The sequence below is a fragment of the Pseudomonas sp. PS01298 genome, from assembly GCF_029959745.1.
Classification (GTDB): domain Bacteria; phylum Pseudomonadota; class Gammaproteobacteria; order Pseudomonadales; family Pseudomonadaceae; genus Aquipseudomonas; species Aquipseudomonas aylmerensis.
This window is the reverse complement of the sequence record NZ_JASCPP010000042.1, coordinates 1-50,942: the sequence shown is the minus strand read 5'-3', so window position 1 is coordinate 50,942 and position 50,942 is coordinate 1. Positions and strand designations below refer to the sequence as shown.

Genomic DNA, 50,942 nt, shown 5'->3' with positions numbered 1-50,942 from the left:
GCGTGGTCGTTTGCACTTGGGCAGTGGTGGTATTGATAGGGTCAGGACCAGTCAGGTACATGCAGAACGAGAATCGGAGCGCGGTCAGGGTGGGAGCTGGCTTGCCTGCATCGCAGGCAAGCCAGCTCTCACATAAAGCAGTTACGGCGGTGTGCCGGCTTTATTTGGGATAACCCGCCCGCTTCATTTCACGCTCGGTGGTGGTCTGCGCGGCGGTCAATGCAGCATCCACCGTCTGCTGACCGGTCAGCGCACCCGAGAAGAACTTGCCGACCTGGGTACCAATCGCCTGGAATTCAGGAATGGTCACCAACTGGATCCCGATATACGGCACGGGCTTGAGGGTCGGTTTGGTCGGGTCGGCGACTTTCAGCGATTCGAGGGTCACCTTGGCGAACGGCGCGGCCTTCATGTACTCGTCGCTGTAGGTCGATTTGCGCGTACCTGGCGGTACGTTGGCGATGCCGTCGGTCTTGGCCACCAACTGGCTGTATTCCTTGGACGTCGCCCAACTGGTGAACACCTTGGCGGCGTCCTTGGCCTTGGAACTGGTCGGGATCGCCAGTGACCAGGAGTACAGCCACGAGGTGCCCTTGTCGGTCTTCTCGTGCGGGGCAAAGGTGAAGCCGACATGGTCAGCCACTTTGCTTTGGGTCTTGTCGGTGACAAACGAGCCGGCCACGCTGGCGTCGACCCAGATTGCGCACTTGCCGCTGTTGAACAGCGCAAGGTTTTCGTTGAAACCATTGCTGGAGGCACCCGGCGGGCCGGATTTCTTCATGTTGTCGACGTAGAAGTTCAGCGCGTCTTTCCATTCGGGGCCGGTGAATTCCGGCTGCCACTTCTCATCGAACCAGCGCGCCCCGTAGCCGTTGGCCAGGGTGGTGATCAGCGCCATGTTTTCGCCCCAACCGGCTTTGCCGCGCAGGCACAGGCCGTATTGCTCTTTGCTCTTGTCGGTGAGTTTGGCCGCGAATTCGCCGATCTGGGTCCAGGTCGGGTGCTCGGGCATGCTCAGCCCGGCGTCCTTGAACAGATCGGTGCGGTAATAGGTGATCGAGCTTTCGGCGTAGAACGGCAGGGCATACAGCGAACCCTTGACGGACAAACCGTCACGCACCGAAGGGAATACATCATCGAGGTCGTAGGAAGCCGGCAGATCCTTCATCGGTTCCAGCCAGCCCTTGGCGCCCCAGAGTGCGGCTTCGTACATGCCGATGGTCAACACGTCGAACTGCCCGCCTTGGGTGGCGATGTCAGTGGTCAGGCGTTGGCGCAGCACGTTTTCTTCAAGCACCACCCAGTTCAGCTTGATATCCGGATGCTCGGTCTCGAAGGTTTTCGAGAGCTTTTGCATGCGGATCATGTCGCTGTTGTTGACGGTGGCAATGGTCAGGGTTTGCGCGCCAAAGCTGACGGCGCTGAGGGTCATGCATACAGTCATGCAAGAACAGGCAAGCAGAGTTTTTGCTGTGAACTTCATCGCGCACTCCATTTCTGCGCCCAGGGGCTGCAGAAGGACAGTTATTGTTGTTGTGTCTTCCCACGAACAGCCAGGAAGAGTGTGCGTTGATTACAGCCTTCAAATGGGGTTATGACAAATCCTTGGGCGCACTTGCACTGATACTTTTTTGCACTCGCGTTGAAAGCAGCTGAAACGATTCGCCGAGTGTGTCCCCCGGCAGGCTGGCGATGCTCGTAGACGAATACGCGCAAACCTGGATCAACGCGGCGTTTGTGGGACGTTCGCGGGCAAGCCGGCTGCTACGGGACCGCGCAGCGCTCGGTTCAGGCCAGGTTCTGCTCGGTGAGCCGCTGCACCGCCAGGCGCCGATAGTGGGAAGGGGTCATGCCTTTCAATTGCTGGAAACGCCGATTGAAGTTGGAGATGTTGTTGAATCCCGACTCAAAGCACACGTCCGTCACCGCCTTGTCGCCATCGGCCAGCAGTTCGCAGGACTTGCTGATGCGCAACCGGTTCACAAACTCGATAAACGTGCGGCCGGTGGCCTGCTTGAACACCCGGGAAAAATACGTCGGCTTCATCCCCAGGTATTCCGCGACTTCCTCCAGCGGCAACTCGCGTGCGTAGTGGGCGAAGATGTAGTCCACCGCGCGGTTGGTGCGGTCCACGCTGTGTTCGTCAGCCAGGTGGGCGGTGTTTACCCCCGACAGCAACTGGTAGTCCTCACACGCGCTGAGCACCTCCAACAGAATGAAAAAGTGCCCCAGGCGCGCCATGCCCTGGGCATCCTCGATGCGCTGCATCAGGGTCATGGCCTGGGCGATGGTCTTTTTGCAGCGAAATTCGATGCCGTATTGCGCCCGTTCCAGCAGCGGCGTGAGCGTCTTGAGTTCGGCGAAGATATGGCTGCCGTGCTCGAACAGCTCATCGGTGAAGTTCACCAGCATGTCGCGCTTGGGCACCACTTCGTCTTCCTCGACCTGGCTGATCCAGTTGTGCGGCAGGTTGGGGCCGGTGAGAAACAGGCTTTCGGGGTAGAAATTGCCGATGTAGTCGCCGATAAACACTTTGCCCGAACTGGCGACGATCAGGTGCAGCTCGTATTCCTTGTGGAAATGCCAGCGCACCAGCGGGCAGGGGAAGCCGTGTTGGCGATAGATGATGGACAGACCGTTGTGATCGTCCATCAGCTCGTAGGAAGGGTCGGTGATTCGCGCTGCTCGGGTCATGCTGCCGTCGCTTTATTGTGGTTGCTGCCTGGGATAATGCCCCCTCGCGCGCGACCTCGCCAGCACCGGTGTTCAGGCGAGGCGGTTTTTGGCCTCGATCCACTGGGACATGTACTGCGTACTTTTATGCGCGTGATGGCGCAGCATGCTGCCGGTGAAGTTATCCCGGCGATGGGCGGCAAGGTGGCTGCGGCAGTGTTCCAGGCAGGCCACCAGTGCCGGGCCGTGCAGGTCCTGGTCATAGCGGCTGGCCAGTAACTGGCGGCCGTGCTCCTGCGCCTGGGTCCAGCGTTCGCGGTCCTGGTACAGGCTGACCGCCGCAGCGGCGAATGCCTGCGCGTCCTCGGCGATTACGCCGGGCCAGGCCTGCTCGTCGCCCATGGCTTCGGCGCCGATCGGCGTGGTGATATTCGGCGTGCCACACAGCATCGCATCGGCCAGCTTGCCCTTGATACCGGCACCAAAGCGCAGCGGCGCGAGGCAGATGCGTGCAGCGGTCATCACTTGCAGCGCGTCTTCTGCCCAGTTCATCACGTGGAAGCCTTGCGCCGGGTTGTGCAGGGCCGTGGCCTTGGGCGGAGTGTAGGCGCCGTAGATATGCAATTGGGCGCCGGGCAATTGCTGACGGATCAGCGGCCACAGGCTGTTCTTCATCCACAGCACCGCATCCCAGTTGGGCGCGTGGCGGAAGTTGCCGATGCTGAGGAAGTGCGCGCGGTCTTCAAACGGCACAAACGCCGCGGTCGGCGGCTGCAGCATCAGCGGGCACCAGTGGAGCAGGGCGGCGGGCACCTTGAACTGCTCGGTGAGCAGGCGGATTTCGACGTCGGAGATCATCAGGCTGATGTCACAACGATAAATCGCGGCGATTTCGCGCTTGGCCAGGTCGGTGTCGGCCATCAACTCGAATTCCTCCCGCAGCGCGGGGGTGAACAGGGCGCTGAAGTCGTCAGTGTCGGGATGGGCCTTGAGGTGCGCCTTGAAGCGCTGCTGGCGCGCGTCACGCAGACTTTGCAGGTCGGAGGTCTCGAGCACGCGCAGGGCGTCGGGGCAGCATTTTTCCACGCGCCAGCCGAACTGCTCTTCCATCATGAAACGGTCGAACAGCACGATGTCCGGGGCCAGTTTGCGGATAAAATCGTCGAAACTGCTGTTATTCAGTTCAATCGCGCATTCGCGGATGCCGAGGGCGGGCAGGTCCGCCTTGTGTTCGCCGATGGTCGCCGGACTGCTGAAGGTAATGTCCCAACCTTGTGTAAGAAAACTCTCAAGGATCTGCATCATGTGCCCGCCCGCCGCCGAAGAACGCGGCTCCGGCCAGACATAACCAATGACCAGGACTTTGGTGGCAGGCTGATTCATCAACAACGGCTTCCTTTAAGGGCAGGGCAAAAGCGCGCAATTAAACCACAACCCGGTGGCATGACAATTTGCGTCTGGTGGTAGGTAGCCACGGTACTTTGTGGTTAACTTCGGCCTCTCGAATTCGTTTAACCAAAACCCAGCATAAGGATTCTGTTCATGGCTCAAGTCACCCACCGTGGCAACCCAATCAAGGTTGAAGGCGAGCTGCCGCAAGTCGGTTCCCAGGCTCCGGATTTCATCCTCACCGCCGGCGACCTGTCGGACGCAACCCTGGCGACCTTCGCCGGCAAGCGCAAAGTGCTGAATATCTTCCCAAGCGTCGACACCCCGACCTGCGCGACCTCGGTTCGCAAGTTCAACGCCCAGGCCAATGACCTGAACAACGCCGTGGTCCTGTGCATCTCCAGCGACCTGCCGTTTGCCCAGGCGCGCTTCTGCGGCGCTGAAGGCCTGGAAAACGTGAAAAACCTGTCGGACTTCCGCGACCCGGGCTTCGCCGTTGATTTCGGCGTCTCCATCGCCGAAGGCGCACTGCGTGGCCTGACCGCCCGTGCCGTGGTGGTGCTGGATGAACACGACAAGGTGCTGCACAGCGAACTGGTCAGCGAAATTGGCCAGGAACCCAACTACGAAGCCGCCCTGGCTGTTTTGAAGTAACTGTTTCGGCGCATTACTGTCGTTTTGCAGTAACACGCGTGCTACATGATTGCGGCCTGGCCTAGTCCAGGCCGTTTTTATTTGTCGTTCAGGCGCTTAGCGAAATAGGCAATGGACTAAGGTCAGAAGTTAAAAGTTGTAAGCCCAAGGTAAATAGCCGGTAAAGGCGCTTTTCTTAAAGCGCTCCAGTGCTTATCTTTCAGCCTCCCAAAGAAGAAGCTCTCGCGCCCAATGGTTGATCACTCCATGCAATCCTCCCCCCGCAACTCCCGCCGCTGGCTGTTCGGCCTGCTCGTGCTGCTGGTCATCGCCGGCCTGTGCTGGAAATTCTGGCCCGGCAGCCACACGGAAGCCGACGCGAAAAAACCGGCTGGGCATGCCGGCAAGTCGGGGATGATGCGCCCGGGCTTCGGCGGGTCTACCGGCCCGATCCCGGTGCGTGTGGCGCCTGCGGTGCTGGGGGAGTTCCCGGTGTACTACAAGGCCTTGGGCACGGTGACGGCGCTCAATACCATCAATGTGCGCAGCCGGGTGGGCGGCGAGCTGGTGAAGATCGCCTTTGAAGAAGGGCAGATGGTCAAGGCGGGCGACCTGCTGGCCGAGATCGACCCGCGCAGCTACCAGAACGCCTTGCTCCAGGCCCAGGGCACGCTGATGCAGAACCAGGCCCAGCTGAAAAACGCCCAGGTCGACGTCGAGCGTTATCGCGGCCTGTACGCCCAGGACAGTATCGCCAAGCAAACCCTGGACACCGCCGAAGCGCTGGTCCTGCAATACCAGGGCACGGTCAAGACCAACCAGGGCGCGGTGGACGACGCCAAGCTCAACCTCGAATTCACCAAGATCCGCGCGCCAATCAGTGGCCGCGTCGGCTTGCGCCAGGTCGACGTCGGTAACCTGGTCGCGGCCAACGACACCACGTTTCTGGCGGTCATCACCCAGACCCAGCCGATCAGCGTGGCGTTCACCCTGCCGGAAAACACCCTGGAAACCGTGCTCGCCCGCTACCACGCCGGCAACAAGCTGCCCGTCGAAGCCTGGGACCGTGGCGACGTGAAGCAGCAGGCCACCGGCGTGCTGCAAAGCCTGGACAACCAGATCGATGTCACCACCGGTACCCTGAAATTCAAGGCGCGGTTCGATAACAAGGACCAGGCACTGTTCCCGAATCAGTTCGTCAATGTGCACCTGCTGGCCGACACCCTGCACAACGTGGTGCTGGCGCCGTCGGCGGCGATCCAGTTCGGCAACACCGGCACCTTTGTCTACGTGCTCGACGGTGACAAGAAGGTCAAGGTCCAGCCCCTGGTGGTCGGCGATACCGACGGCGACAACACGGTGATCAAGGAAGGCCTGAAGGCCGGCGACCGTGTGGTGCTCGAAGGCACCGACCGCCTCAAGGACGGCAGCGAAATCGAAGTGGTCAACGACAGCAGCGAAGTACCGACCACCCCCACCGAACACCTGCAGGGCCAGCCGGCAGCTAAAGGGGAGACCGGCGCCTCCGCCGGCAAGGCGCAAAAGGTCGGTTCATGAACCTGTCGCGGCTGTTTATCCTCCGCCCGGTCGCCACCACGCTGAGCATGCTGGCGATTGTGTTGGCCGGCATCATCGCGTATCGCCTGTTGCCGGTATCGGCGTTGCCCCAGGTGGATTACCCGACCATCCGGGTGATGACCCTGTACCCCGGCGCTAGCCCCGATGTGATGACCAGTGCGGTGACCGCGCCGCTGGAGCGCCAGTTCGGGCAAATGCCCGGTCTCACCCAGATGGCGTCCACCAGCTCCGGCGGCGCGTCGGTGCTGACCCTGCGCTTCAACCTCGACATCAATATGGATGTCGCCGAGCAACAGGTGCAGGCCGCGATCAACGCCGCCACCAACCTGCTGCCCAAGGATTTGCCGGCGCCGCCGGTGTACAACAAGGTCAACCCGGCGGATACCCCGGTGCTGACGCTTGCGATCACCTCCAAGACCATGCTGCTGCCCAAGCTCAACGACCTGGTCGACACGCGCATGGCGCAGAAAATCGCGCAGATCAGCGGCGTCGGCATGGTCAGCATCGCCGGCGGCCAGCGCCAGGCCGTGCGCATCAAGGTCAACCCCGAGGCCCTGGCGGCCAACGGCTTGAACCTGTCGGACGTGCGCACCCTGATCGCCGCCTCCAACGTCAACCAGCCCAAGGGCAACTTCGACGGCCCCACGCGAGTGTCGATGCTGGATGCCAACGACCAGTTGGTCTCGCCGCAGCAATATGCCGAACTGATCCTGGCCTACAACAATGGCGCGCCGCTGCGCCTTAAAGACGTGGCTGAAATTGTCGACGGTGCGGAAAACGAGCGCCTCGCCGCCTGGGCCAATGAAAACCAGGCCGTGCTGCTGAATATCCAGCGCCAGCCGGGTGCCAACGTGATCGAGGTGGTCGACCGCATCAAGGCGCTGCTGCCGAGCATCACCGACAACCTGCCGGCCGGCCTCGATGTGACGGTGCTGACCGACCGCACCCAGACCATCCGCGCCTCGGTCACCGATGTGCAACACGAATTGCTCATCGCCATTGCCCTGGTGGTGATGGTGACGTTCCTGTTCCTGCGCCGGGTCAGCGCCACGATCATCCCGTCCATTGCCGTGCCGCTGTCGCTGGTGGGTACCTTCGGCGTGATGTACCTGGCCGGTTTTTCGATTAACAACCTGACGCTGATGGCCCTGACCATCGCCACCGGCTTCGTGGTGGACGATGCGATCGTGATGCTGGAGAACATCTCGCGCTATATCGAGGAGGGCGAGACACCCTTGAATGCTGCGCTCAAGGGCGCCAAGCAGATCGGCTTCACCCTGATTTCCCTGACCCTGTCGCTGATCGCGGTGCTGATCCCGCTGCTGTTCATGGCCGATGTGGTGGGGCGGCTGTTCCGCGAATTTGCCATCACCCTGGCCGTAGCGATCCTGATTTCCCTGGTGGTGTCGCTGACCCTCACGCCAATGATGTGCGCGCGCCTGCTCAAGCGTGAACCCAAGGAAGAGGAGCAGGGCCGTTTCTACAAGGCCAGCGGCGCCTGGATCGACTGGCTGATCGAAGCCTACGGGCGCAAGTTGCAGTGGGTGCTCAAGCACCAGCCGCTGACCCTGCTGGTGGCTATCGCCACGCTGGGCCTCACCGTAGTTCTCTATCTGGTGGTGCCCAAGGGCTTCTTCCCGGTGCAGGACACTGGCGTGATCCAGGGGATTTCCGAAGCCCCGCAGTCGATTTCGTTTGCGGCCATGAGCCAGCGCCAGCAGGAGCTGGCGAAGATCATCCTCGCCGACCCGGCGGTGGAAAGCCTGTCGTCGTATATCGGCGTGGATGGCGATAACGCCACGCTGAACAGCGGTCGCTTGCTGATCAACCTCAAGCCCCATGGCCAGCGCGACTTGAGCGCGGCCCAGGTGATCACCCGCCTGCAACCGGAAATCGACAAGATGGTCGGCATCCGCCTGTTCATGCAGCCGGTGCAGGACCTGACCATTGAAGACCGCGTCAGCCGCACGCAGTACCAGTTCAGCATGTCCTCGCCGGACGCCGACCTGCTGGCGCTGTGGAGCGACAAGCTGGTGCACGCCCTGAGCCAGATGCCGGAACTCACCGACGTGGCCAGCGACCTGCAGGACAAAGGCCTGCAGGTGTACCTGGTAATCGACCGTGATGCGGCCTCGCGCCTGGGTGTCAGTGTGTCGACCATTACCGACGCGCTGTATGACGCCTTCGGCCAGCGGCAGATTTCGACCATCTATACCCAGGCCAGCCAGTACCGCGTGGTGCTGCAGGCGCAGTCCGGGGAAACCCTCGGCCCTGCGGCGCTGAACCAGATCCACGTGAAAACCACCGATGGCGGCCAGGTGCGCCTGTCCAGCCTGGCCCATGTGGAGCAGCGCCAGGCGCAACTGGCGATTGCGCATATCGGCCAGTTCCCGGCGGTGATGATGTCGTTCAACCTGGCCCCCGGCGTCGCGCTGGGCAAAGGCGTGGAGCTGATCAACCAGGCGCAGAAGGACATCGGCATGCCGGTGGGCGTGCAGACCCAGTTCCAGGGCGCGGCGCAGGCGTTCGAGGCGTCGTTGTCGAGTACCTTGCTGCTGATCCTGGCGGCGGTGGTCACCATGTACATCGTGCTCGGCGTGCTCTACGAGAGTTACATTCACCCGATCACCATCCTGTCCACGTTGCCGTCGGCGGCGGTGGGAGCCTTGCTGGCGTTGCTGCTCAGCGGCAATGACCTGGGCATGATCGCGATCATCGGCATCATTTTGCTGATCGGTATCGTGAAGAAGAACGCGATCATGATGATCGACTTCGCCCTCGACGCCGAACGCAACCAGGGCCTCGACCCGCAGACCGCGATCTACCAGGCGGCGCTGTTGCGTTTCCGGCCGATCCTGATGACCACCCTGGCCGCGCTGTTTGGTGCGGTGCCGCTGATGCTGGCCACCGGTTCCGGTGCCGAACTGCGTCAGCCCCTGGGCCTGGTGATGGTCGGCGGTTTGCTGGTGAGCCAGGTATTGACGCTGTTCACCACGCCGGTGATCTACCTGTACTTCGATCGCCTGGGCCGTCGCTGGCGCAAAGAGCCGCAAAGCCTGGAGCCGGTTGAGTCATGAATTTGTCCGGACCGTTCATTCGCCGGCCGGTAGCCACCATGCTGCTGAGCCTGGCGATCATGTTGCTGGGGGGCGTGAGCTTCAACCTGCTGCCGGTGTCGCCGTTGCCGCAGATCGACTTCCCGGTGATCGTGGTGTCGGCCAGCCTGCCGGGGGCCAGCCCCGAGGTGATGGCGTCCACCGTGGCCACGCCGCTGGAGCGCTCCTTCGGCGCGATTGCCGGCATCACCACCATGAGCAGCTCGTCGAGCCAGGGCTCCACCCGGGTGATCCTGGCATTTGACTCCGACCGCGACATCAACGGCGCGGCGCGAGAAGTGCAGGCGGCAATCAATGCTTCGCGCAACCTGCTGCCCAGCGGCATGCGCAGCATGCCCACCTACAAGAAGATCAACCCGTCCCAGGCACCGATCATGGTGCTGTCGCTGACCTCGGACGTGTTGCAGAAGGGCCAGTTGTACGACCTGGCGTCCACCATCCTTTCGCAAAGCCTGTCCCAGGTGCCGGGCGTGGGCGAAGTGCAGATCGGCGGCAGTTCCCTGCCGGCGGTGCGCATCGAGCTGGAACCCAAGGCTCTGGACCAGTACGGCGTGGCCCTGGACGACGTGCGCAACACCATCGCCAACGCCAACCAGCGGCGGCCCAAGGGCTCCCTGGAAGACAGCGAGCGCAACTGGCAGATCCAGGCCAACGACCAGCTGGAAAAAGCCAAGGACTATGAGCCGCTGCTGATTCGCTACCAGAACGGCGCAGCCCTGCGCCTGGGCGACGTGGCGAAGATCAGCGACGGCGTCGAAGACCGCTACAACAGTGGTTTCTTCAACAATGACTCGGCGGTGCTGCTGGTGATCAACCGCCAGTCCGGCGCCAACATCATCGAGACCGTCAGGCAGATCAAGGCGCAACTGCCGGCGTTGCAGGCGGTGCTGCCATCCAGCGTCAAGCTCAGCCTGGCCATGGACCGCTCGCCGGTGATCACCGCCACGTTGCATGAAGCCGAGATGACCTTGCTGATTGCGGTGGGGCTGGTGATCCTGGTGGTCTACCTGTTTCTCGGCAATTTCCGTGCGTCGCTGATCCCGACCCTGGCGGTGCCGGTGTCGCTGGTGGGCACGTTCGCGATCATGTACCTGTACGGATTCTCGTTGAACAACTTCTCGCTGATGGCGCTGATCCTCGCCACCGGCCTGGTGGTCGACGATGCCATCGTGGTGCTGGAGAACATTTCCCGGCATATCGACGACGGCGTGCCGCCGATGAAGGCGGCGTACCTGGGCGCCCAGGAAGTGGGCTTCACCTTGCTGTCGATGAACGTGTCGCTGGTGGCGGTGTTCCTGTCCATCCTGTTCATGGGCGGCATTGTCACCAACCTGTTTCGCGAGTTTTCCATCACCTTGTCGGCGGCGATCATTGTGTCGCTGATTGTTTCGCTGACCCTGACGCCGATGCTCTGCGCGCGCTGGCTCAAGCCGCACGTGAAAGGGCAAATGACCGGCCTGCAGCGCTGGAGCCAGAAGATCAACGACCGCATGGTCGCCGGCTACGCCACCAGCCTCGACTGGGTGCTGCGTCACCGCCGCCTGACCCTGCTCAGCCTGTTGCTGACCATCGGCGTGAACGTGGCGCTGTACGTGGTGGTGCCGAAAACCTTTATGCCGCAGCAGGACACCGGTCAGTTGATCGGTTTTGTGCGCGGTGATGACGGGTTGTCGTTCAGCGTGATGCAGCCGAAGATGGAAACCTTCCGCAAGGCCGTACTCAAGGACCCGGCAGTGCTCAGCGTGGCCGGCTTTATCGGCGGCAACAACGGCACCAACAACGCGGTGATGCTGGTGCGGCTCAAACCGATCAGCGAGCGCAAGATTTCCGCCCAGGCGGTGATCGAGCGCCTGCGCAAGGATGTACCGCTGGTGCCGGGCGGGCGCCTGTTCCTGATGGCCGACCAGGACCTGCAATTTGGCGGCAGCCGCGACCAGACCAGCGCGCAGTATTCCTACATCCTGCAAAGTGGTGACCTGGCCGCGTTGCGCCTGTGGTACCCGAAAGTGGTCGCCGCCTTGCGCGAGCTGCCGGAGCTGACCGCCATCGACGCCCGCGAAGGGCGCGGCGCGGCCCAGGTCACGCTGATTGTCGACCGCGACCAGGCCAAGCGCCTGGGCATCGATATGAACATGGTCACGGCGGTGCTCAACAACGCCTACAGCCAGCGGCAGATCTCGACCATCTATGACAGCCTCAACCAGTACCAGGTGGTGATGGAGGTCAACCCCAAATACGCCCAGGACCCGATCACCCTCAACCAGATGCAGGTGATTACCTCCACGGGCGCACGGGTGCCGTTGTCGACCATTGCCCATTATGAAAACAGCCTGGCGGATGATCGCGTCAGCCACGAAGGCCAGTTCGCCTCGGAAAACATCGCCTTCGACATGTCGCCCGGCGTCACGGTGGAGCAGGGCACGGCCGCCATCGAGCGGGCGATTGCCAAGGTCGGCCTGCCGGAAGACGTGATCGCCAAGATGGCCGGTACTGCCGATGCCTTCGCCGCCACGCAGAAAGGCCAGCCGTTCATGATCCTCGGCGCGCTGGTGGCGGTGTACCTGGTGTTGGGCATCCTGTATGAAAGCTACATCCACCCGCTGACGATCCTCTCGACCCTGCCGTCGGCCGGGGTTGGCGCCATGCTCGCCATCTACCTGACCGGGGGCGAGTTCAGCCTGATCTCCTTGCTGGGGCTGTTCCTGCTGATCGGTGTGGTGAAGAAGAACGCGATCCTGATGATCGACCTCGCCCTGCAACTGGAACGCAACGACGGCATGGGGCCGCTGGAGTCGATTCGCAGTGCCTGCCTGCTGCGTTTGCGCCCGATCCTGATGACCACGTTGGCGGCCATCCTCGGGGCCTTGCCGTTGCTGCTTGGCACCGGCGATGGCGCGGAAATGCGCCACCCGCTGGGCCTGACCATTATTGGCGGCCTGGTGTTCAGCCAGGTCCTGACCCTCTACACCACCCCGGTGGTCTACCTCTATCTCGACCGCGCGCGCCACCGTTTCAACGCCTGGCGCGGCGTGCGCACCGATGCTGCCCTGGACACTGCGCTATGACTGACTCAATCAACGCCAACGCACCGCATCCGGTCGCCGTGGCGGACCTCGACAACGCGCCTTGCTCCGCAGGCGCCGGCTTGCCGGCGAAAAAAACCCGGACACCGCGTGTGCCCCGGCTGGGCGCGTTTTCGTTGACGACCTTCGCGAGCAAACTCGCGCCTACGATGGGGCTTGCGCTGCTGCTCAGCGCCTGCGCCGTCGGCCCGGATTACAAGCGCCCGGAAGTGGTCGAGCCTGCACAGTTCAAGGAAGCCCAGGGTTGGCGCCAGGCCACGCCGAGCGATTCCCTGGCCCGTGGCGCCTGGTGGGAGTTGTACGGCGATCGCCAACTCAATGACCTGGTGTTGCGCCTGAACAACTCGAACCAGACCGTGGCCCAGGCCGAGGCGCGCTTTCGCCAGGCCCGGGCCCTGGTGCGCAGTTCGCGCGGGGCGTTTTACCCCACCGTCGACCTGAGCGCCGGCAAAACCCGCGCGAGCCAGGGCACCGGCAGCAGTAACGCCAGCCTCAGCAGTTCCAGCAGTGGCATCCGCGACACCCTCAACGCGCAGTTGGGCGTGAGTTGGGAGGCGGATATCTGGGGCAAGTTGCGCCGTGGCCTGGAAGCCAACGAAGCCAGTGCCGAGGCCAGTTCGGCCGACCTCGCGGCGATGCGCCTGAGCCAACAGTCGGAACTGGTGCAAAGCTATCTGCAATTGCGCGTGACGGATGAGCAGACGCGCCTGTTGCAAGCGACCCTGGAGACTTATCAGCGCTCCCTGCAAATGACCGAAAACCAATACCGTGCCGGCGTCTCAGGCAAGGATGCGGTGGCCCAGGCGCAGACCCAGCTCAAGACCACCCAGGCCAGCCTGATCGACCTGATCTGGCAGCGTGCCCAGTTGGAAAACGCAATTGCCGTATTGATCGGCGAGGCTCCGGCCAACTTCAACCTGGCGGTGAGCAAGGACATCCCGGCGCTGCCGCAGATTCCGGTGAGCCTGCCGTCGCAACTGCTGGAACGCCGACCGGATATCGCCTCGGCCGAACGCTCGGTGATCGCCGCCAACGCGAATATCGGCGTGGCCAAGGCAGCCTACTACCCGGACCTGAGCCTGAGCCTGGCCGGCGGTTATTCCAGCAGCACCTACGCCGACTGGATCAGCCTGCCGAACCGCTTCTGGTCGGTGGGCCCCAAGCTGGCCATGACCCTGTTCGACGGCGGCCAGCGCTCGGCGGAAGTCGACCGCAGCGTGGCCTCCTATGACGAAACCGTGGCCAAGTACCGCCAGACCGTGCTCGACGGCTTCCGTGAAGTGGAAAACTACATGGTGCAGCTCAAGGTGCTGGAAGACGAAGCAGTGGTGAGCAATGAAGCACTCGACGCCGCGCGCGAGTCACTGCGCCTGACCCAGAACCAGTACAAGGCCGGGCTGATCGCCTACCTGGACGTGGTGACGGTACAGGCCACCGCGCTGAGCAACGAGCGCACCGTGCTGACCTTGCTGCAGACGCGCCTGGTGGCCAGCGTGCAATTGATCGCCGCGTTGGGCGGTGGCTGGGATGGGCAAACGCCCATCGCCGAAAAGGACTGACCCACCCCAATCCACTGTCGGCGCCGGCTTGCAAAGGCGGCGTCTGCAGTGCCTTGCGCAGCGCCCGCGAGCCAGATCATTGGCGTCAAATTGCCACTAATGGCGCTCTGATAATTAATCAAGTGCTCAAGAATTAATCTCGCTACAATCGCCCGCTTTGCCATTTCGCACGGGTCTCTCGGGCCCGTTGTGTACGAGAAGTCCCATGCTCATCGGTAGTTATTCCCCCTCGCTCGTCGTGATTTCGCTGTTTGTCGCGATTCTCGCTTCCTACACCGCCCTGGACCTGACCGGTCGTCTCGCGACGGCCAAGGGACGCGCCGTTTACCTGTGGATGGCCGGCGGGGCGTTGGCGATGGGAGTGGGCGTGTGGTCCATGCACTTTATCGGCATGCTGGCGCTGCGCCTGCCGTTTGCCCTGGGGTTTGACCTGGGCATTACCGCGCTGTCGTTATTGATCGCAGTGTTGTCCAGTGGTTTTGCCTTGTGGTTGGTCAGCCAGCCACGATTGCCCGCGTGGCAGCTGGCCTTGGGTGCGCTGATCATGGGGGCCGGCATCGCCAGCATGCATTACACCGGCATGGCCGCGATGCGCATGACCCCCGGCATCGACTACGACCCCACCTTATTCGGCGCCTCGTTGCTGATCGCGGTGGTGGCCTCCGGTGCTGCGCTGTGGATTGCGTTCAATCTGCGCCGCAACACCCCCTACGTGCGCCTGGCCCGGGGCGGCGCGGCAGTGGTGATGGGGATCGCCATCGTCGGCATGCACTACACCGGCATGGCGGCGGCGCAATTTGCCGATGAGAGCTACTGCGGCGCCGCGTTGAGCGGCTTGAGCGGCAAGGGCCTGGATAACCTGGTGCTGGTGACCTCGTTGGCGGTGTTGATCATCGCGTTGCTGACCTCGCTGCTCGACGCGCGCCTGGAAGCCCGCACGGCCGTACTCGCCGACTCGCTGACCCTGGCCAATCAGGAGCTCACCCATCTGGCGTTGCACGACATGCTCACCGGCTTGCCCAATCGCACGTTGCTGGCGGATCGCATTCAACAGGCCATGCAAGCGGTCAAAGAGCAGGGCGGTTGCTTCGCGCTGATGTTTATCGACCTCGACGGCTTCAAGCCGGTCAACGATGCCTTTGGTCACCATATGGGCGACCAACTGTTGCGCGAAGTCGGCCTGCGCCTGCGCGAGGACCTGCGCAGCCAGGACACCCTGGCGCGCATCGGCGGGGATGAGTTTGTGTTGCTCGTACAATTGACCCAGCCGGATGACGCCCTCGGCCTTGCTGAGCGCCAGGTGGTACTGATCAATCGCGCGTTCCAGGTGGCCGAGCATGAACTGAAAATCTCCGCCAGCGTCGGCATCGCCATGTTCCCGGGCAATGGCAGCAGCCCCCAGGAACTGCTGATGAACGCCGACGCCGCGATGTACCACGCCAAGGGCATGGGCAAGAACGGCTACAGCTTTTTCGATGTGTCGATGAATACCAATGCGCGCAAGCAGCTGCAGTTGCTGCAGGACCTGCGCAATGCCGTCGAGCAGCAGCAATTTCGCCTGTACTACCAGCCCAAGTTCGATGCGGTCAGTGGCATCCCGGTCGGTGCCGAGGCGTTGTTGCGCTGGGAACATCCGCAACAGGGCCTGTTGCTGCCGGCGACCTTTATCGAGCTGGCGGAGAAGACTGGCCTGATCATTCCGATTGGTGAGTGGGTGCTCGACGAGGCCTGCCGCCAGATGAGTCTGTGGTATGCGCAGGGCTATGAAGACTGGCGCATCGCCGTGAACCTCTCGGCGCTGCAGTTCTGCCATGCCGGGCTGGTCAAAAGTGTCGCCACGGCACTCGCGCGGCACCAGTTGCCGGCCAACAGCCTGACCCTGGAAATCACCGAGACCACCGCCATGAGCGATGCCGATGCGAGCATGACGGTGTTGCAGCAGTTGTCGGAAATGGGCGTGGATTTGTCCATTGACGATTTCGGCACCGGCTATTCCAGCCTCATGTACCTCAAGCGCTTGCCCGCCAACGAGTTGAAGATCGACCGCGGCTTCGTGCGTGACCTGGAGCACGACAGCGACGATGCCGCCATCGTTTCGGCGATCGTTGCCCTGGGCCAGGCCCTGGGCTTGCGGATTGTCGCCGAGGGGGTGGAGACCGATGTGCAGCAGAATTTCCTCACCCGCCTGGGGTGTAATTCCTTGCAGGGCTACCTGCTCGGCCATCCGCTGCCGGCCGACAGTTTCATGCTCGACATCCAGCGTGCCGAAGAGGCAGTCGCGCCTGACAAAAGCCGTGCGTGACGGTTAGTATTGGATCCAACCATAACCATCAGGTTGGATCAGGAGACTGCACGCATGGACAAAGTTGTCATCATCACCGGGGGTAGCCGCGGGATTGGCGCCGAGACGGCACTGCTGGCAGCTCGCGAGGGCTATCGCATCTGCATCAACTACCAGTCCGATGAAACCGCCGCCCACAGCGTCCTCGAACAGGTGCGTGCCTTGGGCGCCCAGGCGATTGCCGTGCGTGCGGATGTCAGCATTGAAGATGAGGTGATCGCGCTGTTCAACCGAGTGGATGCCGAGTTGGGGCGTGTCACCGCATTGGTCAACAACGCCGGCACCGTGGCGCACAAGGCGCGGGTCGATGAAATGTCTGAATTCCGCATCCTGAAAATCATGAAGACCAACGTGCTCGGCCCGATCCTCTGCGCCAAGCACGCGGTGCTGCGCATGTCGCCCAGGCATGGCGGGCAGGGCGGCAGTATCGTCAACGTGTCATCGGTGGCGGCGCGCCTGGGTTCGCCGGGGGAGTACGTTGACTATGCGGCTTCCAAGGGCGCACTCGACACCTTTACCCTGGGCCTGTCCAAAGAGGTCGCGGGTGAGGGCATTCGCGTCAACGCGGTACGCCCGGGGTATATCTTCACCGACTTCCACGCCTTGAGCGGCGACCCGGACCGCGTCAGCAAACTCGAATCCGGTATCCCCATGGCCCGTGGCGGACGCCCGGATGAAGTCGCGGAAGCGATTATCTGGTTGCTGTCGGACAAGGCCTCGTATGCCACCGGTACGTTCCTGGACCTGGGCGGCGGCCGTTGATGTTGGGGTGAGGGAGCAAGCGCCCTCGCCACAAGGCATCGGGATCAGAAGGAGCGGACGATCCGCCCCAAGGTCTCCATGGCTTTTTCCGACGCTTCAGTCCACGGGCTGCCGTAGTTCAGGCGGATGCAGTTGCGAAAGCGCTGGGTAGCCGAGAAGATCGGGCCCGGCGCAATGCTGATGCCTTGCGCCAGCGCCATCTGGAACAACTTCAATGAGTCGGTTTGCTCCGGCAATTCCAGCCACAGGAAATAGCCACCGGCCGGTTGGCTGACGCGGGTCTGGGCCGGGAAGTAACGCGCAATGGCGGCGAGCATGGCGCTTTGCTGTTCTTCCAGGGCATAGCGCAATTTGCGCAGGTGCCGGTCGTAGCCGCCGTGCTGCAGATAATCGGCAATCGCCGCCTGGGCCGGCATCGATGGGCACAGCGAGGTCATCAGCTTCAGGCGTTCGACTTTCTGCGCATAGCGCCCGGCGGCCACCCAGCCCACGCGATAGCCGGGCGCGAGGCTCTTGGCGAAGGAGCCGCAGTGCATCACCAGGCCCTCGGTATCAAACGCCTTGGCCGGTTTCGGCGCGTGTTGGCCGTAATACAACTCGGCGTACACATCGTCTTCGATCAGTGGCACCTGATGGCTGCGCAGCAGTTCTACCAGCGCCTGCTTCTTGGCCTCTGGCAGCGTCGCGCCCATCGGGTTCTGGAAGCTGGTCATGGTCCAGCAGGCCTTGATCGGGTAGCGCTCCAGGGTTTGTGCCAGCGCGTTGAGGTCAATGCCGTCGCGCGGGTGCACGGGGATTTCGACTGCCTTGAGTTTCAGGCGTTCGAGCACTTGCAGGCAGGCGTAGAACGCCGGGCCCTCGATCGCGACCAGGTCGCCGGGTTCGGTCACGGCCTGCAGGCACAGGTTGAGTGCTTCGAGGGCGCCATTGGTGATCAGCAGTTCTTCCATGGGCAACATCAGCCCGCCGACCATGTAGCGCAGGGCAATCTGCCGACGCAGTTGCGGGTTGCCCGGCGACATGTCGGTGACCACCAGGCGCGGGTCCATCTCGCGGCTGGCGCTGGCCAGGGAGCGGGCCAGGCGCGGCAGCGGGAACAGCATCGGGCTGGGGAAGGCCGAGCCGAACGGCACGGTGTTGGGGTCCTTGATCGAGTCCAGCACCGAGAACACCAGTTCGCTCACGTCCACTTCAGTGGACTCGTGCACGTGCTCGCTCACCACCGGCTCGGAAAACGGGCTCGGTGCGTGGGTATTGACGAAGTAACCCGAGCGCGGCCGGGCGCGGATCAGCCCACGTCGCTCCAGCAGGTAATACGCCTGGAACACTGTCGATGGGCTGACGCCGTAAGTCTGGCTGGCGTAGCGCACCGAAGGCACACGCTGGCCGGGGCCGAGCACGCCGGAGCGGATCAGTTCTGCAATGTCGTCGGCAAATTTTTCGTAGCGTTTCATGGGGGCCTAATCAGCTTTTTGAAAGTGTACGCAAGTCCATGGCAGGCGCCGGCAAGTCAGCGCCCACAGTTGAATCGCCACTGGATCGGATAGACCTCAGCGGTTCAGCGGGGCGACAAAACGGCTGTCGGCCGCGCTGTAGATCCAGGGTTCATCCACATCCGTGACCTTGAAACGCAAGGTCTGCGAGCTGCTGGCCGGTTTGTCGGCCAGCAGGGCCACGGACACCGGCACATCGCTGATCTCCCCAGGCGCCAGGCTGATCTCGGTCTTGCCCTGCAACTGGAAGCCTTCACCGTCCACCAGTTCCAGGCGGTAATCCTGGCGTTGCTGGGTCTTGTTGATGACCTTGAGGCTGTAGATATTCTCGATCAGGCCCTGGGCATTTTCGCGGAACATGCCGCGGTCCTTGGTCACATCCAGCGACACCATCGGCCGCCCCACCAGGGCCACCACCAGCGCGGCAATCATCACCAGCAGCACGGCACTGTAGCCGATCAGGCGTGGCCTGAGCAGATGAGTCTTGCCACCTTGCAGTTGATGTTCGGAGGTGTAGCTCACCAGGCCGCGCGCGTAACCCATCTTGTCCATGATCGAGTCGCAGGCGTCGACACAGGCTGCGCAACCGATGCACTCCATTTGCAGGCCGTCGCGGATGTCGATACCGGTGGGGCACACCTGCACGCAGAGCTGGCAGTCGATGCAATCTCCCAGGCCGACGTCGGCTGGCCTGGCCTCACGTTTGCGCGGGCCACGGCTTTCGCCACGGGCGGCGTCATAGGAGATGGTCAGCGTGTCCTTGTCGAACATCACACTCTGGAAGCGCGCATACGGGCACATGTGCATGCACACTGCTTCGCGCAGCCATCCGGCGTTGAGGTAGGTGGCGGCGGTGAAGAACAGCACCCAGAACAGGCTGACGCCGCCCATTTGCCAGGTCAGCAGCTCGGCGGCCAGCGGGCGGATGGGCGTGAAGTAGCCGACAAAGGTCAGCCCGGTGAGCACGCTGATGCCCAGCCACAGGGTGTGCTTGGCCGCGCGCCGCGCCAGTTTCTCCAGGCTCCAAGGCGCCGCTTGCAACTTGATACGTTGATTGCGCTCGCCTTCGGTGACTTTCTCACACCACATGAACAGCCAGGTGAACGAGCTTTGCGGACAGGTATAGCCGCACCACACGCGGCCGGCGAACACGGTAATCGCAAACAGGCCGAAGGCGCAGATGATCAGCAGCGCTGACAATAAAATGAAATCCTGGGGCCAGAAGGTCGCGCCAAAGATATGGAATTTGCTCTGTGCCAGGTCCCAGAGTACCGCCTGGCGGTCGCCCCAGTTCAGCCACACGGTGCCGAAGAAGGCCAGGAACAGCAAGCCAGCACCGCCGATACGCAAGGTGCGGAACAGGCCGGTGAAGCTGCGGGTATGAATCAGGTTGTCACTGGATTTGGCCTTCACCTTCTTTGGGTGTATGGGCACAAAGGTTTCCACGGTGGGGATTCTTTCGCTCATGGTCGTTCGCTCATCAGCCTCCATCAGGCGGATGAACTATGCGCGTGGCGCTGTGTGCATAACAGACTCAGCTAGGGCGATAAAAAGCGGATCAGATAGGGGCTTCGAGCGCCGCTGCGACAATGTGCTGCACCCCGTTGCATCAGGGGTGCAGCGCTATCCTGGGCGTGCTGATACAGATCAATTAAATCAACGAACCAGGTTCTTCGGCCTTCACATGTTGGCGCCCGTCGTGGGCGCCGGCGACCGTGAGCGCATCGGCCTCGGCTTCAGTGATGTAGATCCGCTCGGCCGCCAATTCCACGTAGGACATGGATTTTTCGGTGTCGGTAACGATATTGACCCGTGTCGCCGGCACGCTCTGTTCCTGGCCATTGTCATCGAGCATGAAGTAGCACAGCTGGTTTTCGATACGAATGGGCATGCCGTTCTCCTTTCTCATGGGCTATGAACGTTAGGGCGCAGCGATGTGCGCGGGTTCAAGGCAACTGACTGGCGGTCGCCGCTGTCCATCGTTGACCCATAAAGACAAAAAGGACGGCATCCATGGACGCCTGGTGGCAAGAAGTGTGGCAAACCCTGCAAGCTGAATTTGCCGATATCGGCGATGCGAAACAACTCACCCAAATCACCGTGCGCCTGCTGATCGCAGCGGTCCTGGGTGGGATTCTCGGTTTCGAGCGCGAGAGCAAGGGCAAGGCCGCGGGCGTGCGCACCCACATGCTGGTGGCCCTGGGCGCGGCGCTGTTCGTGATGGTGCCGCAGATGTCCGGCAATCAGGCCGATGCCATGAGCCGCGTGGTCCAGGGTGTGATTGCCGGGATTGGCTTCCTCGGCGCCGGGACCATCATCAAGGGCAAGGATGAGGAAGAAGGGCACGTGAAGGGCCTGACCACCGCCGCCGGCCTGTGGATGACCGCTGCGATTGGGGTCTCGGCCGGGTTGGGCCGGGAATCGACAGCGGTGCTGAGTACCTTGCTGGCTCTGCTGGTGTTCAGCGTGATGCCGAAAATCGTCAAGCGCTTTGAGAAGGGCTGACAATCACGGGTGGCATGGTGGTCGGCGGCTCCTCCACGGGTGGCGGATCTTGGGGTGGGTCTTGTTCCGGAATCGGCTCCGGCTCGGTGGGTGGCAGCGTCGGGTTGTCGATATTCGGGTCCGGGGTTTCTGCCGGGATCGGGATATTCATCGGTGTGGCCTCCTTTGTGCTTTGCTCTATCGGTGGACAGCCGCCGGGGCGATTTGATTCCCGCTCAATGGCCGCACATCCACCTGAACTTTTCCCGGTGAGGCAGGCTCGGACCTTATACGGCCCTGCTCAGGGAGAGCGGCGTCGTCTCAGAATTCAGATCAAGCAAAGAGCGTCCACAGGGCGTAAGGGGAAGATGCTCGATGACTGCTGAAACACAGGTTCCAGAAGAATCCCTCTTGCCGCTGTCCCAGGCATTGTTGCTGCCCAGGATCGCGATCGAAAGCACCACCCCCGTGATCGATGGCGGCGAATTCGCCGTCAAGGCGGTGGTTGGCCAGCGCATTGACGTCACCAGCAAAGTCTTTGCCGACGGCCACGACAAGCTGGCGGTGCTGATCCGCTGGCGCCCGCTGCACCAGGAACACTGGCACAGCGTGGTGATGAACGACGTCGGCAACAATGGCTGGGAGGGCGGGTTCACCGTCAGTGACCAAGGCCCCCACGAATACTGCATTGAAGCCTGGATCGATACCTTCGCCAGCTTCTGCTACGAACTGCGCAAGAAACATGAGGCCGGGGTACCGGTCAGCCTGGAGTTGCAGGAAGGCCGCAGCCTGGTGCTGCAGGCCGCCGAACGCAGCGACAACGAGTTGCGCGACCGCCTGATGCTGCTGCACCACGAACTCTCCGGCCTGCTGGAAACCGAGCAGGTCGCGCAGTTCCTGCACGAAGACAGTGCACATTTGATGACCCAGGCCGACCACCGTGCCTATTTGAGCATCAGCCGTGTCTACCCGATTGATGTCGAGCGCGAGGCGGCGCAATTTGCCAGCTGGTACGAGCTGTTTCCGCGCTCGATCACTGACGATCCCGCCCGCCACGGCACCTTTAACGATGTGCACTCGCGCCTGTCGATGATCCACGACATGGGATTCGACGTGCTGTATTTCCCGCCGATCCACCCCATCGGCCGCAGCCACCGCAAGGGCAAGAACAATTCCCTGACCGCCGGTCCGGAGGATCCGGGTAGCCCGTATGCCATCGGCAGCGAGGAGGGCGGCCATGAGGCGATCCATCCACAACTGGGCAGCCGCGATGACTTCCGGCGCCTGGTCAAGGCTGCCGCCGATCACGGCCTGGAAATCGCCCTGGACTTCGCCATCCAATGCTCCCAGGACCATCCGTGGCTCAAGCAACACCCGGGCTGGTTCAACTGGCGCCCGGACGGCACGATCAAATACGCCGAGAACCCGCCGAAGAAATACCAGGACATCGTCAACGTCGACTTCTATGCCGCCGACGCAATCCCGGGCCTGTGGACCGAATTGCGCGACATCGTGGTGGGCTGGGTGGAAGAGGGCGTGAAGACTTTTCGCGTCGACAACCCTCACACCAAGCCGCTGCCGTTCTGGCAATGGCTGATCAGCGACGTGCGATCCAAGTACCCCGACGTGATTTTTCTCGCCGAGGCGTTCACCACGCCGGCGATGATGGCGCGCCTGGGCAAGGTCGGCTATTCCCAGAGCTACACCTATTTCACCTGGCGCAACACCAAGGCCGAACTCGGTGAGTACCTGACGCAGCTGAACCAGTCGCCGTGGCGTGAATGCTACCGGCCGAACTTCTTCGTCAACACGCCGGACATCAACCCCGGCTTCCTGCACGAATCCGGTCGGCCGGGGTTTCTCATCCGCGCCGCACTGGCGACCATGGGCTCGGGCCTGTGGGGCATGTATTCGGGTTTCGAGCTGTGCGAAGCGGCGCCGGTGCCGGGCAAAGAGGAATACCTGGACTCGGAGAAATACGAGATCCGTCCACGGGACTTCACCGCGCCCGGCAACATCATTGCCGAGATCGCCCAACTCAACCGCATTCGCCGACAGAACCCGGCCTTGCACACGCACTTGGGCCTCAAGCTCTACAACGCCTGGAATGACAACATCCTGTATTTCGGCAAACGCAGCGAGGATGGCAGCAACTTCATCCTGGTGGCCGTCAACCTCGACCCGTTCAACGCCCAGGAAGCGCATTTCGAGCTGCCGTTATGGGAGTTGGGCCTGCCCGACGATGCCCAGACCCAAGGCGAAGACTTGATGAACGGCCATCGCTGGACCTGGTACGGCAAAAACCAGTGGACCCGCCTGGAGCCGCATATGCCGTTCGGGATCTGGCGCCTCACTGTTGCCTGAGACCGTCTCCCCCTGCAGGCGCCGGCTTGCCGGCGATGGCAGCGGGCCTGACACCTTTTTTTCGCTGAAACACCGCGACCGCCGGCAAGCCGGCCGCGACAAGGGTTCGCGGTGTTTCAAGTGGATATTCACGCATTTCAGGAGTTTCCAATGGCGAAGAAACCCAAGGCTGCCACCTTTATCAAAGACCCGCTCTGGTACAAGGACGCGGTGATCTATCAGGTTCACGTCAAATCCTATTTCGACTCCAACAACGACGGCATCGGTGACTTTCCCGGGCTGATCGCCAAGCTCGACTACATCGCCGACCTGGGCGTGAACACCATCTGGCTGCTGCCGTTCTACCCCTCGCCGCGCCGCGACGATGGCTATGACATTGCCGAGTACCGGGGCGTGCACAGCGACTACGGGACCATGGCCGACGCCAAGCGCTTTATCGCCGAGGCCCACAAGCGCGGATTGCGGGTCATCACCGAGTTGGTGATCAACCACACCTCGGACCAGCACCCATGGTTCCAACGCGCGCGCAAGGCCAAGCCCGGTTCGGCGGCGCGGGACTTCTACGTGTGGTCGGATGATGACCAGAAGTACGACGGCACACGCATCATTTTCCTCGACACCGAAAAATCCAACTGGACCTGGGACCCGGTCGCCGGCCAGTACTTCTGGCACCGCTTCTATTCCCACCAGCCGGACCTCAATTTCGACAACCCGCAGGTGATGAAAGCCGTGCTGTCGGTGATGCGCTACTGGCTGGACATGGGCATCGACGGCCTGCGCCTGGACGCGATTCCCTACCTGATCGAACGCGATGGCACCAACAACGAAAACCTTCCTGAAACCCATGGCGTGCTCAAGCAGATCCGCGCCGAGATCGACGCGCATTACCCCGACCGCATGCTGCTCGCCGAGGCCAACCAGTGGCCTGAAGACACCCAGCTGTACTTCGGTGACCGCAAGGGCGATGACGGCGACGAGTGCCACATGGCCTTCCACTTCCCGCTGATGCCGCGCATGTACATGGCGCTGGCCCAGGAAGATCGCTTCCCGATCACCGACATCCTGCGCCAGACCCCGGAGATCCCCGCCAACTGTCAATGGGCGATTTTCCTGCGCAACCACGATGAACTGACCCTGGAAATGGTCACCGACAAAGAACGCGATTACCTGTGGAACTACTACGCCGCTGACCGCCGCGCGCGGATCAACCTGGGTATCCGCCGGCGCCTGGCGCCGTTGGTGGAGCGTGACCGTCGACGTGTCGAACTGCTCAACAGCCTGTTGCTGTCGATGCCAGGCACACCGACCCTGTATTACGGCGATGAAATCGGCATGGGCGACAACATCTACCTGGGCGACCGTGACGGGGTGCGCACGCCGATGCAGTGGTCCATCGACCGCAACGGCGGTTTTTCCCGCGCCAACCCGGCGAGCCTGGTGTTGCCGCCGATCATGGACCCGCAATACGGCTACCAGTCGGTCAACGTCGAAACCCAGGCCCAGGACCCACACTCGCTGCTCAACTGGACCCGCCGCATGCTTGCGGTACGCAAGCAGTCCAAGGCGTTCGGCCGTGGCAGCCTGAAAATGCTCTCGCCAAGCAACCGCCGCATCCTCGCCTACACCCGCGAATTCACCGGCGACGATGGGCGCACCGAAATCATCCTGTGCGTGGCCAACGTGTCGCGCAGTGCCCAGGCGGCCGAACTGGACCTGTCGGCCTTCGCCGGCATGGTCCCGGTGGAGATGCTGGGCGGTAATGCGTTCCCGCCGATTGGCCAGCTGAATTTCCTGCTGACCCTGGCGCCCTACGGCTTCTATTGGTTCGTGCTGGCGGCAGAAAACCAGATGCCGAGCTGGCATGTGGAACCGGCGCAAAGCATGCCGGACTTCACCACGCTGGTGCTGAAAAAACGCATGGAAGAGCTGCTCGAAGAGCCGTGCCGCGCGACCCTGGAGCAGACCTCGCTGCCGGCCTGGCTGCCCAAGCGGCGCTGGTTTGCCGGCAAGGACACGGCCATCGACAGTGTGCGCATCGTCTATGGCGCACGCTTTGGCGACCCGCAGCACCCGGTGTTGCTCAGCGAGCTTGAGGTGACCGCCGGTGGCCAGGTCAACCGTTATCAGCTGCCATTCGGCTTTCTCGGCGAAGACCAGTTCACCAGCGCCTTGCCGCAGCAACTGGCGCTGGCCCGCGTGCGCCGTGTGCGCCAGGTCGGGTTGGTGACGGATGCCTTCAGCCTTGAGCACTTCATTCGCGCGGTCATCCAGGGCCTGCAAGCCGGCACCGTGCTGAACACCAGCGATGGCGACCTGCGTTTTGAAGCCACGCCGCACCTGGCCAAGTTGCAGCTCAATGACGAGTCGGTGGTGCGCTACCTGTCGGCCGAGCAGTCCAACAGTTCAGTGGTGGTGGGCGAAAGCCTGGTGCTCAAACTGATCCGCAAAGTCAGCGCCGGGGTGCACCCGGAGCTGGAAATGAGCGCCTACCTGACCGCCGCCGACTACCCGAACATCTCGCCATTGCTGGGCTCGATGGTGCGCCGCGATGCGGCGGGCGACGACAACCTATTGATGATTGCCCAAGGCTACCTGAGCAACCAGGGCGATGCCTGGAGCTGGACCCAGAACAACCTCGAACGCGCGATCCGCGACGAACTTGCCGAAGCCATTTCTGAGCAGGAACAGCACTACAACGCCCTGGGCGAACTGGCCGACTTTGCCGGATTGCTCGGGCAGCGCCTGGGCGAAATGCATGGGGTACTGGGCGCGAAGACCACCAACAAAGACTTCAAGCCCGAGGTCACCACAGTCAAGGATACCCAGGCCTGGGCCAAGGATGTCGGTGCACAGATCGACCGTGCGCTGCAATTGCTCAAGCTGCACCAAAGCCAATTGAACCCTGGCGATCAGGCGCTGGTCAGTGAATTGCTGGTTCAGAAAAAAGCCATTGCCAGCCATGTGCAGGCCTTGGCGAAAGCCACGCTGGGCGGCCTGCGCATTCGTGTCCACGGTGATTTGCACCTGGGCCAGGTGCTGGTGGTGAAGGGCGATGCCTACCTGATCGACTTTGAAGGCGAGCCTGCGCGGCCGCTGCATGAGCGCCGGGGCAAGCACAGCCCGTACAAGGATGTGAGCGGGGTGTTGCGTTCCTTTGATTACGCGGCGGCGATGGCGCTGAATGTGCAGGGCGTGGATCACTCGACGGAGGCGGACGTTGCCCGCAAGCGCGTGACCGATCGTTACCTGAAAGAAGCGCGCCAGGCATTTATCCAGGCTTATCAGGCAGCTACGTCTACACTGGCGCATGACTGGCAGGATGCCAAGGGCCAGGACGCTGCGCTGACGTTGTTCAGCCTCGAGAAGGCCGCGTATGAAGTGGCTTACGAAGCGGAAAATCGCCCGACCTGGCTGCCAGTGCCCCTGCAAGGGTTGCACGGCTTGCTGAGTGGGCTTGTACCTATATCGAAAACTGTACGCGGTGGGGAGACGTCATGAGCTTTACACATAAAGAACCGCTGCAGCCGAAATTGACTGCATTGCCGGCGTCCAACGACGTCGAAGCGCTGGTGCGCGCCGAGCACCATGATCCGTTCTCGATCCTGGGGCCGCACGATGACGAGCAGGGCGGCCAGTTTATCCGCGCCTTCCTGCCGGAAGCCCTCAGTGTGCAGGTGCTGGCACGCGACAGCGGCGAGCAGATCGGCAGCCTCGATGCGACCCAGGTGCCGGGTTTGTTTGTCGGGCACTTCGCGACTCGCCAGGCCTACCTGCTGAAAATCCAGTGGGCGGGCGGTGAGCAGATCACCGAAGACCCGTACAGCTTCCAGCAACTGCTGCTGGGTGAAATGGACCTGTACCTGTTTGCCGAAGGCAATCACCGCGACCTCGGCAGCTGCCTGGGCGCCCAGGTGACCAGCGTCGACGGCGTGGAGGGCGTGCGATTTGCCGTGTGGGCGCCGAATGCCCGGCGTGTGTCGGTGGTCGGCGACTTCAACATCTGGGACGGGCGTCGGCACCCGATGCGCCTGCGTCATCCGTCCGGTGTATGGGAGATCTTTATCCCACGCCTGCAACCGGGCGCAGCCTACAAATACGAAATTCTCGCTGCCAACGGGATCCTGCCGCTCAAGGCCGACCCGATGGCGCTGGCGACCCAACTGCCGCCGGACACCGCCTCCAAGGTCGCGGCGCCATTGCAGGTGGACTGGCAGGACCATGCGTGGATGCAGTCGCGCGTCGAGCGCCAGAAGACCACCGCGCCGCTGTCGATCTACGAGCTGCACGTGGGTTCCTGGCAGTGCGAGCTGGACGAGGCGGGCGAGGTCTCGCGCCAATACAACTGGCGCGAGCTGGCCGAACGGCTGGTGCCCTATGTGCAGCAACTGGGCTTCACCCACGTTGAACTGATGCCGATCATGGAGCACCCGTTCGGCGGCTCCTGGGGGTATCAGGCGCTGTCGCAATTCGCCCCGACGGCACGCTTTGGCTCGCCGGAAGACTTTGCCTACTTCGTCAATGCACTGCATCAGGCGGATATTGGTGTGATTCTCGACTGGGTGCCGGCGCATTTTCCTACCGATACCCATGGCCTGGCGCAGTTCGATGGCACCGCGCTGTATGAATACGCCAATCCGCTCGAAGGCTTTCACCAGGATTGGGACACGCTGATCTACAACCTGGGCCGCACCGAAGTCCACGGCTTCATGCTGGCTTCGGCGCTGCACTGGCTCAAGCACTTCCACATCGATGGGCTGCGCGTGGATGCCGTGGCGTCGATGTTGTACCGCGATTATTCGCGCAAGGCCGGCGAATGGGTGCCCAATCGCCACGGCGGTCGCGAGAACCTCGAAGCCATCGACTTCCTGCGCCACCTCAACGACGTGGTCGCCCTGGAGGCGCCTGGCGCGCTGGTGATCGCCGAAGAATCCACCGCCTGGCCCGGCGTCAGCCAGCCCACCCAACAGGGCGGCCTGGGTTTCAACTACAAGTGGAACATGGGCTGGATGCACGATTCGCTGCACTACATCCAGCAGGACCCGGTGTACCGCGCCCATCACCACAATGAACTGAGTTTCGGCCTGGTGTATGCCTGGTCCGAGCGTTTCATCCTGCCGATTTCCCACGATGAAGTGGTGCACGGCAAGCACTCGTTGATCGACAAGATGCCCGGCGACCGCTGGCAGAAATTTGCCAACCTGCGCGCTTACCTGGCGTTCATGTGGATGCACCCTGGCAAGAAACTGCTGTTCATGGGCTGCGAATTCGGCCAGTGGCGCGAGTGGAACCACGACCAGCAGCTGGATTGGTACCTGCTGCAATACCCGGAACACCGCGGCGTGCAGAAACTGGTGGGCGACCTGAACCGCCTGTACCGCGAGGAACCGGCCCTGCACGAACAGGACGACGCGCCCCAAGGCTTCCAATGGCTGATCGGCGACGATGCGATCAACAGCGTGTATGCCTGGCTGCGCTGGAGCAAGGATGGCAAGCCGGTGCTGGTGGTTGCCAACTTCACCCCGGTGCCGCGTGAGGCGTACGCCGTCGGGGTGCCGTTTGCCGGGAGCTGGAGCGAAGTGCTCAACAGCGACGCCGACCTGTATGCGGGCTCCAATTACGGTAACGGTGGCACCGTTTCCACGCGTGATGAGCCGCGCCATGGGCAGGCGGTCTCGCTGTCCTTGAATCTGCCGCCGTTGGGTGTGTTGATTCTGCGGCCGCAAGCGCTTTAAAGCGCTCTAAACGGCTGGATTCTGTTGTCCGCGCTACTGGCAGGGTGCCACAATGGCACCCTTGTCGTGGCAGTTGAATCAGGCGAATTTCATGAACGGCCTTGGGCGTAGGCAGGACCAGGATTGCTTTATAGAGGAACAGGTGCGGACTGACCGTTTGCATCAGTTGTTTCGGCAGTCCTTTGCCGCGATTTTCGGCAGTTACCTCGCTGCGGTGATGCTCTGCTGGCTGTGTTGGGAGCGCTTTGACCACACGGTCATGCTGGTCTGGCTATTGGTGCTGGCGGCCACGTCATTGCTGCGGGTCAAGATGTTCATGGAGTGGTTCCGCTGTCCCAACGACGAGCGCACCCCGCAGCGCTGGGAGCGTCGCTACTGGATCACGCTGATGCTGTCTGCCGGCGTCTGGGGCGCCGGCGCACTGGCCGTGATGCCGACCGACGATCGAGTGTCGCAGGTGCTGGTCATGCTGTTTACCGTGGGCATGTCGGTGAGTGCCGTCTCGTGTTATTCCGCGTATCGCTACATGACCCTGGCGTCCCTGGCCCTGGTGCTGCTGCCGTGCACGCTGTGGCTGTTGTTCCAGCCGTCGTCGATGCAAGTCGGGGTGGCTGTCGCGGTGCTGGTGTTCTCCACCTTTGTGGTCAGCGCCACGCGCAAGCTGTCGGATGCGCTGGAAAAAGCCTTTCGCCTGACCCGGCAAATGGAACGGGCCCACAACATCTCTACACGCGCCGCACAGACCGACGAACTCACCGGGCTGATGAACCGTCGCGCGTTTTTCGAACATGCCCAGGTGTTGTACGCGCAATGCCGCCACAACCAGCAGCCGTTGTGCGCGCTGATGCTGGACATGGACCACTTCAAGCAGATCAACGATACCTACGGTCACCAGGCCGGTGACCAAGTGCTGCGCCAGATTGGCGGGGTGATCAGTGCCTCGTTCCGCCAGGCCGATGTGTACGGCCGCCTGGGGGGCGAGGAGTTCGCGGTGCTGCTGCCCAATACCTCGCTGGAGGCAGCGCGAGACATCGCCGAGCAGTTGGTCAAGGCGATTCCGGCCTGGTCTCCGAGCCGGTGCATGGCTTGACCGCCAGCCTCGGCGTGGCCTCCACCCATACCCTTGATCAGGATTTGCACGGCCTGATGAACACCGCCGACAAGGCGCTGTATCGCGCCAAGGCTTTGGGTCGCAATCAAGTGGCCGTGGCGGAATAGGCTCAGTCCTTGAGCATGGCCTTGGCCAGCACGCGTGCGACCTGGTCGGCGGAGTAGGGCTTGGCGAGGAACTCGAAGCCTTCATAGCCGCTGTCAGCCAGCTCCTCGCTGTAGCCCGATGTGAGGACTATCGGCAGGTCCGGCCGGCGCTCGCGCAGCACCCTGGCCATCATCACGCCAGTGATCCCCGGCATGACCACGTCTGAGAACACCCCGTCGAAGGCCATGGCGTCCGCGCCGGCCATCGCCAGTGCCTGTTCTGCATCGGTGGCCCAGGTGGTCTGGTAGCCGAGGTCCTGGAGGATCTGGTTGGCGAAGCGGCCCACGTCGAGGTTGTCTTCCACGATGAGGATATGGCGGTGCGACGGGTCATGGTCCGGGCACGCGGCTTGCTGCAGGTGCGCCAACTGGACTGCCTGGGACTCAACGGCCGGCAGGTACAGGGTAAATACCGTGCCCTGGCCCGGGGTGCTGGCCACGTCGACGTTGCCGCCGGACTGCTTGGCGAAACCGAACACCTGGGACAAACCCAGCCCGGTGCCTTTGCCGACGGCCTTGGTGGTAAAGAACGGCTCGAAGATGCGCTCCAGGTTGTCGCTGGCCATGCCGCTGCCGGTGTCGGCCAGGGACACCGTGACGAAGGGCTGGCGCGACTCGGCGTCGCCACGGATACGCGGCAGGGCCGCCACGGTGGCCACGCGCAAGGTCAGCGTGCCTTGGCCGTTCATGGCGTCACGGGCGTTGAGGGCCATATTGATCAGCGCGGTTTCGAACTGGCTGGAGTCGACGCGCACATGGCACGGGCTGTCGGGCAACTCGACGCGCACCTGGATCCGCGCCCCGGTGAGGCTTTCCAGCATCTCGCCGATATTCTTGACTCGCAGGCTCACATCGAACACTTCCGGGTTCAAGGGCTGGCGCCGGGCGAAGGCGAGCAGCTGGCTGGTGAGTTTGCTCGCCCGCTCGACGGTGTCCGACACCGCGCCCATGTAACGCTGGCGCCGCTCCTCGGAGAGACCGGGCTGGCGCAGGAAATCCACCGACGAGCGAATGATCGTCAGCAGGTTGTTGAAGTCATGGGCGACACCGCCGGTCAACTGGCCGATGGCTTCCAGCTTCTGGGACTGGCGCAGCGCGGCTTCGGCCTGGGAGAGGGCGGTGGTGCGTTCCGCCACCCGCTGTTCCAGGGTCGCATTCAGCTCGGTGAATGCCGCCAGGCCCTCACGCACGGCGACGTCGGCGCGCACGCGCTCGATATGTGCCCAGGAGCGTTCGGTGACTTCGCCCACCAGGGCCAGGTCATAGGGCGACCACACGCGCGCCGCTTTGTGATGCACGGCCATCAGCGCGGTGAGCCGGCCATGCTTGATCAGCGGGAAACACACGGTCGCCAACGCGCCCAGGGCCTGGTAGCTGGCGGCGATGTGCGGCTCGAATTCGATGCGATTGTCCTGCACCACCACCGGCTCGCCGGCGTGCAGGCGTTGTACGGCCAACTCACCGAACGAGGCCAGGCTGTAGCGTCCGACGATGCTCGGCGAGCCGGGCGCCGCCCAATTGCCGCGAATGGTGAAGCCGTCTTCATCGGCGTCCATGTCTGCATAGGCGCAGTTGGACACCTGCAGGTGCTCGGCCAGCAGGCGCGTGGTGGTGGACATGATGGTTTCGGCATCGGTGGCATTGGTCACGGCGTTGCCGATCGCATCCAGCACCGCCAGGCGCCGCGCAAGAAATACCGTGGCGGTGGTTTCGGTCACCGTGTCCAGCAAGCCGACGACCTTGCCCTGCGGATCGCGGATGGGGCTGTAGCAAAAGGTGAAGTAGGCCTGCTCGGGGCCCGCGCCGCGCTCGATCAGCAGCGGAAAGTTCTCGACGTAGGTGGCATGCCCTTCGAAAGCCGCGCCCGCGATGGGCCCGACCTGGTCCCACACTTCGTGCCAGGTTTCGCTGAATGGTCGCCCCAGCGAGTAGGGCTTATCGCCAAGGATGGGCACAAACGCATCGTTGTAGAGCGTGATCAGGTGCGGCCCCCAGACGATGGCCTGGGGAAAGCTCGAGGCAAAGCACAACGCTACCGTGGTCTTGAGCACATCCGGCCATTGTTCCAGCGGGCCCAGGGGCGTACTTGCCCAATCATGCTGGCGTACCCGCTCAGCCATGTCGCTGCTGCTTTGCAGCCAATTCATCATTGGGAGAACACCTTGTTTGCCACAATCGGTCGAGCGCCTGAAGAGGTCAGGCTAACAAGCAACAGACCGGAATGACCGTTGCCAGTTCAGCGGAATTATCCACGAGATGGCAATTTGATGCTGCATCCATTTGAATAGATAAATATTCCGCGATCCGGGCGCTGTTTTTTACTGCGATGTGCCGAACAAACCGGTCCAGTAGATCCCCGCATCACTTTTCGGGTCCATGGCATAGGCCGCGCCCAATTCGCGAAACTGCGGGTTCATCAGGTTGGCGCAATGCCCGGGGCTGGCGAGCCAGCCGTCGACGACCTTGCGCGGCGTGTCCAGGCCGGCGGCGATGTTTTCGCCGATGTTTTTCGCCGGGTAGCCGGCCAGTTCAGCGCGGTCACCGGGGGTGCGGCCGTCGTGGTCGAGGTGGTCGAAGAAATTGCCGTTGGCCATGTTGCGCGTGTGGCTGTTGGCGGCGCCGGCCAGGTCGTCATTCCAGGACAGCGGGGTGGTCGCGCTGAATGCCTGGGTGCCGCACTGGCGCGGTTGCGCGCGCGCGGTGTTGATCAGGGTGAGCAGTTGCTTGCCTTCGGTCTGCCAGTCGCCGAGGCCGCTGGACAGCAGTGGACGGGCGAGCACGATGCGCCAGTCCTGGCCGCTGTTGCTCACACCGATATCGACAAATTGCGGGTCCAGCACCACGCGGCAGAAACTCTCGCGGACCGCCTTCATGGCAGCCTGGGCATCCTTGGGGCCGGACAGGCTGATGGCCTGCACATTCACCATCGGGTATGCCGCCCGGGCCAGGGCCTGTTGCAAGTCGCCGACATTGGTGGCCGGCAGCACCAGGCGGGTGTCGCTGGCCAAAGGTGGCAGTTCCTGGGAACCCTGGTCACCGCAGCGCTGTACCTGGCTGCGGTAGTCGTTGATCTGTTGCACCAGCTGGATTTCTTCATTCGCCATCGCGCTGGCGCAGAACACCGTACTGGCGGCCAGCGTCGTAAGACCCATCATCAATGACAGAACGCGCATGGACGTTACCCTTGAGCTTGAAAGTGCCCATGATGCGCGATGTAGGTGCGTCCATGCACCCGTTGGTCCGAACTTTTTTCCTCAGTTCTTGAATGCCGAGTGCTTGCGGCCCTGGTCACACAACGCAAACACCACCACCAGCAGCGCCGAAATGGCGAGGATTATCACCACGCCATCAGTGGAGTGGGTGGCCGATGCTGCCACCATCGACAGCGCACCCAGTGGCGCCAGGCCGCCAGCGATGGCGGTGCCGATTTCACGCCCGGTACCGAAGCCGGAAGAGCGCGTCTGGGTCGGGAACTGCCGGCTCAGGAACGAGCCCTGCGGGGCGAACATCATCGGTGCGAGGAGGCCGGTGCCGACGCCGATCGCGATGTAGATCATCAGGCTTTCGCCGCTGTTGAGCAGGGCCAGGAACGGGTAGGCGAACAGCAGCGAGCACAGCCCGCCGAGGATCAGCACGTGCTTGCTGCTCCACTTGTCACACAGCCAGCCGAAGCAGGGCACGGCGACGATGGCGATCAGGCTGGCGATGGTTACCGACAGCGACGTGACGTGCACATTCACGCCCTTGAATTGGGTCAGGTACGCCAGGGAGAAGGTCTTGAAGATGTAGCTCAGCGCGTTGTAGCCGATGGCAACGAAGAACACCACCGCCAGGCCTTTGAGGTCGTTCTTGAACAGGGCCTTGAGCGGCGAGGCCTTGGCCTTGGCGGCTTCTTTGCTCAGCTCCTTGAACTGCGGGGTTTCCGGAATGCTCTTGCGTACCCACAGGCCGACGCCCACCAGCACGATGCTGCAGACGAAGGGAATACGCCAGCCGCCGGCCAGCAGGAACTCGTTGCCGTTGATGGTCAGCAGGTACACGGTGAGCGACGACAGCAACAGGCCCAGGTTCAGGCCCAGCGCCGGCCATGCGCCCTGGCTGCCGCGCTTGCCCTGCGCAGCGTGCTCATAGGAGGTGACCGCCGCGCCGGACAGTTCGGCCCCCGCACCCAGGCCCTGGATGATGCGGATGAACACCAGCACGATCGGCGCCCAGATGCCGATGGAGGCGTAGCTGGGGATCAGGCCGATCAGCGTGGTGCACACGCCCATCAGGCAGAAGGTCAGTACCAGCACTTGCTTGCGGCCGAACTTGTCGCCCAGGTAGCCAAACAGGATGCCGCCGAACGGGCGTGCGATAAAGCCGATGGCAAAGGTCGAAAAGGCCATCAGCGTGGCGGTCTTCGGGTCGCTGTTATCGAAGAAGATTTTCGAGAACACAATCGCCGCCATGGTCGCGTACAGGTAAAAGTCGTACCACTCCAGCATTGAGCCAAAGATGGTCGCGGCGGCGACTTTGCGCAGGCGCTTGCGGGTTTGCTCGGGCGTTTCGGTGCCGGGGATGGAGGCAGATGCCGTCATGCTGTACTTCCTTCTGGGTCTTTGTAGTTATTGTCAAATGGAGGCGTATTGCCGGGTGTTACTGGGGCGTGAACAGGCGGTCGGCGATCATCGCGCCGATCGGCATGGCTGACGTCGCGGCCGGTGAGGGCGCGTTGCAGACATGGAGCATTCGCGAGGTCTGGGCGAACAGGAAGTCGTGCACCAGGCTGCCGTCGCGCATCACCGCCTGGGCGCGGATCCCGGCTTCATAGGGCAGCAGGTCGTCGAGGGTCAGTGACGGGCAATACTTGCGGCACTGCTCCAGGTAGCCGGATTTGAACAACGAGTTCTTCATCTCGGTGGTGCCCGAACCGAGGTTCTGCCAAAGGGTTTTCCAGAAGCCGGGGAAGCGCGCGTACTCGGCCACGTCGCGCCAGTTGATCGAGAACTTGCGGTAGTTTTCGCGACCCAGGCCCAGCACGGCGTTCGGGCCGACGGTGATGCTGCCGTCGATCATGCGGGTCAGGTGCACACCGAGGAACGGCAAGTCCGGGTCGGGAATCGGGTAGATGAGGTGATTGACGAGGCCGTTTTTTTCCGGCTGCAGGCGGAAATATTCGCCGCGAAACGGGATGATCTGGTGGTCGATCTTGATCCCGGCCAGGGTCGCCAGGCGGTCCGACTGCAAGCCAGCGCACACCACCAGGTGACGCGCCTGCCAGGTTTCGCCAAGGGTGTTGATGGTGACGGTGTCGGTGTCTTCATGGATGCCGGTGACGGTGCGTTCCAGGCAGATCTCGCCACCGCTGCGGCGAATCACCCGCGCCATGGTCTCGCACACCTGGCGGTAATCGACGATGCCAGTGGCATCCAGGAACAGCCCGCCCAGGCCGACGATGTTCGGTTCGCGCTCGCGCAACTGGTCCGCATCGAGGCGCTCGACCTGCATGCCGTTGAGTTGGGCGCGGGCATGCAGCGCTTCCATTCGCTGCATTTCCAGCGGGCTGGACGCCACCAGCAGCTTGCCGCACACCTCGAACTTGATGCCGTGCTCGGTGCAGAACTGCTTGGTGGCTTCGGCGCCACGCTTGCACAAGTCGGCCTTGAGGCTGCCGGGCGCGTAGTAGATGCCGGCGTGGATCACGCCGCTGTTGTGGCCGGTCTGGTGCTTGGCCAGCACCGATTCCTTTTCGAGGATCACCAGCGAGGCGCCCGGCTGGCGCTTGAGCAGCTCCATGGCGGTGGCGAGGCCGACGATGCCGCCGCCGATGATGCAAAAGTCGTGAATCATTGCGTGGGGTACCTGCGGTTGCACATCAGTCTGATTATCAGGTTGTCAGACTAATGTTTTGGTTAAAAAAATGGCGTGTCGGGGACACGCTGCAAAAGGGTGGAATCGGTCAATGTTTGGCGGGCAGTTCCAGGCTCAGGCGGCGTGCTGCCGCGCGCAGGTGGGCCTCGGCACTCGCGGCGGCACGCTGGGCGTCGCCGTCGGCAATCGCCTGGAACAGCGCCTGGTGTTCCTGGGTGGCGTCGGCAGAGCCGGTGACAAAACGCGAGGCGGAGTTTTCCCAAGAGGTCTTGCGGGCGCTGGCCAACTGGCTGCGCAGGAAGTCATGGAAGGCCACGAAGTAGTCATTCTTGCTGGCGTCGGCGATGGCGCGGTGGAACTCCACATCGGCGAGGGCGGCCGCTTCGAAGTTGTCGCGGTGCTCCTGCATGTCCTGCAGCGCGCTTTTCATGCGCTGCAGGTCGGCTTCATCGCGGCGTTGCGCGGCAATCGCGGCGGCCTGGGTCTCGATCCACAGGCGCACTTCGAACATCTGCGCGAGGTCGGGCCGTCGTCCATTCGGCTGCGGGAAACGGAACACCGTACCGGCTGGCGTCTGCGAGATAAACGAGCCCAGGCCCCGGCGCGCAGTGATCACGCCATCGGCCTTGAGCTGGGCAATGGCTTCACGCACCACAGAGCGGCTGACGTTGAGTTGTTCGGCCAGTTGCTGTTCCGTGGGCAAGCGCGACTCGGGCGGCAGTTGGCCGGAGTCGATTTCGGCGCGGATGGCACTGACAACCCGGACGACCAGCGAATCGGGGCGTTGAAGCTCAAGCATGGGAAAACCTTGTTGATCAGGTTGTCAGACAATAGTCGTTACGATTTTACCTTGTCAATATCGGCGTGGCTTTTGGGTGCGGCCTGCAGGCCATACACTCGCCGCAACAGGTACAATCGCCGCTGCCTTGACGCGAAACCCCAGGAATTTGCATGTACAGCCTTACCCGCTACACGACACCGTGCCCCGAGCCCATCAATGCGCAGATCCTGCAGATGGTGGTGGACAACCTCACCGACATCAGCAGCGTCGCGCTGCCGCCGAGCAACCTGCTCTACAACATTTACCAGTACGCCATCGGTTTTGAAGTGCACCTGTACCTGGAAGCCCTGGACGGTTCAAAGGGGATTGCCGTCGAGTTGGTCGTGGCGATGGACGCGGAAGAACTGCTTGGCTTTTGCCTGTACCTGCCCGTCAAGGACGATCCGCAAGCCTGCGGGATTGCATTCATGGCCGTGCAAGTCGGCCATCGGCGCCAGGGTGTGGCGCGCGCGATGATGCGCGAGGTGTTGAGCCGTTATCCCCATGCGGAACTCGCGTGCTCGGTAGAAAAAGTACCAGCTTTTGAACGCATGGGCTTTCAGGTGCGGGGCGCGCGCGGCACCCAGGTGCTGATGAATACCCGCGACTACGGCACTGATGGCCTGATGGGCGTGCTGGACGTGGCGTCGATCTACAGCTCGCTGGAAGTGCGCCAGATCCACACGTACCTGCTGCAAAAGCACGGCAAGCGCGCGATGCTCGACGCGGAGAAACAGCGCGACCGGCATCTGGATCAACTGACGCGCAAGGTACGGTTGTTCGTCCAGAACCTTCCGGCGTAAACCGCCGCGTCAACCGCGCTCGCGGTTGACCATCGCCAGCAGGGTCGCAAGCAACTCCTGCTGCGCCTCTTCACGGCTGACTTCACCACTGGCTGCCGCCTGGGACAAGGCTTCCGCCGCGCCCAGCACCGCCCGCAGGCCGACCTGGGACACCGTGCCGCCGGGCGCGAAGGGCGACAGCGCGTCGCGGCACTTGGCGAGGAAAATCGCCTCGTATTCGCGCTTGAGGGTTTCCAGTTCCGGGGAGCTGCTCAGCGCGGCGATCACCCCCGGAATCTCCCGGCCCTGCAACAGCACGCAATCGACATAACTCGAGGCGATCACCCACGCGCGACCCTCCAGCGTGGCATCGCTGGCCTCGATGGCTTGGGTAAACACCTTGTCCTGGCGCGCGTCGAAGTCGGCATACAGCGCAGCGAGCAACCCCGCGCGGGTGACGAAATGGTCATAGACCACCGGCTTGGTCACTCCCGCGAGTTCCGCCAGGCGCCCCAGCGTCAGGGCTTCGGTGCCTTCATCGCGGACCAGTTGCCAGGCCACATCGAGCAGTTGGCGCAGACGATCTTCACGGCTCAAGCGCCGGCGTGGGGCAGGGGACTGACTGCTTGACATGCTTATATACCAAAAGTAACTTAGTGGCTGTAACTTACTAAACGTAGCTTAAGCCCAAAGGGAGTCAATGTCATGCATGCACTCATCGTTGTCGCGCACCACGACCCACAATCGCTCACTCACGCCGTCTCGGCGCAGGTGGCCGCCGGCCTGACTGCCAGCGGCCACACCGTGGAAATCGCCGACCTCGCCGCCGAAGGCTTCGACCCGCGCTACACCGCCGCCGACCACCGCGTACACCGCACTCGTGCCACGCCACCGGCCGACGTATTGGCCGAGCAGGCGCGTATCGACCGCGCCGATGCGCTGGTGCTGGCATTCCCGATCTACTGGTGGTCGCTGCCGGGCCTGCTCAAGGGCTGGGTCGATCGCGTGTTCGTCAACGGCTGGGCCATCGACTACGGCCCGGACACGCCGGTGGTGAAAAAGCTGCGGCACTTGCAGGTGCATCTGCTGGCGCTGGGGGCCGCCGATGAAAGCGCGTTTGAACGACATGGTTATGCCCAGGCGATGCGTACGCAGATCGACTACGGGATTTTTGACTACTGTGGGGCGCAGGTGCTGACGTCCGAGCTGTTGCTGGAGTCGGAAAGCGACAGCGCGCAAAGCCATTTGCGCACCGCCGAGAAGCTCGGCCGGCAGTTGTTTGTCCCGCGTCAGGTGCGAGAGAACGCCTGAGCGCCAGCCTGTTCCAGGTTGCTTTGAATCAAGTGTGCCCAGTGCCACGCGCCAGGGAATCCGTCGTGGCGCGGCAATCGGTGGTTCGAGCGCGGTTCAACCGTCGCGAAACAGGTCGTGGGCATCCAGCAGGCGGTAGGCGATCTCGGGGTGTTTTTCCATGCCCCGGCGAATCGCCGCCGGGATCGATTGGCGGGTCTTGCGGCACAGGCCTGGCAGGTCGTCGATGACGATCTGGATGCCGCGCATGCTCTTGACCTCGGCGTGGCCGGGGGCGATGTGCACGCGGATTCCGAGGAGTTCGTACATGCGCTGCTGCATGCGTTCGAGGTCCTGCAGGCTCTGCAGGTTTTCGAGGCGTTCGACCAGGCGTTTTTCTTCCTGGCGCGTCAGGCTGAGGATGCGCAGGTCGGCGCCGGGACGTTCCAGCAGTTGTTCTCGTTCGCAGACGCAGGCGCCGGGTGGGCAGGGTTGGCGAATTGTCATGTGCATTGCCTCCCCATTCCGGCGCCGATGCCTCAGTAGGTCAGTTGGACCCCGAGACTGCCCAGGGCCTTCCAGTACTCAGGATAGGTCTTGGCCACGCAGTCCGGATCCTGGATGCGGATGCCCGCGACCTTCAGCCCGGCCAGCGCAAAGCACATGGCAATGCGGTGGTCGGCGTGGGTGTCGATCAACGCATTGCACGCGGTGCCGGCCAATGCAGGGTCGGCGGCGACCAGCAGGTCATCGCCCTCGATCGTGGCCAGGCCCGCACGGATTTCATTCAGGCCATCATGCAGCGCCTGCACGCGGTCGCATTCCTTGACCCGCAGGTTGGCCAGCTCGGTGAAGCGCACCGGGGTGTTGTTGAATGCGGCGAGCACTGCGAGGGTCGGGATGGCGTCCTGCATCTGCGAACCGACGACCGTGGCCTGCATGTTCGGGAATTGCGCGATCACCGCCTGGGCCTTGGCGTCCGGCTGGGTAAAGTCCTGCGCGGCGACGCCGATGTCGATGCGCCCACCGGTCAGCACTTCAGCGGCCCACAGGTAGGTGGCGGCGGAAGCGTCGGGTTCGATCAGGTAGTCGTGCGCGGTGTAGCCGGTCGGCGCCACACGCCAAGTGGTGTCGTCGACCACCTCGACCTGCGCGCCGAACGCGCGCATGCAGTCCAGGGTCAGGTCGACGTAGCCGCGTGCACCGATGTCCTTGCCGGTCAGCGCCACTTCAATCGGCGCTTCGCCGCAGGCCGCCAGCATCAGCAGGGCCGACACGTACTGGCTGGACAAGCCGCCGTCGATCTCGAAGCGCTTGGCCGCGACTTTGCCCGCACCGTGCACGGTGACCGGTGGGCAACCGGTCGGGCTGTCGACCGCGATGCCGTTCTGGCGCAGGGTGGCCAGCAGCGGGCCGATCGGGCGTTTTTGCATATAATCGTCGCCGTCCAGCACGACGGTGCCTTCAACGGTGGCGACGGCGGCGGTCAGAAAGCGCATGGCGGTGCCGGCATTGCCGAGGAACAGCGGCTGCGTCGGCAACTGCAGTTTGCCCTGGCCGGTGACGACGAAGGTGGTGTCATCCGGCTCGTCGATGGTCACGCCCATCTGGCGCAGGGCGACCGACATGTGGCGGGTGTCATCGCTTTTCAAGGCGCCGCTCAAGCGGCTGGTGCCCTTGGCCAGGGCCGCCAGCAGCAGGGCGCGGTTGGTAATGGATTTGGAGCCGGGGGGCGCGACCTTGCCATTGAGGGGGAAATTGGGCGGTGTCACGGTCACGGTTTTCTGCGAACTCAAGGTACGAGGCTCCTGATTCTAGGCGAGGTGGCACGGAGTGGCCGACGGGGCGGACTTGAATAATCGGGTATAGATGCGGTGCTTGTCGAGCTTGGGGTCGTGGTTGCTGATATTTATTGGGTGGGATTTGGTGTCACTGTGGGGGGATCAGGTCGGGGGTATATCCGTTATTTGGGTGAGGGCTGAGATTGGTTCCGCCCTTACGGCGGGTCACTTTTGAACAGCGCAAAAGTAACCAAAACGCTCTTGCCCCAACACTCGGCACCTCGCCTAGGCTCGGTGTGCCCGTAATCCGACATTGATTTGGGGGGCCGCCGCCACGCGCCATCCATGGCGCGGGGCGACTAAACCGGCATCCCTGCCGGTTTACCCCCCAAATCAATGTCGAATTCCGGCCAGCGTGTTTGATGGGGCGCCTAGATCAAGATCAAGATCAAGAGCAACAGCACGGCGGCCTGATAGCCGGCCTGAGTGGTTAGATCAAAAGCAAAAACCTTTAGGAGCCGGCTTGCTGACTCGGGGTTTCAGATGCGCTCTGCAGCTTTTTATCGTTTTGCCAACCAGTAGTCATGCAGCGCGCGTGCGGCGGGTTCGAGTTCGCTGACTCGCTGCTGGTGTGTTTGCACGTCGAGGTCGGCGGGTAATTCGAAGTTGTCCTGTTCGGCGCACCAGGAGATTTTTTCCAGCAGTGCGGCTTGTTCCGCCGGCAGTTCCGGCCAGTTGCCGATGGCTGCGCCGCGGATGTAGCCAAAGCACCATTCTTCGGCCAGGGTGACGTTCTGGCCCTGGTGTTCGGTTTCGTCGAAGCGAGCCTTGAAGCCACGGGCGTCGGTGGCCAGTTGGCTGGCCAGGGTGTTGAGGTGGCGCACGCACAGTTCGAGGAAGCTTTGTGCTTCGTCCATGTTGTCCCACTCCGGGTTCTGCCCGCCCCATATCGCCGGGAACCACTCGGCCACGTCGACCTGGGCTGGGCTGGAGACCAGCGCGGTGAAGTAACCGTCGAGTTCGGCCAGGTTCAGCACCGAGTGGTCGTCGCCGTACTTGAGCAGGGTCTCTTCGATGAAGTCGAAATCGGCGGCGGTGAGGGGTTGGGCGTGCATGGCATTTCCTTGAGCGTCGAGCGCCGCTGATGGGGCGGCTTAAAGCGCAAAGGATGGCGCTTGAGGCGGTTTTTATCCAGCGGTTTGCAGGGTTTTTAGCCGAACCGCTGGCACAGTTTGCTCACGCACACCGCGCCCACTACCGCCAGAATGATCGGCACCAGGAAGTCATGGTCGATGCGGGTGAATTCCGCCACCAGCACGATCGCGGTCAGCGGCATGCTCATGCTCGCGGCCAGGAACGCTGCGGCGCCGATGATCGCGAACGCGCCCAGTGGCACGCCGGGCCAGGCCAGGCTCCAGGCGCCACCGAGGATGATCGCCAGCAGCGCGCCATTCGCCAGGCCCGGCGTCAGCAGGCCACCCTCGGCGCCGGCGCGCAGGCTGCTGGTGGTGATCAACACCTTGACCAGCAGCAACAGCGCCGCCAGGCCGATCGTCAGTTCATTGTCGAAACCCAGTTGCGCCGGGCCTTTGCCATTGCCGAGGATCTGCGGCAGCAGCATCGCCAGGCCGCCGATCATAGTGAAGTTGATCAATGACCACACCGGCAGGCGCCAGCCGCGCGCGGCGTTGGCCCGCGCCGCACCGGTCAGGCGGGTGAAGCCATACGCCGCCACGCCGAACACCGGGCCGCACACCAGCGCCCAGGCGATCAATGCCGGGCTCAGCACAAAGTGCGGCACCACATACTGCGATTCGGCACCCAGCCCGACCCAGGCCACCGCCGCGCCAATCGCCGAGGTGGCCAGGGCGATGATCGCCGCCGGCCAGCTGAACGCGCCCACCAGCACTTCCAGCACAAACACCGCGCCGCCCAATGGCACGTTGTACACCGCCGCCAATCCGGCCCCTGCACCGCAGGCGACGATCAGGCGATGCATGTGCGGTTCCAGCCGCGCCCGCTGCGACAACCATGTCGCCGCCAGCGCACCGACTTCACGCGGCGCCACTTCACGCCCCAGCGGCGAGCCGAGGGCCACGGTGATGATCTGCAGCAAGGCGTGGGCGAGGGTGGTCTTGGGCGGCATGATCGGCATCTTCTCGGACACCGCCTGCCGGATGCTCACCAGCGGGCGGCCGTAGCGATAAAGCGTCCACCAACCCAGCCCCGCGACCAGTCCGCACACCACCAGCACCAGCAGGCGCCGTTCGGGCGCTGCAGCGGTCACGCCGGATAAAAAGGTTGCGTGGCTGACGAGGCTGTCGAGGCTGTAGCCGTAAGCCAGGTGCTGGATGCCATGCAGCAGCAACGCCAGGAGCATCCCGCCCAAGCCGGCACCGATGCCGGTCAGCACGACCACCAGGGCCAGGATCAAGGATGAGCGAAACGTGGTCGGCATAGGCGGCTCCAGGGCAGTGGCCCTGATTGTATAGCCGATAAACCGGGCCTTACGGATGAAATGTATCGGCACTGCACGCAGCGCGTCCTCACAACATTCCATTACCTTTGCCAGTCCCGGTTTTGGCCGATGCGCCGTGGCGTACCCTTGTTATAGTTCTGGCCTTATCACTCGCCAGTCAGGGATCACTGCCATGTCCGAATACCAAGCTTTTGTCGTCGAACTCACCGGCAACGTTGCCCATGTGCAGATCAACCGCCCGGAAAAGATCAACGCGATGAACGCCGCGTTCTGGACCGAGATCATCGACATTTTCCAATGGATCGAAGACACCGACGCCGTCCGCGCGGTGGTGCTCAGCGGTGCCGGCAAGCATTTCTCCTCGGGTATCGACCTGATGATGCTGGCTTCGGTCGCCAATGAATTCGGCAAGGATGTGGGGCGCAACGCACGCTTGCTGCGCCGCAAGATCTTCGAGCTGCAAGCCTCATTCAACGCCGTCGACAACTGCCGCAAACCGGTATTGGCGGCGATCCAGGGTTACTGCATCGGCGGCGCCATCGACCTGATCAGCGCCTGCGACATGCGTTACGCCGCCGAGGGCGCGCAGTTCTCGATCAAGGAAATCGACATCGGCATGGCCGCCGACGTCGGCACCCTGCAGCGCCTGCCGCGCATTATCGGCGACGGCATGTTGCGCGAGCTGGCCTACACCGGCCGCCAGTTCGGCGCCGAGGAAGCGCGCAGCATCGGCCTGGTCAACCGGGTGTATGCCGATCAGGACAGCCTGCTGGCCGGAGTCTTCGAAATCGCGCATGAAATCGCCGCCAAGTCGCCGATTGCGGTGACCGGCACCAAGGCGATGATCAGCTACATGCGTGACCATACGGTCAATGATGGTCTGGAATACGTTGCCACCTGGAACTCGGCTATGTTGCAATCCAACGACCTGCGCGTGGCCATTGCGGCCCATATGAGTAAGCAGAAACCCGAATTCGTGGATTGACTGACATGACCCCAGGCTGGATTACCACAACGCTGCTGGACAACGACGCCCCTGGCGGCTGGGCCGTCGCCCGCAGCCGCGACGGCTTTTTGCATGATGCCAACGGCCCGCTGTTCCCCCGGGAATGGCTCAAGCGCCAGGACCTTGCTGTGTTCGCCGAACACGGCATCGGTCACCTTGATGGCGAACCGGTGTACCTGCTGGAACTCGACGCGGCGGCGCAAGTGCCCGACTGCAGCTGGCAAGGCCTGCGCGGCTTCATGCTGCAAGGCGATCACACCCTCTACAAAGTACTCGGCTACGCCGCGCAGATCGGTACCTGGGCGCGCGAGCACCGTTTCTGCGGCAGTTGTGGCCAGGCGATGGTCCAGGTGCCACGGGAACGGGCGATGTTTTGCCAGGCCTGCGACCTGCGCAGCTATCCACGGATCTCGCCGAGCATGATTGTGCTGGTGACGCGTGGCGACGAAATCCTGCTGGCGCGTTCGCCGCGTTTTGTGACCGGTGTCTACAGCACGCTGGCAGGGTTTGCCGAGCCGGGTGAGTCGGCCGAAGACTGCCTGATCCGCGAAGTTCGCGAGGAAGTGCAGGTCGAGGTCAAGAATATCGAGTACCAGGGCAGCCAGTGCTGGCCGTTCCCGCATTCGATGATGCTGGGGTTCCACGCCGAGTACGCCGGCGGCGACATCGTGCCCCAGGCCGACGAGATCGAGGACGCGCAGTGGTTCAACATCCACGACCTGCCGCCGCTGCCGGCGTCACGTTCGATTGCGCGTTACCTGATCGACCTCTATGTGGCTCGGCGCCTAGGCCACGCTGAACCAGTGTTGCCAGGCTAGGCGCACTGTCAGGCCGAGCACCACGGTGATAAACACCGGGCGAATGAATTTGGCGCCGCCGCTGATAGCGCTGCGTGCGCCAAAAAACGCGCCGCCCATCACCGAGATGCCCATGGCCAGGCCGACGATCCAGTCCACCGAGCCATTGAAGATAAACACCGACAGCGCCGCCGCGTTGCTGACAAAGTTCATGCTGCGCGCCACGCCGCTGGCCTTCACCAGGTCGATGGGGTGCAACAGCATCGTGCTGACGGTCCAGAACGCCCCGGTGCCGGGTCCGGCCACGCCATCATAGAAGCCCAGGCCAAAGCCCTGGGTGGATTGCCATTTCTTCTTGATCGGCGCATCGGCGTCCAGCGGCGCCTTGGGCGTGCCGCCGAACAACAGGTACAGGCCGCAGCCGAACACAATCACCGGGAGCATCTTGTTCAGGGTTTCGGCAGGCAGGTAGTGCGCGACCACGGCACCGGTGAGGGCGCCGATCAACGTCCCGACGATGGCATGCACCCACTGGCGCGGGTGGAACAGCTTGCGCCGGTAAAAGGTGAAACTGGCGGTGGCGGAGCCGAAGGTGGAACTGAGCTTGTTGGTGCCCAACACCAGATGTGGCGGCATGCCGGCGGTGAGCAGTGCCGGGGTGGTGAGCAGGCCACCACCGCCGGCGATGGCGTCGATGAAACCGGCGATAAAGGCAACGACGGCGAGAATGGCGAGGGTGGTCAGGTCAACGCTGAGTTCGAAGGGCATGGCAGGGCTTATTCTTGGAAGGGCGCAGCGAAGGGGCTACACCGAAGGCCTGCATCTTACCTGCCGGATGTGCACAGATCCAAATGTAGGAGCCGGCTTGCCAGCGATAGCGCAACATCAGCCACTCTCTCTGGAGCTGACGAACCGCAATCGCCGACAAGCCGGCCCCTGCAAATGACTGGTGTCGGCGCGGCTATTTGTGGTTGCCCAGCCACTCCAGCGCCGTACGCCAGATACAAATCCCGAGGAAGTACGCCGACATCAACGACCACAACCCAAATGTCCACGGGTTGGTATTCGGGTAATCCATCACCATCAAAAAGCTGCACAGCAGCCAGATGGTGGTCACCGCGATGTTGATCGGCATGAACCGCTTGACCCGGAACGGGTGCAGGAACTTCATCGGGGTCACGGTCAGCAGTGCCAGGCCGATCACCGTCAGCAAGGTCACCCAGGCTTCCGGCTGGATGATGTACACGCACAGCGCCACCACGTTCCAGGCGGCGGGGAAGCCGACGAAGTAGTTGTCCTTGCTCTTCATGTTCACGTTGCAGAAGCAGAACAGCGACGACACCAGGATCACCGACACCGTGAACAGGTGAGTAAATTCCGGCAGGTCGATATAGCGGTAGATAAACAGTGCCGGGATAAACACGTAGGTGAGGTAATCGATCACCAGGTCCAGCACCGAGCCGTCGAAGCTGGGCAGCACCGTGCTGACATTGACCCGTCGCGCCAGGGAGCCATCGACGCCGTCCACTACCAGCGCGAAGCCGAGCCAAAGCAGGCAGGCCTTGGGCGAGTTTTCCAGCAGCGCCAGGGTGGCCAGGAAGGCCAGTACCACGCCGGTGGCGGTAAAGCCGTGGGCGCCCCAGGCTTTGAGTCTGGCTACATGCAGGGTCGATATCACGGGCGGTTCTCCAAAAGGTGAAACGGGGCAGCCGACGGTGTGACACCGTCGGGTCTGGCCGGGGAATGCAGGTATCGACCGGGAAGGGGGGGATAAGGTTCACCACCCCGGTGTATTGCTTAGCGTAGCAAGCGTAGGACGTTTCGGCATCAACCCTGGCGGAACACCAGGGCCTTCAAGCCACTTTGTGGGTCGATATCCGGAAATTCCGGCGGATTCTGCAGCCGCTCGACAAAGCGCAGGCCCGGTGCTTCGCGGGTTACGCCGTCGATCAGGAAGTCTTCGCCGAAGGCCGGGTCGTTCATGCACGCCAGCACCGTGCCCTGTGGCGTCAGCAAGTCCGGCAGGCGACGCAGCACGCGCTGATAGTCCTTGGTCAGCAAAAAGCTGCCTTTCTGGAACGACGGCGGGTCGATGATCACCAGGTCATAAGGGCCGCTGTTGGTGACCTTGGCCCAGGACTTGAACAGGTCGTGGCCCAGGAAGCTGACCTTGCTCAGGTCGTGACCATTCAGGCGATGGTTGTCGCGGCCACGGCTGAGCGCGCCACGCGCCATGTCCAGGTTCACCACATGGTCGGCGCCGCCTTCGATGGCCGCCACGGAAAACCCGCAGGTGTAGGCAAACAGGTTGAGCACGCGCTGGCCCTTGGCCTGTTCGCGCACCCAGTTGCGCCCGTAGCGCATGTCGAGGAACAGCCCGCTATTCTGTTTTTTACCCAGGTCGATCAGGTAGCGCAGCCCGCCTTCGGTAATCACCTTCTCGTCGACAACGTCGCCCGCCAGCCATTCGGTGGTGCTTTGCGGCAGGTAGCGGTGTTGCAGGGCAATGGTATGCGTACCGAACTCAGCCTGCAGCAGGTGTTTCAAGGCCTGCAGGTGCGCGGCCTCGGGCTCCTTGAACAGCGCGACCAGCAGCACGCCTTGCAGCCAGTCCACGGTCAATTGTTCCAGGCCCGGCCAGCAACGGCCACGGCCGTGGAACAGGCGCCGGGTTTCACTCGGCGGAGTGGCCAGGGCGGTGAGCAGGTGGGCATGCAGGGTGGCGAGGGCGTCTGGGGTCATCGTTAAACGTCAGTCATTGAGCGGGCGGCATTTTAAACACACTTGCGGGCTTGCGGGTTGGCTGAGCACAACGTGCTGGTAAAACCAGGATTGGCAGTGATTCATGCTCAAAATTCTGCTATCTGCGCCTGATAACAGGCAAAAAATCCTCCGGCACCCACATAAACTGGAAAAAAAGCCCGGAGGTGCCCATGAACGGTTTCGCGAGTGCAGTCAATCACACAGCCACGGATCAGTTGGAGCAGGACGAGTGGCGCGATGCCCTGGCCTCGCTGGTGGCCAACGCCGGACCCGAGCGCGCCCGCCAGATCCTCGACCTGCTGGCCCGCGACGCCAGTGCGCCGCACATCGACTGGACTCCGCGCCACGGCACGCCCTACATCAACAGCATCAGCGTCGAGCAGCAGCCGGCGTTCCCCGGTGACCTCGCGACGGAAGAGCGCCTGGCCTCGCTGGTGCGCTGGAACGCGCTGGCCATGGTGGTGCGCGCCAACCAGGCGTATGGCGAACTCGGCGGCCACATCGCCAGCTACGCCAGTGCGGCGGATTTATTCGAAGTGGGCTTCAACCACTTTTTTCGCGCCCGCAACGATGGGTTTGGCGGCGACCTGGTGTTCTACCAACCGCATTCCGCGCCGGGCATCTATGCGCGTGCGTTTCTCGAGGGGCGCCTGGACGAGGGCGACCTGGCCCACTATCGGCAGGAACTCGGCGGGCCAAAAGCCGGTGCGCGCGGGCTCTCCAGCTATCCGCACCCGTGGTTGATGCCGGACTTCTGGCAATTCCCCACCGGCTCCATGGGCATTGGCCCGATCAGCTCGATTTTCCAGGCGCGCTTTATGCGCTACCTGCAGCATCGCGGCTTGCAGGACACCACCGACCGCCACGTGTGGGGCGTGTTCGGCGACGGTGAGATGGACGAGCCGGAGAGCATGTCCGCGCTGACCCTGGCCGCGCGCGAAGGCCTGGATAACCTGACGTGGGTGGTCAACTGCAACCTGCAGCGTCTCGACGGGCCGGTGCGCGGCAACGGGCGCATCATCGATGAACTGGAGGCGTTGTTCGGCGGCGCCGGCTGGAACGTGATCAAGCTGGTCTGGGGTTCGGATTGGGATGCCTTGCTCGCCAAGGACGCCGACGGCTCGCTGGTCGATACGCTGTCGAACACCGTCGATGGGCAATTCCAGACCTTCGCCGCCAAGGACGGTGCCTACAACCGCGAACACTTCTTTGGCCAGAGCGAGGCCTTGGCCAGGCTGGTCGAGGGCATGAGCGACGAACAGATCGACCGTCTCAAGCGCGGCGGCCACGACATGGTTAAGATCCACGCCGCCTACCACGCCGCGCGCCGCGTCAAGGGCAAGCCCACGGTGATCCTCGCCCAGACCAAAAAGGGCTTCGGCATGGGCGAGGCGGGGCAGGGCAAGATGACTACGCACCAGCAGAAGAAGCTTGATCGCGAGGCGCTGATCGCCTTTCGCAATCGCTTCCAGTTGCCGCTGAGTGATGAACAGGCCGAGTCGCTGAGCTTCTTCAAGCCCGAGGACGACAGCCTGGAATTGCGTTATCTGCATCAGCGGCGCAAGGCCCTAGGCGGTTATGTGCCCAGCCGCAGCCAGCTTGCTGCGCCGGTGAGCATCCCGCCCATGGCGGGCTATGCCGGTTTCGCCACGGCGGCCGACGGCAAGGAAATGTCCACCACCATGGCCTTCGTGCGCATGCTCACCCAGCTGCTCAAGGACAAGGCGCTGGGCCCGCGCATCGTGCCGATTGTGGCGGACGAGGCGCGCACCTTCGGCATGGCCAACCTGTTCAAGCAGATCGGCATCTATTCCAGCGTCGGCCAGCGCTACGAGCCGGAAGACATCGGCTCGATCCTCAGCTACCGCGAGGCCACGGACGGGCAGATCCTGGAGGAAGGCATCAGCGAAGCCAGCGCCATCAGCTCCTGGGTCGCAGCGGCCACCAGCTACTCGGTGCATGGCCTGCGCATGTTGCCGTTCTACATCTATTACTCGATGTTCGGCTTCCAGCGCGTGGGTGACCTGATCTGGGCCGCCGCCGACCAGCGCGCCCGCGGTTTCCTGCTCGGCGCCACTGCCGGGCGCACCACCCTCGGCGGCGAAGGCTTGCAGCACCAGGATGGCAGCAGCCACCTCACGGCCGCCACCGTGCCGAATTGCCGCGCCTATGACCCGGCATTTGCCGGTGAATTTGCAGTGATCCTCGACCACGGCATGCGCCAGATGCTGGAGCACGACGTGGACGAGTTCTACTACGTGACCCTGATGAACGAAAACTACCCGCAGCCAAGCCTGCCGGAAGGGGTTGAAGCGGCGATCATCAAGGGCCTGTATCGCCTGCAAGGCACCGCCGGCGCCCAGGTGCGCCTGCTCGGTGCGGGCACGCTGGTGCGCGAGGCGCAGGCTGCGGCGCAGTTGCTGGCAGACGATTGGCAGGTGACCAGCGAAGTGTTCAGCGTGACCAGTTTCAGCGAACTGGCGCGTGAGGCGCGCGAGGTGGAGCGCTGGAACCGCCTGCACCCGCAGGAAGCCGCGCGCAGCAGCCACCTCGCGGATTGCCTGCCCATCGGCGCGCCGGTGATCGCGGTGTCTGACTACGTGCGCGCAGTGCCGCAGATGATTGGCTCGTACCTGGACTCGCGCTACACCGTGCTCGGCACCGATGGTTTCGGGCGCAGTGATACGCGTGCGGCGTTGCGCGATTTCTTTGAAGTGGACCGCTATCACCTGGTGCTGGCAGCGCTGACGGCGTTGGTGGAGCAGGGGAGCCTGCAGCCGCAGGTGTGCCAGCAGGCGATTGAGCGGTACGGCCTGCAGGCGGAACGCGAAGCTTCCTGGACCCGCTGAACTTGCAGGAGCGCGGCGGGGCCGCGGGGGGGCGCGGGGGGGCCGACCCCCCGGCCCC

At 63.0% G+C, this 50,942-nt stretch carries 36 protein-coding genes and 1 pseudogene; 17 read left to right on the top strand and 20 right to left on the bottom strand.

Going from position 1 to position 50,942, the window contains the following annotated elements; all coding sequences use genetic code 11:
* Window positions 1–160 precede the first annotated feature (160 nt).
* From QMX97_RS16385 to QMX97_RS16375, 3 genes are all read right to left on the bottom strand, one after another.
* Window positions 161–1,483 (bottom strand): sugar ABC transporter substrate-binding protein, encoded by a 1,323-nt coding sequence (locus tag QMX97_RS16385; protein ID WP_065906621.1) that lies wholly within the window; start codon window positions 1,481–1,483, stop codon window positions 161–163.
* A gap of 305 nt (window positions 1,484–1,788) precedes the next feature.
* Window positions 1,789–2,694: an AraC family transcriptional regulator gene (locus tag QMX97_RS16380; RefSeq protein ID WP_065906623.1), complete on the bottom strand. Its 906-nt coding sequence runs from the start codon at window positions 2,692–2,694 to the stop codon at window positions 1,789–1,791.
* Window positions 2,695–2,766: 72 nt separating this feature from the next.
* Window positions 2,767–4,056, bottom strand: coding sequence for a glycosyltransferase (locus tag QMX97_RS16375; RefSeq protein WP_282397262.1), 1,290 nt, complete (start codon window positions 4,054–4,056; stop codon window positions 2,767–2,769).
* Window positions 4,057–4,215: 159 nt separating this feature from the next.
* Here QMX97_RS16375 and tpx point away from each other — a divergent pair, with 159 nt between their 5' ends.
* The 7 genes from tpx to QMX97_RS16340 all read left to right on the top strand — a co-directional run bounded on the left by tpx (window position 4,216) and on the right by QMX97_RS16340 (window position 17,134).
* Window positions 4,216–4,716, top strand: a complete 501-nt coding sequence (gene tpx / locus QMX97_RS16370; RefSeq protein ID WP_120448412.1) for a thiol peroxidase — start codon at window positions 4,216–4,218, stop codon at window positions 4,714–4,716.
* Window positions 4,717–4,947: 231 nt separating this feature from the next.
* A complete protein-coding gene (locus QMX97_RS16365) occupies window positions 4,948–6,252 on the top strand; it encodes an MdtA/MuxA family multidrug efflux RND transporter periplasmic adaptor subunit (RefSeq protein ID WP_282397261.1) in 1,305 nt (434 codons plus the stop codon).
* The gene (locus QMX97_RS16360) at window positions 6,249–9,350 is read left to right on the top strand and encodes an MdtB/MuxB family multidrug efflux RND transporter permease subunit (protein ID WP_065906631.1); all 3,102 of its coding nucleotides are present in this window, start codon (window positions 6,249–6,251) and stop codon (window positions 9,348–9,350) included. The genes QMX97_RS16365 and QMX97_RS16360 overlap by 4 nt, the downstream gene beginning before the upstream one ends.
* The gene (locus tag QMX97_RS16355; protein WP_065906633.1) at window positions 9,347–12,454 is read left to right on the top strand and encodes an efflux RND transporter permease subunit; all 3,108 of its coding nucleotides are present in this window, start codon (window positions 9,347–9,349) and stop codon (window positions 12,452–12,454) included. Before QMX97_RS16360 ends, QMX97_RS16355 begins: the two co-directional genes overlap by 4 nt.
* A 167-nt stretch (window positions 12,455–12,621) precedes the next feature.
* Window positions 12,622–14,031 (top strand): efflux transporter outer membrane subunit, encoded by a 1,410-nt coding sequence (locus QMX97_RS16350; protein WP_282397263.1) that lies wholly within the window; start codon window positions 12,622–12,624, stop codon window positions 14,029–14,031.
* 205 nt (window positions 14,032–14,236) lie between these two features.
* Window positions 14,237–16,333 carry an EAL domain-containing protein gene (locus tag QMX97_RS16345; RefSeq protein ID WP_120448414.1) on the top strand — a complete coding sequence of 699 codons (2,097 nt, stop codon included), beginning with the start codon at window positions 14,237–14,239 and terminating at the stop codon, window positions 16,331–16,333.
* 54 nt (window positions 16,334–16,387) lie between these two features.
* Complete coding sequence (locus QMX97_RS16340) at window positions 16,388–17,134, top strand: SDR family oxidoreductase (RefSeq protein ID WP_065906637.1); 747 nt, start codon at window positions 16,388–16,390, stop codon at window positions 17,132–17,134.
* Between the two features lie 44 nt (window positions 17,135–17,178).
* Here the strand turns inward: QMX97_RS16340 and mapR are convergent, their stop codons facing one another.
* The 3 genes from mapR to QMX97_RS16325 all read right to left on the bottom strand — a co-directional run bounded on the left by mapR (window position 17,179) and on the right by QMX97_RS16325 (window position 20,518).
* Complete coding sequence (gene mapR / locus QMX97_RS16335) at window positions 17,179–18,588, bottom strand: GntR family transcriptional regulator MpaR (protein ID WP_282397260.1); 1,410 nt, start codon at window positions 18,586–18,588, stop codon at window positions 17,179–17,181.
* 96 nt (window positions 18,589–18,684) lie between these two features.
* A complete protein-coding gene (gene ccoG / locus QMX97_RS16330) occupies window positions 18,685–20,094 on the bottom strand; it encodes a cytochrome c oxidase accessory protein CcoG (protein WP_282397259.1) in 1,410 nt (469 codons plus the stop codon).
* 184 nt (window positions 20,095–20,278) lie between these two features.
* Window positions 20,279–20,518 (bottom strand): DUF3203 family protein, encoded by a 240-nt coding sequence (locus QMX97_RS16325; RefSeq protein WP_282397258.1) that lies wholly within the window; start codon window positions 20,516–20,518, stop codon window positions 20,279–20,281.
* A gap of 122 nt (window positions 20,519–20,640) precedes the next feature.
* Here QMX97_RS16325 and QMX97_RS16320 point away from each other — a divergent pair, with 122 nt between their 5' ends.
* Entirely contained in the window at window positions 20,641–21,132 is a 492-nt protein-coding gene (locus QMX97_RS16320; RefSeq protein ID WP_065906642.1) for an MgtC/SapB family protein, read from the top strand.
* Here the strand turns inward: QMX97_RS16320 and QMX97_RS16315 are convergent.
* Window positions 21,110–21,283: a hypothetical protein gene (locus QMX97_RS16315; RefSeq protein WP_162946078.1), complete on the bottom strand. Its 174-nt coding sequence runs from the start codon at window positions 21,281–21,283 to the stop codon at window positions 21,110–21,112. The two genes, QMX97_RS16320 and QMX97_RS16315, sit on opposite strands and share 23 nt — an antisense overlap.
* A 203-nt stretch (window positions 21,284–21,486) precedes the next feature.
* Between QMX97_RS16315 and QMX97_RS16310 the strand changes: the two genes are divergently transcribed.
* The 4 genes and pseudogenes from QMX97_RS16310 (at window position 21,487) to QMX97_RS16295 (ending at window position 30,425) form a co-directional block, all read left to right on the top strand.
* Entirely contained in the window at window positions 21,487–23,475 is a 1,989-nt protein-coding gene (locus QMX97_RS16310) for an alpha-1,4-glucan--maltose-1-phosphate maltosyltransferase (protein ID WP_282397257.1), read from the top strand.
* A 150-nt stretch (window positions 23,476–23,625) separates the two neighbouring features.
* Window positions 23,626–26,973 (top strand): maltose alpha-D-glucosyltransferase, encoded by a 3,348-nt coding sequence (treS, locus tag QMX97_RS16305; RefSeq protein ID WP_106804118.1) that lies wholly within the window; start codon window positions 23,626–23,628, stop codon window positions 26,971–26,973.
* A complete protein-coding gene (gene glgB / locus QMX97_RS16300; protein ID WP_106804117.1) occupies window positions 26,970–29,207 on the top strand; it encodes a 1,4-alpha-glucan branching protein GlgB in 2,238 nt (745 codons plus the stop codon). Before treS ends, glgB begins: the two co-directional genes overlap by 4 nt.
* Window positions 29,208–29,259: 52 nt before the next feature.
* Window positions 29,260–30,425 (top strand): annotated as a pseudogene (locus tag QMX97_RS16295) (diguanylate cyclase).
* Window positions 30,426–30,427: 2 nt separating this feature from the next.
* On the opposite strand, the gene QMX97_RS16290 reads toward QMX97_RS16295, so the two are convergent.
* The 5 genes from QMX97_RS16290 to QMX97_RS16270 form a co-directional block, all read right to left on the bottom strand.
* Entirely contained in the window at window positions 30,428–32,614 is a 2,187-nt protein-coding gene (locus QMX97_RS16290; protein ID WP_201144203.1) for an ATP-binding protein, read from the bottom strand.
* A 168-nt stretch (window positions 32,615–32,782) separates the two neighbouring features.
* On the bottom strand, window positions 32,783–33,637 hold the full coding sequence (locus tag QMX97_RS16285) for a CAP domain-containing protein (RefSeq protein ID WP_065906660.1): 855 nt from the start codon (window positions 33,635–33,637) through the stop codon (window positions 32,783–32,785).
* An 81-nt stretch (window positions 33,638–33,718) separates the two neighbouring features.
* Complete coding sequence (locus tag QMX97_RS16280) at window positions 33,719–35,044, bottom strand: MFS transporter (RefSeq protein WP_282397256.1); 1,326 nt, start codon at window positions 35,042–35,044, stop codon at window positions 33,719–33,721.
* Window positions 35,045–35,102: 58 nt separating this feature from the next.
* On the bottom strand, window positions 35,103–36,296 hold the full coding sequence (gene lhgO, locus QMX97_RS16275) for an L-2-hydroxyglutarate oxidase (protein WP_282397255.1): 1,194 nt from the start codon (window positions 36,294–36,296) through the stop codon (window positions 35,103–35,105).
* Window positions 36,297–36,405: 109 nt separating this feature from the next.
* On the bottom strand, window positions 36,406–37,116 hold the full coding sequence (locus QMX97_RS16270; protein WP_282397254.1) for a FadR/GntR family transcriptional regulator: 711 nt from the start codon (window positions 37,114–37,116) through the stop codon (window positions 36,406–36,408).
* Between the two features lie 152 nt (window positions 37,117–37,268).
* Here QMX97_RS16270 and QMX97_RS16265 point away from each other — a divergent pair, with 152 nt between their 5' ends.
* Window positions 37,269–37,940 carry a GNAT family N-acetyltransferase gene (locus tag QMX97_RS16265; protein ID WP_282397253.1) on the top strand — a complete coding sequence of 224 codons (672 nt, stop codon included), beginning with the start codon at window positions 37,269–37,271 and terminating at the stop codon, window positions 37,938–37,940.
* A 9-nt stretch (window positions 37,941–37,949) separates the two neighbouring features.
* Here the strand turns inward: QMX97_RS16265 and QMX97_RS16260 are convergent, their stop codons facing one another.
* Window positions 37,950–38,552, bottom strand: a complete 603-nt coding sequence (locus QMX97_RS16260) for a TetR/AcrR family transcriptional regulator (RefSeq protein ID WP_282397252.1) — start codon at window positions 38,550–38,552, stop codon at window positions 37,950–37,952.
* Between the two features lie 72 nt (window positions 38,553–38,624).
* Here QMX97_RS16260 and QMX97_RS16255 point away from each other — a divergent pair, with 72 nt between their 5' ends.
* A complete protein-coding gene (locus QMX97_RS16255) occupies window positions 38,625–39,230 on the top strand; it encodes an NAD(P)H-dependent oxidoreductase (protein WP_106804111.1) in 606 nt (201 codons plus the stop codon).
* Between the two features lie 96 nt (window positions 39,231–39,326).
* Here QMX97_RS16255 and QMX97_RS16250 read toward each other — a convergent pair whose 3' ends face one another.
* The 4 genes from QMX97_RS16250 to QMX97_RS16235 all read right to left on the bottom strand — a co-directional run bounded on the left by QMX97_RS16250 (window position 39,327) and on the right by QMX97_RS16235 (window position 43,448).
* Window positions 39,327–39,716, bottom strand: a complete 390-nt coding sequence (locus QMX97_RS16250; protein ID WP_065906750.1) for a hypothetical protein — start codon at window positions 39,714–39,716, stop codon at window positions 39,327–39,329.
* Between the two features lie 32 nt (window positions 39,717–39,748).
* A complete protein-coding gene (locus QMX97_RS16245) occupies window positions 39,749–41,005 on the bottom strand; it encodes a 3-phosphoshikimate 1-carboxyvinyltransferase (protein ID WP_065906673.1) in 1,257 nt (418 codons plus the stop codon).
* 545 nt (window positions 41,006–41,550) lie between these two features.
* Window positions 41,551–42,105, bottom strand: coding sequence for a UPF0149 family protein (locus QMX97_RS16240; protein ID WP_065906675.1), 555 nt, complete (start codon window positions 42,103–42,105; stop codon window positions 41,551–41,553).
* A gap of 95 nt (window positions 42,106–42,200) precedes the next feature.
* Window positions 42,201–43,448: a chloride channel protein gene (locus tag QMX97_RS16235; RefSeq protein WP_282397251.1), complete on the bottom strand. Its 1,248-nt coding sequence runs from the start codon at window positions 43,446–43,448 to the stop codon at window positions 42,201–42,203.
* 193 nt (window positions 43,449–43,641) lie between these two features.
* Between QMX97_RS16235 and QMX97_RS16230 the strand changes: the two genes are divergently transcribed.
* The gene (locus tag QMX97_RS16230) at window positions 43,642–44,454 is read left to right on the top strand and encodes a crotonase/enoyl-CoA hydratase family protein (RefSeq protein ID WP_106804109.1); all 813 of its coding nucleotides are present in this window, start codon (window positions 43,642–43,644) and stop codon (window positions 44,452–44,454) included.
* Window positions 44,455–44,459: 5 nt separating this feature from the next.
* On the top strand, window positions 44,460–45,293 hold the full coding sequence (nudC, locus tag QMX97_RS16225) for an NAD(+) diphosphatase (protein WP_065906678.1): 834 nt from the start codon (window positions 44,460–44,462) through the stop codon (window positions 45,291–45,293).
* Here nudC and QMX97_RS16220 read toward each other — a convergent pair.
* The 3 genes from QMX97_RS16220 to QMX97_RS16210 all read right to left on the bottom strand — a co-directional run bounded on the left by QMX97_RS16220 (window position 45,261) and on the right by QMX97_RS16210 (window position 48,014).
* Entirely contained in the window at window positions 45,261–46,040 is a 780-nt protein-coding gene (locus QMX97_RS16220; protein WP_065906679.1) for a TSUP family transporter, read from the bottom strand. The two genes, nudC and QMX97_RS16220, sit on opposite strands and share 33 nt — an antisense overlap.
* 193 nt (window positions 46,041–46,233) lie before the next feature.
* Window positions 46,234–46,950 carry a phosphatidylcholine synthase gene (gene pcsA, locus QMX97_RS16215; RefSeq protein WP_065906682.1) on the bottom strand — a complete coding sequence of 239 codons (717 nt, stop codon included), beginning with the start codon at window positions 46,948–46,950 and terminating at the stop codon, window positions 46,234–46,236.
* Between the two features lie 149 nt (window positions 46,951–47,099).
* Window positions 47,100–48,014: a class I SAM-dependent methyltransferase gene (locus tag QMX97_RS16210; RefSeq protein WP_282397250.1), complete on the bottom strand. Its 915-nt coding sequence runs from the start codon at window positions 48,012–48,014 to the stop codon at window positions 47,100–47,102.
* Between the two features lie 191 nt (window positions 48,015–48,205).
* Between QMX97_RS16210 and mdeB the strand changes: the two genes are divergently transcribed.
* Complete coding sequence (gene mdeB / locus QMX97_RS16205) at window positions 48,206–50,884, top strand: alpha-ketoglutarate dehydrogenase (RefSeq protein WP_282397249.1); 2,679 nt, start codon at window positions 48,206–48,208, stop codon at window positions 50,882–50,884.
* Window positions 50,885–50,942 lie beyond the last annotated feature (58 nt).

What these genes read in the sequence shown, in the direction of transcription:
- QMX97_RS16385 (WP_065906621.1), bottom strand. Translation starts at nt 1,483, where the DNA reads ATGAAGTTCACAGCAAAAACTCTGCTTGCCTGTTCTTGCATGACTGTA.
- QMX97_RS16380 (WP_065906623.1), bottom strand. Translation starts at nt 2,694, where the DNA reads ATGACCCGAGCAGCGCGAATCACCGACCCTTCCTACGAGCTGATGGAC.
- QMX97_RS16375 (WP_282397262.1), bottom strand. Translation starts at nt 4,056, where the DNA reads ATGAATCAGCCTGCCACCAAAGTCCTGGTCATTGGTTATGTCTGGCCG.
- tpx (WP_120448412.1), top strand. Translation starts at nt 4,216, where the DNA reads ATGGCTCAAGTCACCCACCGTGGCAACCCAATCAAGGTTGAAGGCGAG.
- QMX97_RS16365 (WP_282397261.1), top strand. Translation starts at nt 4,948, where the DNA reads ATGGTTGATCACTCCATGCAATCCTCCCCCCGCAACTCCCGCCGCTGG.
- QMX97_RS16360 (WP_065906631.1), top strand. Translation starts at nt 6,249, where the DNA reads ATGAACCTGTCGCGGCTGTTTATCCTCCGCCCGGTCGCCACCACGCTG.
- QMX97_RS16355 (WP_065906633.1), top strand. Translation starts at nt 9,347, where the DNA reads ATGAATTTGTCCGGACCGTTCATTCGCCGGCCGGTAGCCACCATGCTG.
- QMX97_RS16350 (WP_282397263.1), top strand. Translation starts at nt 12,622, where the DNA reads ATGGGGCTTGCGCTGCTGCTCAGCGCCTGCGCCGTCGGCCCGGATTAC.
- QMX97_RS16345 (WP_120448414.1), top strand. Translation starts at nt 14,237, where the DNA reads ATGCTCATCGGTAGTTATTCCCCCTCGCTCGTCGTGATTTCGCTGTTT.
- QMX97_RS16340 (WP_065906637.1), top strand. Translation starts at nt 16,388, where the DNA reads ATGGACAAAGTTGTCATCATCACCGGGGGTAGCCGCGGGATTGGCGCC.
- mapR (WP_282397260.1), bottom strand. Translation starts at nt 18,588, where the DNA reads ATGAAACGCTACGAAAAATTTGCCGACGACATTGCAGAACTGATCCGC.
- ccoG (WP_282397259.1), bottom strand. Translation starts at nt 20,094, where the DNA reads ATGAGCGAAAGAATCCCCACCGTGGAAACCTTTGTGCCCATACACCCA.
- QMX97_RS16325 (WP_282397258.1), bottom strand. Translation starts at nt 20,518, where the DNA reads ATGCCCATTCGTATCGAAAACCAGCTGTGCTACTTCATGCTCGATGAC.
- QMX97_RS16320 (WP_065906642.1), top strand. Translation starts at nt 20,641, where the DNA reads ATGGACGCCTGGTGGCAAGAAGTGTGGCAAACCCTGCAAGCTGAATTT.
- QMX97_RS16315 (WP_162946078.1), bottom strand. Translation starts at nt 21,283, where the DNA reads ATGAATATCCCGATCCCGGCAGAAACCCCGGACCCGAATATCGACAAC.
- QMX97_RS16310 (WP_282397257.1), top strand. Translation starts at nt 21,487, where the DNA reads ATGACTGCTGAAACACAGGTTCCAGAAGAATCCCTCTTGCCGCTGTCC.
- treS (WP_106804118.1), top strand. Translation starts at nt 23,626, where the DNA reads ATGGCGAAGAAACCCAAGGCTGCCACCTTTATCAAAGACCCGCTCTGG.
- glgB (WP_106804117.1), top strand. Translation starts at nt 26,970, where the DNA reads ATGAGCTTTACACATAAAGAACCGCTGCAGCCGAAATTGACTGCATTG.
- QMX97_RS16290 (WP_201144203.1), bottom strand. Translation starts at nt 32,614, where the DNA reads ATGATGAATTGGCTGCAAAGCAGCAGCGACATGGCTGAGCGGGTACGC.
- QMX97_RS16285 (WP_065906660.1), bottom strand. Translation starts at nt 33,637, where the DNA reads ATGCGCGTTCTGTCATTGATGATGGGTCTTACGACGCTGGCCGCCAGT.
- QMX97_RS16280 (WP_282397256.1), bottom strand. Translation starts at nt 35,044, where the DNA reads ATGACGGCATCTGCCTCCATCCCCGGCACCGAAACGCCCGAGCAAACC.
- lhgO (WP_282397255.1), bottom strand. Translation starts at nt 36,296, where the DNA reads ATGATTCACGACTTTTGCATCATCGGCGGCGGCATCGTCGGCCTCGCC.
- QMX97_RS16270 (WP_282397254.1), bottom strand. Translation starts at nt 37,116, where the DNA reads ATGCTTGAGCTTCAACGCCCCGATTCGCTGGTCGTCCGGGTTGTCAGT.
- QMX97_RS16265 (WP_282397253.1), top strand. Translation starts at nt 37,269, where the DNA reads ATGTACAGCCTTACCCGCTACACGACACCGTGCCCCGAGCCCATCAAT.
- QMX97_RS16260 (WP_282397252.1), bottom strand. Translation starts at nt 38,552, where the DNA reads ATGTCAAGCAGTCAGTCCCCTGCCCCACGCCGGCGCTTGAGCCGTGAA.
- QMX97_RS16255 (WP_106804111.1), top strand. Translation starts at nt 38,625, where the DNA reads ATGCATGCACTCATCGTTGTCGCGCACCACGACCCACAATCGCTCACT.
- QMX97_RS16250 (WP_065906750.1), bottom strand. Translation starts at nt 39,716, where the DNA reads ATGACAATTCGCCAACCCTGCCCACCCGGCGCCTGCGTCTGCGAACGA.
- QMX97_RS16240 (WP_065906675.1), bottom strand. Translation starts at nt 42,105, where the DNA reads ATGCACGCCCAACCCCTCACCGCCGCCGATTTCGACTTCATCGAAGAG.
- QMX97_RS16235 (WP_282397251.1), bottom strand. Translation starts at nt 43,448, where the DNA reads ATGCCGACCACGTTTCGCTCATCCTTGATCCTGGCCCTGGTGGTCGTG.
- QMX97_RS16230 (WP_106804109.1), top strand. Translation starts at nt 43,642, where the DNA reads ATGTCCGAATACCAAGCTTTTGTCGTCGAACTCACCGGCAACGTTGCC.
- nudC (WP_065906678.1), top strand. Translation starts at nt 44,460, where the DNA reads ATGACCCCAGGCTGGATTACCACAACGCTGCTGGACAACGACGCCCCT.
- QMX97_RS16220 (WP_065906679.1), bottom strand. Translation starts at nt 46,040, where the DNA reads ATGCCCTTCGAACTCAGCGTTGACCTGACCACCCTCGCCATTCTCGCC.
- QMX97_RS16210 (WP_282397250.1), bottom strand. Translation starts at nt 48,014, where the DNA reads ATGACCCCAGACGCCCTCGCCACCCTGCATGCCCACCTGCTCACCGCC.
- mdeB (WP_282397249.1), top strand. Translation starts at nt 48,206, where the DNA reads ATGAACGGTTTCGCGAGTGCAGTCAATCACACAGCCACGGATCAGTTG.